This window comes from Embleya sp. NPDC050493 (assembly GCF_044458105.1).
GTDB lineage: Bacteria > Actinomycetota > Actinomycetes > Streptomycetales > Streptomycetaceae > Embleya.
The window spans coordinates 1-57,430 of record NZ_JBITHP010000016.1; the positions used below are offsets into that span (position 1 = coordinate 1).

49 protein-coding genes and 1 pseudogene (1 of these 50 cut by a window edge) are annotated in these 57,430 nt (G+C 70.6%); 37 read left to right on the forward strand and 13 right to left on the reverse strand.

The genetic code is table 11. The annotated features are described in order from the left end of the window. Positions 1-204 precede the first annotated feature (204 nt). Complete coding sequence (locus ACIBM5_RS27520; protein ID WP_391585479.1) at positions 205-975, reverse strand: SDR family NAD(P)-dependent oxidoreductase; 771 nt, start codon at positions 973-975, stop codon at positions 205-207. Between the two features lie 233 nt (positions 976-1,208). On the opposite strand from ACIBM5_RS27520, the gene ACIBM5_RS27525 reads away from it, so the two are divergent. Further along, positions 1,209-1,700 carry an Asp23/Gls24 family envelope stress response protein gene (locus tag ACIBM5_RS27525; protein ID WP_396009277.1) on the forward strand — a complete coding sequence of 164 codons (492 nt, stop codon included), beginning with the start codon at positions 1,209-1,211 and terminating at the stop codon, positions 1,698-1,700. 235 nt (positions 1,701-1,935) lie between these two features. Here ACIBM5_RS27525 and ACIBM5_RS27530 read toward each other — a convergent pair whose 3' ends face one another. Further along, positions 1,936-2,988, reverse strand: a complete 1,053-nt coding sequence (locus tag ACIBM5_RS27530; protein ID WP_396009278.1) for a hypothetical protein — start codon at positions 2,986-2,988, stop codon at positions 1,936-1,938. Positions 2,989-3,199: 211 nt separating this feature from the next. On the opposite strand from ACIBM5_RS27530, the gene ACIBM5_RS27535 reads away from it, so the two are divergent. From ACIBM5_RS27535 to ACIBM5_RS27575, 9 genes are all read left to right on the forward strand, one after another. Continuing rightward, complete coding sequence (locus tag ACIBM5_RS27535; RefSeq protein ID WP_396009279.1) at positions 3,200-4,084, forward strand: menaquinone biosynthetic enzyme MqnA/MqnD family protein; 885 nt, start codon at positions 3,200-3,202, stop codon at positions 4,082-4,084. A 127-nt stretch (positions 4,085-4,211) separates the two neighbouring features. After that, complete coding sequence (gene mqnC, locus ACIBM5_RS27540; protein WP_396009281.1) at positions 4,212-5,402, forward strand: cyclic dehypoxanthinyl futalosine synthase; 1,191 nt, start codon at positions 4,212-4,214, stop codon at positions 5,400-5,402. A gap of 23 nt (positions 5,403-5,425) precedes the next feature. Further along, complete coding sequence (locus tag ACIBM5_RS27545) at positions 5,426-6,670, forward strand: amidohydrolase family protein (protein ID WP_396009282.1); 1,245 nt, start codon at positions 5,426-5,428, stop codon at positions 6,668-6,670. A 486-nt stretch (positions 6,671-7,156) separates the two neighbouring features. Next, positions 7,157-7,855: a demethylmenaquinone methyltransferase gene (locus ACIBM5_RS27550; protein ID WP_396009283.1), complete on the forward strand. Its 699-nt coding sequence runs from the start codon at positions 7,157-7,159 to the stop codon at positions 7,853-7,855. Between the two features lie 95 nt (positions 7,856-7,950). Then, on the forward strand, positions 7,951-9,291 hold the full coding sequence (locus tag ACIBM5_RS27555) for a geranylgeranyl reductase family protein (protein WP_391585539.1): 1,341 nt from the start codon (positions 7,951-7,953) through the stop codon (positions 9,289-9,291). Between the two features lie 177 nt (positions 9,292-9,468). Beyond that, the gene (add, locus tag ACIBM5_RS27560) at positions 9,469-10,509 is read left to right on the forward strand and encodes an adenosine deaminase (RefSeq protein ID WP_396009284.1); all 1,041 of its coding nucleotides are present in this window, start codon (positions 9,469-9,471) and stop codon (positions 10,507-10,509) included. Between the two features lie 530 nt (positions 10,510-11,039). After that, positions 11,040-11,363, forward strand: a complete 324-nt coding sequence (locus tag ACIBM5_RS27565; protein ID WP_020549346.1) for a PadR family transcriptional regulator — start codon at positions 11,040-11,042, stop codon at positions 11,361-11,363. Further along, positions 11,360-12,793 carry an HAAS signaling domain-containing protein gene (locus tag ACIBM5_RS27570; RefSeq protein ID WP_396009285.1) on the forward strand — a complete coding sequence of 478 codons (1,434 nt, stop codon included), beginning with the start codon at positions 11,360-11,362 and terminating at the stop codon, positions 12,791-12,793. Before ACIBM5_RS27565 ends, ACIBM5_RS27570 begins: the two co-directional genes overlap by 4 nt. A gap of 630 nt (positions 12,794-13,423) precedes the next feature. Then, positions 13,424-15,811, forward strand: a complete 2,388-nt coding sequence (locus ACIBM5_RS27575) for a BTAD domain-containing putative transcriptional regulator (protein ID WP_396009286.1) — start codon at positions 13,424-13,426, stop codon at positions 15,809-15,811. A gap of 637 nt (positions 15,812-16,448) precedes the next feature. On the opposite strand, the gene ACIBM5_RS27580 is transcribed toward ACIBM5_RS27575, so the two are convergent. Beyond that, entirely contained in the window at positions 16,449-17,390 is a 942-nt protein-coding gene (locus tag ACIBM5_RS27580; protein WP_396009287.1) for an SGNH/GDSL hydrolase family protein, read from the reverse strand. Positions 17,391-17,837: 447 nt separating this feature from the next. Between ACIBM5_RS27580 and ACIBM5_RS27585 the strand changes: the two genes are divergently transcribed. Together ACIBM5_RS27585 and ACIBM5_RS27590 are read left to right on the forward strand one after the other, a co-directional pair. Continuing rightward, positions 17,838-19,031 carry a helix-turn-helix domain-containing protein gene (locus ACIBM5_RS27585; RefSeq protein ID WP_396009288.1) on the forward strand — a complete coding sequence of 398 codons (1,194 nt, stop codon included), beginning with the start codon at positions 17,838-17,840 and terminating at the stop codon, positions 19,029-19,031. Between the two features lie 286 nt (positions 19,032-19,317). Next, positions 19,318-20,148 carry a MerR family transcriptional regulator gene (locus ACIBM5_RS27590; RefSeq protein ID WP_396009289.1) on the forward strand — a complete coding sequence of 277 codons (831 nt, stop codon included), beginning with the start codon at positions 19,318-19,320 and terminating at the stop codon, positions 20,146-20,148. A 120-nt stretch (positions 20,149-20,268) separates the two neighbouring features. On the opposite strand, the gene ACIBM5_RS27595 is transcribed toward ACIBM5_RS27590, so the two are convergent. After that, positions 20,269-20,715 (reverse strand): MarR family winged helix-turn-helix transcriptional regulator, encoded by a 447-nt coding sequence (locus ACIBM5_RS27595; protein WP_396009290.1) that lies wholly within the window; start codon positions 20,713-20,715, stop codon positions 20,269-20,271. Between the two features lie 101 nt (positions 20,716-20,816). Here ACIBM5_RS27595 and ACIBM5_RS27600 point away from each other — a divergent pair, with 101 nt between their 5' ends. Continuing rightward, entirely contained in the window at positions 20,817-21,188 is a 372-nt protein-coding gene (locus tag ACIBM5_RS27600; RefSeq protein WP_396009291.1) for a cupin domain-containing protein, read from the forward strand. Between the two features lie 62 nt (positions 21,189-21,250). Next, positions 21,251-21,691, forward strand: coding sequence for a cupin domain-containing protein (locus ACIBM5_RS27605; RefSeq protein WP_396009292.1), 441 nt, complete (start codon positions 21,251-21,253; stop codon positions 21,689-21,691). Between the two features lie 344 nt (positions 21,692-22,035). Here ACIBM5_RS27605 and erm read toward each other — a convergent pair whose 3' ends face one another. From erm to ACIBM5_RS27620, 3 genes are all read right to left on the reverse strand, one after another. Next, a complete protein-coding gene (erm, locus tag ACIBM5_RS27610) occupies positions 22,036-22,830 on the reverse strand; it encodes a 23S ribosomal RNA methyltransferase Erm (RefSeq protein WP_396009384.1) in 795 nt (264 codons plus the stop codon). A 459-nt stretch (positions 22,831-23,289) separates the two neighbouring features. After that, positions 23,290-23,484: a DUF397 domain-containing protein gene (locus ACIBM5_RS27615; RefSeq protein ID WP_396009293.1), complete on the reverse strand. Its 195-nt coding sequence runs from the start codon at positions 23,482-23,484 to the stop codon at positions 23,290-23,292. Continuing rightward, on the reverse strand, positions 23,481-24,323 hold the full coding sequence (locus ACIBM5_RS27620; RefSeq protein WP_396009294.1) for a helix-turn-helix domain-containing protein: 843 nt from the start codon (positions 24,321-24,323) through the stop codon (positions 23,481-23,483). Before ACIBM5_RS27620 ends, ACIBM5_RS27615 begins: the two co-directional genes overlap by 4 nt. A gap of 277 nt (positions 24,324-24,600) precedes the next feature. On the opposite strand from ACIBM5_RS27620, the gene ACIBM5_RS27625 reads away from it, so the two are divergent. Beyond that, positions 24,601-25,158, forward strand: a complete 558-nt coding sequence (locus ACIBM5_RS27625; protein ID WP_396009295.1) for an ATP-binding protein — start codon at positions 24,601-24,603, stop codon at positions 25,156-25,158. Between the two features lie 617 nt (positions 25,159-25,775). Then, positions 25,776-26,552, forward strand: a complete 777-nt coding sequence (locus ACIBM5_RS27630; RefSeq protein ID WP_396009296.1) for a phosphotransferase — start codon at positions 25,776-25,778, stop codon at positions 26,550-26,552. Positions 26,553-26,714: 162 nt separating this feature from the next. Here ACIBM5_RS27630 and ACIBM5_RS27635 read toward each other — a convergent pair whose 3' ends face one another. Then, a complete protein-coding gene (locus tag ACIBM5_RS27635) occupies positions 26,715-27,053 on the reverse strand; it encodes a hypothetical protein (RefSeq protein WP_396009297.1) in 339 nt (112 codons plus the stop codon). Between the two features lie 824 nt (positions 27,054-27,877). Between ACIBM5_RS27635 and ACIBM5_RS27640 the strand changes: the two genes are divergently transcribed. The 18 genes from ACIBM5_RS27640 to ACIBM5_RS27725 all read left to right on the forward strand — a co-directional run bounded on the left by ACIBM5_RS27640 (position 27,878) and on the right by ACIBM5_RS27725 (position 48,690). Beyond that, positions 27,878-28,237: an NADH-quinone oxidoreductase subunit A gene (locus ACIBM5_RS27640; protein ID WP_391585460.1), complete on the forward strand. Its 360-nt coding sequence runs from the start codon at positions 27,878-27,880 to the stop codon at positions 28,235-28,237. A 94-nt stretch (positions 28,238-28,331) separates the two neighbouring features. Then, positions 28,332-28,952 carry a NuoB/complex I 20 kDa subunit family protein gene (locus ACIBM5_RS27645; protein ID WP_391585459.1) on the forward strand — a complete coding sequence of 207 codons (621 nt, stop codon included), beginning with the start codon at positions 28,332-28,334 and terminating at the stop codon, positions 28,950-28,952. A gap of 104 nt (positions 28,953-29,056) precedes the next feature. After that, positions 29,057-29,779 carry an NADH-quinone oxidoreductase subunit C gene (locus ACIBM5_RS27650; protein ID WP_391585538.1) on the forward strand — a complete coding sequence of 241 codons (723 nt, stop codon included), beginning with the start codon at positions 29,057-29,059 and terminating at the stop codon, positions 29,777-29,779. Then, the gene (locus tag ACIBM5_RS27655; protein WP_391585458.1) at positions 29,779-31,116 is read left to right on the forward strand and encodes an NADH-quinone oxidoreductase subunit D; all 1,338 of its coding nucleotides are present in this window, start codon (positions 29,779-29,781) and stop codon (positions 31,114-31,116) included. Before ACIBM5_RS27650 ends, ACIBM5_RS27655 begins: the two co-directional genes overlap by 1 nt. After that, the gene (gene nuoE, locus ACIBM5_RS27660) at positions 31,113-31,991 is read left to right on the forward strand and encodes an NADH-quinone oxidoreductase subunit NuoE (RefSeq protein ID WP_396009298.1); all 879 of its coding nucleotides are present in this window, start codon (positions 31,113-31,115) and stop codon (positions 31,989-31,991) included. Before ACIBM5_RS27655 ends, nuoE begins: the two co-directional genes overlap by 4 nt. Beyond that, positions 31,988-33,325 carry an NADH-quinone oxidoreductase subunit NuoF gene (gene nuoF / locus ACIBM5_RS27665; RefSeq protein ID WP_396009299.1) on the forward strand — a complete coding sequence of 446 codons (1,338 nt, stop codon included), beginning with the start codon at positions 31,988-31,990 and terminating at the stop codon, positions 33,323-33,325. Before nuoE ends, nuoF begins: the two co-directional genes overlap by 4 nt. 1 nt (position 33,326) lies before the next feature. Next, positions 33,327-35,933 (forward strand): NADH-quinone oxidoreductase subunit G, encoded by a 2,607-nt coding sequence (locus ACIBM5_RS27670; protein ID WP_396009300.1) that lies wholly within the window; start codon positions 33,327-33,329, stop codon positions 35,931-35,933. A gap of 11 nt (positions 35,934-35,944) precedes the next feature. Continuing rightward, a complete protein-coding gene (nuoH, locus tag ACIBM5_RS27675) occupies positions 35,945-37,273 on the forward strand; it encodes an NADH-quinone oxidoreductase subunit NuoH (protein WP_396009385.1) in 1,329 nt (442 codons plus the stop codon). A gap of 4 nt (positions 37,274-37,277) precedes the next feature. Further along, a complete protein-coding gene (gene nuoI, locus ACIBM5_RS27680; protein ID WP_391585454.1) occupies positions 37,278-37,862 on the forward strand; it encodes an NADH-quinone oxidoreductase subunit NuoI in 585 nt (194 codons plus the stop codon). Next, entirely contained in the window at positions 37,859-38,863 is a 1,005-nt protein-coding gene (locus tag ACIBM5_RS27685; RefSeq protein WP_396009301.1) for an NADH-quinone oxidoreductase subunit J, read from the forward strand. Before nuoI ends, ACIBM5_RS27685 begins: the two co-directional genes overlap by 4 nt. After that, positions 38,860-39,159: an NADH-quinone oxidoreductase subunit NuoK gene (nuoK, locus tag ACIBM5_RS27690; protein WP_020549317.1), complete on the forward strand. Its 300-nt coding sequence runs from the start codon at positions 38,860-38,862 to the stop codon at positions 39,157-39,159. The genes ACIBM5_RS27685 and nuoK overlap by 4 nt, the downstream gene beginning before the upstream one ends. Before the next feature lie 70 nt (positions 39,160-39,229). Next, positions 39,230-41,164 carry an NADH-quinone oxidoreductase subunit L gene (nuoL, locus tag ACIBM5_RS27695; RefSeq protein WP_396009386.1) on the forward strand — a complete coding sequence of 645 codons (1,935 nt, stop codon included), beginning with the start codon at positions 39,230-39,232 and terminating at the stop codon, positions 41,162-41,164. Between the two features lie 64 nt (positions 41,165-41,228). Next, positions 41,229-42,866 carry an NADH-quinone oxidoreductase subunit M gene (locus ACIBM5_RS27700; protein ID WP_396009302.1) on the forward strand — a complete coding sequence of 546 codons (1,638 nt, stop codon included), beginning with the start codon at positions 41,229-41,231 and terminating at the stop codon, positions 42,864-42,866. A 2-nt stretch (positions 42,867-42,868) separates the two neighbouring features. Next, positions 42,869-44,455 (forward strand): NADH-quinone oxidoreductase subunit NuoN, encoded by a 1,587-nt coding sequence (gene nuoN, locus ACIBM5_RS27705; protein ID WP_391585451.1) that lies wholly within the window; start codon positions 42,869-42,871, stop codon positions 44,453-44,455. Positions 44,456-44,498: 43 nt separating this feature from the next. Further along, positions 44,499-45,509: a polyprenyl synthetase family protein gene (locus ACIBM5_RS27710; RefSeq protein WP_396009303.1), complete on the forward strand. Its 1,011-nt coding sequence runs from the start codon at positions 44,499-44,501 to the stop codon at positions 45,507-45,509. 247 nt (positions 45,510-45,756) lie between these two features. Continuing rightward, positions 45,757-46,827: an outer membrane lipoprotein carrier protein LolA gene (locus ACIBM5_RS27715; protein ID WP_396009304.1), complete on the forward strand. Its 1,071-nt coding sequence runs from the start codon at positions 45,757-45,759 to the stop codon at positions 46,825-46,827. After that, positions 46,824-47,777: an ATP-binding cassette domain-containing protein gene (locus tag ACIBM5_RS27720; RefSeq protein WP_391585448.1), complete on the forward strand. Its 954-nt coding sequence runs from the start codon at positions 46,824-46,826 to the stop codon at positions 47,775-47,777. Before ACIBM5_RS27715 ends, ACIBM5_RS27720 begins: the two co-directional genes overlap by 4 nt. After that, positions 47,764-48,690, forward strand: a complete 927-nt coding sequence (locus ACIBM5_RS27725; protein WP_396009305.1) for an ABC transporter permease — start codon at positions 47,764-47,766, stop codon at positions 48,688-48,690. The genes ACIBM5_RS27720 and ACIBM5_RS27725 overlap by 14 nt, the downstream gene beginning before the upstream one ends. 95 nt (positions 48,691-48,785) lie before the next feature. Here the strand turns inward: ACIBM5_RS27725 and ACIBM5_RS27730 are convergent, their stop codons facing one another. After that, on the reverse strand, positions 48,786-49,406 hold the full coding sequence (locus ACIBM5_RS27730; RefSeq protein WP_396009306.1) for a DUF6058 family natural product biosynthesis protein: 621 nt from the start codon (positions 49,404-49,406) through the stop codon (positions 48,786-48,788). A 130-nt stretch (positions 49,407-49,536) separates the two neighbouring features. Here ACIBM5_RS27730 and ACIBM5_RS27735 point away from each other — a divergent pair, with 130 nt between their 5' ends. Together ACIBM5_RS27735 and ACIBM5_RS27740 are read left to right on the forward strand one after the other, a co-directional pair. After that, the gene (locus ACIBM5_RS27735) at positions 49,537-50,043 is read left to right on the forward strand and encodes a hypothetical protein (RefSeq protein ID WP_396009307.1); all 507 of its coding nucleotides are present in this window, start codon (positions 49,537-49,539) and stop codon (positions 50,041-50,043) included. A gap of 124 nt (positions 50,044-50,167) precedes the next feature. Next, positions 50,168-50,641 carry a hypothetical protein gene (locus ACIBM5_RS27740; protein ID WP_396009308.1) on the forward strand — a complete coding sequence of 158 codons (474 nt, stop codon included), beginning with the start codon at positions 50,168-50,170 and terminating at the stop codon, positions 50,639-50,641. A gap of 96 nt (positions 50,642-50,737) precedes the next feature. On the opposite strand, the gene ACIBM5_RS27745 is transcribed toward ACIBM5_RS27740, so the two are convergent. Then, on the reverse strand, positions 50,738-51,079 hold the full coding sequence (locus ACIBM5_RS27745; RefSeq protein WP_396009309.1) for a VOC family protein: 342 nt from the start codon (positions 51,077-51,079) through the stop codon (positions 50,738-50,740). A gap of 381 nt (positions 51,080-51,460) precedes the next feature. Here ACIBM5_RS27745 and zapE point away from each other — a divergent pair, with 381 nt between their 5' ends. Next, positions 51,461-52,585, forward strand: coding sequence for a cell division protein ZapE (gene zapE, locus ACIBM5_RS27750; RefSeq protein ID WP_396009310.1), 1,125 nt, complete (start codon positions 51,461-51,463; stop codon positions 52,583-52,585). A 482-nt stretch (positions 52,586-53,067) separates the two neighbouring features. Here the strand turns inward: zapE and ACIBM5_RS27755 are convergent. From ACIBM5_RS27755 to ACIBM5_RS27765, 3 genes and pseudogenes are all read right to left on the reverse strand, one after another. Further along, positions 53,068-55,023, reverse strand: a pseudogene (locus ACIBM5_RS27755) (APC family permease); the annotation flags it as partial. Between the two features lie 122 nt (positions 55,024-55,145). Beyond that, on the reverse strand, positions 55,146-56,141 hold the full coding sequence (locus tag ACIBM5_RS27760; RefSeq protein ID WP_396009387.1) for a 2-oxoacid:ferredoxin oxidoreductase subunit beta: 996 nt from the start codon (positions 56,139-56,141) through the stop codon (positions 55,146-55,148). A gap of 67 nt (positions 56,142-56,208) precedes the next feature. Next, positions 56,209-57,430: the 3' portion of a 2-oxoacid:acceptor oxidoreductase subunit alpha gene (locus ACIBM5_RS27765; RefSeq protein WP_391585440.1), read on the reverse strand. 641 nt of this gene lie beyond the right edge of the window; only the last 1,222 of its 1,863 coding nucleotides appear in the window; the start codon falls outside the window, past its right edge — the gene reads right to left on this strand; its stop codon occupies positions 56,209-56,211.

The following is a 57,430-nucleotide window of genomic DNA, read 5'->3' on the forward strand; positions in this document are numbered from 1 at the left end:
AGCGCCGGCCCGGCTACTTGGCCTCAAGCGCCGGCCGGGCTGGGTGGCCTCAAGCGCCGGCCGGGCTGGTTCGCCTCAAGCGCCGGCGGGGCTGGGTGGCCTCATGCGCCGGCCCGGCTGCTTGGCCTCAAGTGCCGGTCGGGCTGGTTGATTGGGTGGGGTTGGGCCGCCGGCCGGGCTGGGGTGGCTCGGCCGGCGGGTGGGTCAGGCGTGGGTGCCGCCGTCTATGCGGAGGGATGTGCCGGTGACGAATTTGCCGTCGTCGGAGGCGAGGGCGGCGATCATGCCGGCGATGACGTCGGGGTGGGCCATGCCCTCGCCGATGATCGGCATCAGTTTGCCGAAGAGTTCCCAGTCGGCGTCGTCGGGGACCTGGTTGGGGGTGTCGTCGACGATGCCGCTGGAGATGCTGCCGGGGGCGACGTTGACCGCGCGCAGGCCCTGACGGCTGTATTCGAGGGCGATCGCGTGGGTGAACGCGTCGATCGCGCCCTTGCTGGCCGCGTAGGCCGCCATGTACGGGTGGGCGAAGCTCGCCGACGTGGAACTGAAGTTGATGACGACGCCGTTGCCGGTCTCCAGGAGCGGGGGCAGCGCGGCGCGGGTCATCAGGAACGTGCCCGTCAGGTTGACGGTGATGATCTGGTTCCACTTGTCGAGCGGGAACGTGTGGGTGTGTCCGGCGCGCAGGATCCCCGCCGCGTTCACCAGCACGTCCAGGCCGCCCAGGCGCTCGACCACCTCGGCCACGCCGGCGCCGACCGCGTCCTCGTCGGAGACGTCCAGGACGCCTGTGCTCAGCCGGGCGTCCACGCCCTTCTCCGCCGCCATCGCGCGGGTCTTCTCCAGCCCGTCGGCGTTGACGTCCGCCGCGTGTACCGTGCCCGCCTCGCTCAGCAGCCGCAGCACCGTGGCCTGGCCTATGCCCGAACCGCCACCGGTGACGATGATGCGCCGATCCTGGAACCGCTCCACAGTGTTTCCTCCTTGGACGGGGTGTACGGGTCCCATCACAAGCGGTTCCGACGCGCGGGAGCAAGCCTCCTGAACGGTTGGCCGGGAGTGAAATGAAACATGTTCCAGTTCACTTTCGCGGCCGATCGGATTAATTCGCCCGGATTGCGTGACGAATCGATCGGGAAGGGGTCACACCTCATGTGAGGGGAGCCCCCACCTCTCACGAAGCGGCGAAAGACGAGGTTCCAGCCATGGCAGACTCACCCGTCCGCACACCCGACACGACCACCGTCCGTTCGGAGCGGACCGAGCGATCGACGTCCGGCTCCGGACATCTCACCGAGGTGACCGCGCTGGCCACGGACCGAGGGCGGACCTCGATCGCCGACGGAGTGGTGGCCAAGGTCGCCGGGCTGGCGGCGCGCGAGATCCCGGGCGTGTACGCGCTGGGCACCGGGGTCTCCCGGGCCTTCGCCGCGATGCGCAAGGCGGTGCCGGGCGGTCGTCCGGACGTGGCCCGCGGAGTCAGCGTCGAGGTCGGCGAGAAGCAGTGCGCGGTCGACCTGAGCCTGGTGGTGGAGTACGGCGCACCGATCGCCGAGGTCGCCGCGGCCGTGCGCGACCACGTGATCGAGTCGATCGAGCGGATGACCGGCCTGGAGGTGGTCGAGGTGGACATCTCCGTGGACGACATCCACATCGAGCAGGACGACGAGGACACGTCCACGCGCAACCTGGAGTGAAACCCGGCCGGGCGTTGGAATGAGCCCCGGCCCCGGTGGGCCCGGGTGGGCTTCCGGGCCGGCGGCGCCGAGGATGCGCACGAAGGGCGGGACCGGATCACCCCGGGCCCGCCCTTTTGTGTACACGGTGCGCAACTGTGTGAGTGCGCGGCAGGGTCGCGCGGTCCGAGGCGATGCCGTCCGGGGCCGTGCCCCTCGCGGCTCGCCGCCCGCGGCCCGCTGCCCGGCGCAGCCGTCAGCGTCGGCGGCCGCGCAGGCTCAGGCCGACCGCGCCCAGCACGATCGCGACGATCGAGGCCGCGAACACCGACCAGGCCATCGTGGTCAGCGAATCGGTGAACACGTCGTAGACGGCCTCGATGCCGTCCCGGTTCAGGGTGTTGCGGGTGGCCAGGTCGTCGGCGACCGGCCCCTTCGCGGCGGAGACCAGGAGCAGCAGCAGGCCGCTGGTGAGGAACAGGCCGACGCCGGTCATGATCAGCGCGCGGAACCGGTTCACCGCGACCGCCAGGCCGACCAGCAGCAGCACCACGGTCAGAATCGGCAGCCACCTGCCCGCGTCGTCGACGGCCTGGAACGCGTCCCGGCCCTGCTTGGCCTCGGAGGCGTGCGGCAGTTGGGCCAGGTCGATCGGGATGCTGGTGGGCAGGGCCGCCTTCGACACCGGGATGCCCGCCTGGTTCAGCCGGGGCACGATCGCGTCGAGCGGGCTCTTGAGGTTGACCACCACCCGGTCGCCGTCCGTCGTGACGTTCTTGCTGTCCCGGCCGAGGATGGACGACATCACCACGTCGTGCGCGGTGGCGATGCCGTCCTTCCAGACCGCCTTGAACGACGGCTTGCCGATCTCCTCTGCCACCGCGCTCTGCACCACGCCGCGCGGCACCTGGCCGCGTACGCCCGGCGGGAGTTGCTTGATCACCTCGTCCGTCATCAGCCGGGCGACCTCGCTGCGGATCGCCGGCTCGTCGATCAGCGCGACCGCGTTGTCGGTGAACCCCTGCTCGGAGACCACCTCCCAGCGCAGCCACAGCGCGGACAGCGCCGGGATCGTCAGCAGCACCGCCAGCACCAGGCTGATCCCGGCGACGGTGCCGCGCAGCGCGCCGTAAGCGGGACGCGAGGGCGGCCGAGGCGGAGGGTTGTGGGAGCCGCCGCCCGGACCGCCCGGCTGGTACGGACCGCCCGGGTCGTAGGCGGGTGGTGGGGCGGGCGTGGACGCATAGGGCGGGGGCGGGGGCGGGTAGCCGCCACCCTGGCCCGGATACGAGCCCGGGGACGAGTGCATCGCGCTTCCTCCGTCGTTGTAGTCGAACCGCCGTGGTCGAACCGCCGTGGAATCGGCCCGGCACCCGAGAATCTCACCCGTACACCGCTGCCACTGCCCCGCGTGCGGTGTTGTACCTGTTCGGTGACACCCTCCCGGGTCGGTACCGGTGATCCGCACGTCGGCCCGGGCCGGTACGGGCGATCCACACACCCGGGCATAGCCTGCGGGGATGGACACTGTGGACAACGCGCCGCAAGCCGGCCGCCGGCGACCCCGGGTAGGCCATATCCAGTACCTCAATTGCCTGCCCATCTACTGGGGCCTGGCCCGCACGGGCTCGTTGGTGGATCTGGACCTGACCAAGGACACTCCGGACAACCTCAACGACGCCCTGGTGCGCGGCGACCTCGACATCGCGCCGATCAGCGTGGTCGAGTACCTGCGCCACGCGGACGACCTGGTGGTGCTCCCGGACATCGCGGTGGCCGCCGACGGACCGGTGATGTCGGTGATGCTGGTCAGCCAGGTGCCGATCGACCGACTCGACGGCGCGCGGGTCGCGCTCGGTTCGCAAAGTCGCACCGGGGTTCGACTGGCCCGGTTGCTGCTGGAGGAGAAGTACGGCGTGCGGCCCGAGTTCTTCACCTCGGCGCCGGACCTGGGCCTGATGATGCAGGAGGCGGACGCCGCGGTGGTGATCGGCGACGTCGCACTGCGCGCGACGCTGTACGACGCGCCGCGGCTGGGCCTGCTGGTCTACGACCTCGCCTACGAGTGGAAGCAGTGGACCGGGCTGCCGTTCGTGTTCGCGGTGTGGGCCGCGCGTCGCGACTTCCTGGAGGCGTATCCGGCCGAGGTGCACGCCGTGCACCAGGCCTTCCTGGAGTCGCGCGACCTGTGCATGCAGGAGGTGGACAAGGTCTGCGAGCACGTGGCCCGGTGGGAGGCGTTCGACGCGGCCACGCTGGAGCGCTACTACACCGAGGCGTTGGACTACTCGCTCGGCGAGCGACACCTCCGGGGGATGGCCGAGTTCGCCCGGCGCACCGCGCACGACACCGGGTATCCGGCCGACGTGCGGGTGCGGCTGCTCGACGCCCCGCGGGTTTCGTGAGCACGCCGGATAGGCTCGTTCACGAGCATTCGTGCCGCGCCCACCCGCTCGGCGCTCGTCCGCTCGACGCGCACTCGTCGTACGCGCACCCGTTCCACTCGTATTCGTTCCATGCGGAGGCTTCCCCGTGATCAGCGATCTCCAGCCGGTCCTGGACCGGGCCGCCGGCGGTGGGCGGATCACGCCCGACGAGGCACTCGCCCTGTACGTACACGCCCCGCTGCATGCGCTCGGCCGGGCCGCCGACGCCGCGCGGCGCATGCGCTACGCGGACACCGTCGACATCGCGACGTACATCATCGAGCGCAACATCAACTACACGAACGTGTGCGTCACCGCGTGCAAGTTCTGCGCGTTCTACGCTCCGCCCAAGAGTGAGAAGGGCTGGGTCCGGGAGATCGACGACATCCTGCGCCGGTGCGCGGAGACGGTCGAACTCGGCGGTACGCAGATCATGTTCCAGGGCGGGCACCACCCCGACTTCGGCGTCGAGTACTACGAGCGCTCGTTCGCCGCGATCAAGGCCGAGTTCCCGCAGCTGGTCATCCACTCGCTCGGGGCCTCCGAGGTCGCGCACATGGCCAAGGTCTCCGGAGTGGGCATCGAGGAGGCCATCACGCGCATCCACGCGGCCGGCCTGGACTCGTTCGCGGGCGCCGGCGCGGAGCTGCTCCCGGAGCGCCCGCGCAAGGCGATCGCGCCGCTCAAGGAGTCCGGCGAACGCTGGCTGGAGATCATGGAGACCGCGCACGGGCTGGGCGTGGAGTCCACCTCGACGATGCTGATGGGCACCGGCGAGACCAACGCCGAGCGGATCGAGCACCTGCGGATGATCCGCGACGTGCAGGATCGCACGGGTGGTTTCCGGGCCTTCATCCCGTACACCTACCAGCCGGAGAACAACCACCTGAAGGGGCAGACGCAGGCCACCCTGCTCGAATACCTGCGCCTGATCGCGGTGGCCCGCCTGTTCCTGCACAACGTCGCGCACATCCAGGGCTCGTGGCTGACCACGGGCAAGGAGGCCGGTCAGCTCACCCTGCACTACGGCGCGGACGACCTGGGCTCGGTCATGCTGGAGGAGAACGTGGTCTCCTCCGCGGGCGCCAAGCACCGCTCCAACCGGATGGAGCTGCTGCACCTGATCCGCGCCGCCGGCCGGATCCCGGCCCAGCGCGACACCACGTACAACCACCTGATCGTGCACGACGACCCGGCGAACGACCCGGTCGACGACAAGGTGATCTCGCACTTCTCCTCCACGGCCCTCGCCGGCGGCACCGCCCGCACCGAACTCAAGGTCGTCGACGCCCGCTGAAACCGGCTTGGGATGATGGGCGCATGTCTTCGACGCTGCATGTTGCGCCCGTTGTCCTGTCGATGGTCGATGCGGAGCCCATTCGCGACGGCGCCGTGCTCGTGGAGGACGGGCGGATCGTCGCGGTGGGCCCGCGGGACGAGTTGGGCTCGGCGGGCGCCCGTGAGCGGGTGTGGCGCGGGGTGCTGATGCCGGGGCTGGTGAATGCGCACGCGCATCTGCAGTACACCGACTTCGGGGATCTCGCGCTGTCCGGGCTGGCCTTCCCGGAGTGGATTCGCACGTTGATCGAGCGGCGGGCCGACTTCTCCGAGGTGATGTGGCAGGAGAGCGCGCGCCGCGGGGTGCACCACATGTTGCGGTCGGGGACCACGGCGGTGGCGGACGTGGTCACCGACCCGTGCGTGCTCGTGCCGGTGGGCCGGTCGGGGCTGCGCGGGATCAGCTACGTCGAGGTGATCGCGGACGACGCGATGTGGGCCGGCGGGCGGCGGGCGGCCTTCCTGGACACGCTGGACGGGGCGAGCGGCGGGCGGGTGTTGGGCGTGTCGCCGCACACCCCGTTCACGGTCGGCACGGCGGTGTTCAAGGAGTGCGTCGCGATCGCGCGCGAGCGCGGGCTGCGGCTGCACCCGCACCTGGCGGAGACCGCGCACGAGGCCGAGTTCATCCGGCACGGCACCGGTCGGTTCGCCGAACTGAACCGGGCCTCCGGGATGGCCCTGGAACTGCTCGACGGCGGCAGCGGCGGCGGCCCGGCGGCCTACCTGGCCGGGTTCGACGGGCTGGGCCCCGACGTGCACGTCGCGCACGGCGTGCACCTGGCCGCCGACGATCGCGCGCTGCTGCGCGAGCAGGGCACGGCGGTCGCGCTGTGCGTGCGCTCCAACTCGATCCTGGCGGCGGGGGAGCCGCCGGTCGCCGACTACCTGGCCGAGGGCGCGCCGCTCGCGCTGGGCACCGACTCGCTCGCCTCCTCGCCGTCCCTGGACATGTGGGAAGAGGCGGCGGCGGCCCGGGAACTGGCGATCCGTCAGGGCTACCGCTCGGACGACCTGGACCGGCGCCTGGTCGAGGCGGTCACGGTCGGCGGCGCGGCGGCGATGGGCGGCCTCGACGGCGCCGGCACGCTGCGCCCGGGCGGCCTGGCCGACCTCGCGGTGTTCGACGTGCCGACGCAGGGCGACCCGTACGCGGCGCTGCTCGCCCACGGCACCGGGTCGTGCGTGGCCACGGTGCTCGGCGGGCGGCTCGTGCATCGGCGCTGACGGCGGGTCGAGGGGCGGCGGGGCGAGGGGCGGCGGGTCCGCGGGGCGTGTGCCGACGGGGCGCACGATCGTTTTTGCACGACCACGCATAGCCGGGCGAACCCCGGGCAGGCGCCTGGTCGGAACGACACGGTCGCAGAACTCACCTTTCCGACCCGGGCCCTGCCTGCTCGGGATGATTGAGGAGGCACACCATGTCCGTCGGTACCCGAATTCGCTCCATCGTCCATGCCGTGACGCCGCGTCGTCGGCGAGGCCGTCGCACCGGCGGCGGCGGTGGTGGTGTGGGCATCGGTGCCCGCATCGGCCGCGTCGGCGGCGGTGTCGGAGCCAACAAGCGTGGCGTCGGCGGTGGCGTCGGCCGTCGATGATCGCACCGCGCCGACACGGCGCACACCGGGCGGGTCGCATGCGGTACGCGACCCGCCCGGTGCGTTGCGTGCCCCCAGGGCCCGGCGGCGGGTCCGGGCGCGAGATGATGGCCGGGTGACCCGAGCCTCCCTGGACAAGCAACCGCGTGAAGTCGCGTCGATGTTCGACGCGGTCGCGGCGCGCTACGACCTGACCAACACCGTGCTGTCGATGGGCCAGGACCGGTCCTGGCGCAAGGCCGTCGCGCGCGCCGTGGACGCCCGCCCGGGAGAGCGTGTGCTCGACCTCGCGGCCGGCACCGGCACCTCCTCGCTGCCCTTCCGGGACGCGGGCGCGGAGGTGGTGCCGTGCGACTTCTCCGTGGGCATGCTGCGCGAGGGCAAGCGCAAGCACCCGGAGTTGCCCTTCACCGCGGGCGACGCGACCAGGCTTCCGTTCAAGGACGCCACGTTCGACGCGGTGACCGTCTCGTTCGGCCTGCGCAACGTCAGCGACACCGAGGGCGCGCTGCGCGAGATGTTGCGGGTGACCCGGCCGGGCGGGCGACTGGTGGTCTGCGAGTTCAGCCGGCCCACCTGGCGCCCGTTCGAGACGGTGTACGTGGAGTATCTGATGCGCGCGCTGCCGGCGGTGGCCACCGCGGTCAGCAGCAACCCCGATGCGTACGTCTACCTGGCCGAGTCGATCCGCGCGTGGCCCGATCAGGCGGGTCTGGCGGCGCTGGTCGGCAAGGCGGGCTGGGCGCACCCGGCCTGGCGCAACCTCACCGGCGGGGTCGTCGCGCTGCATCGGGGTTTCCGACCGTGCGAGTGAGCCACGGGTCGTTCCGTGCCGGGCGAGTGGCCACGGGCCGTCCGCCCACCCGCTCCTCATAGACTTGTCCGGCCGGAACCGTCCCGGTTTCGGTACTGCCGCAGAGACTTCCAGGGGAGTCGTCCGTGACCGACCAAGCGCCCGTCACAACCACCAAGCGCGCCGACTCGACGCATGAGGCCGACGTCATCGTGGTCGGGGCCGGTCCGGCCGGATCGACCACGGCGTATCACCTGGCCAAGTCCGGCGTCAGCGTGATCCTGCTGGAGAAGACCGAGTTCCCCCGGGAGAAGGTCTGCGGCGACGGGCTCACCCCGCGCGCCACCAAGCAGCTGATCGCGATGGGCGTGGACACCTCGGTCGAGGCCGGTTGGCTGCCGAACAAGGGTCTGCGGATCCTCGGCGGCGGCATGCGCCTGGAACTGGACTGGCCCGACCTGGCCAGCTACCCCGCGCACGGCCTGGTCCGCAAGCGGGCCGACTTCGACGAGATCCTGGCCCGCCAGGCGGCCTCCGCCGGCGCCAAGCTGTACGAACGTGCCAACGTCACCGGTCCGATCCTGGACGACCGCACCGGCCGGATCGTCGGCGTCAACGTGCGGATGAACGGCGCCAAGGAGGAGACCGTCTTCCGCGCGCCGATCGTGGTCGCCGCCGACGGCAACTCGACCCGGCTCTCGCTCGCGATGGGCCTGCACCGCCGCGAGGACCGCCCGATGGGCGTCGCGGTGCGCACCTACTTCAAGTCCCCGCGCAGCGACGACGACTACCTGGAGTCGTGGCTGGAGCTGTGGGACCGGCGCGACGGCCAGGAGAAGCTGCTGCCCGGCTACGGCTGGGTGTTCGGCATGGGCGACGGCACCTCGAACGTGGGCCTGGGCCTGCTGAACACCTCCTCCGCGTTCAAGGACATCGACTACCGCGACCTGCTCAAGGGCTGGGTCGCGGGGATGCCCGAGGAGTGGGGCTACACCGACGAGAACCAGGAGGGCCCGATCCGGGGCGCCGCGCTCCCGATGGGCTTCAACCGCCAACCGCACTACACCAAGGGCCTGTTGCTGGTCGGCGACGCGGGCGGGATGGTCAACCCGTTCAACGGCGAGGGCATCGCCTACGCGATGGAGTCCGGCGAGATCGCAGCCCAGGTGATCACCCAGGCGGTGGCCCGACTCACGCCCGAGGGCCGCGAGCGCGCGTTGCACGACTACCCGCGCATCCTCAAGCAGACCTACGGCGGTTACTACACGCTCGGTCGGGTGTTCGTGAAGCTGATCGGCGACCCGCGGGTGATGAACTTCGCCACCAAGCACGGCCTGCCGCATCCGATGCTGATGAAGTTCGTGCTCAAGATGCTGGCCAACCTGACCGACCCGCGCGGCGGCGACGCGATGGACCGGATCATCAACGGCATGGTGCGGATCGCGCCCGCGGCGTGACGCGGGTGCGGGCGTGCGGGTGCGGGCGTGCCGCCCGGGCCCGCACGACGCGTGCGTAGTAGGGGCTGGCGGGACGCGCACCTGGTGTCGGTGTGGTGCGCACGCGGTGGTGGTGTGCTTGGCTCGACGGGCGCACCATCACACCACGACTCCCTACGACTTCGGAGGACCGCTCCCATGCAAGACGCCCGTGACATGCGCGACTTCATCGCCGGACTGCCCAAGTGCGAGCTGCATCTGCACATCGAGGGCACGCTGGAGCCCGAGCTGAAGTTCGTGCTGGCCGAGCGCAACGGGATCGAACTGCCGTACTCCTCGGTCGAGGAGATGCGTGCCTCGTATCGGTTCGACAGCCTCGCGTCCTTCCTGACGGTCTACTACGAGGGCATGCGGGTCCTGGTGCACGAGCCGGACTTCTACGACCTGGCCATGGCGTACCTGCGCAAGGCCGCCGCGCAGAACGTGCGGTACGTGGAGATGTTCTTCGACCCGCAGGCGCACACCGGACGCGGCGTGCCGTTCGACGTGGTCGTCCGCGGGCTCACCCGGGCGATCGGGGACGCGCGCCGCGAACTGGGCATCCGGGCCCAGTTGATCATGTGCTTCCTGCGCGACTTCCAGGCCGAGTACGCGATGGCCACGTTGGTGCAGTCGCTGGCGTACCGGGAGTGGATCGTGGGCATCGGGCTCGACTCCGACGAGCGCGGCAACCCGCCGGCCAAGTTCGCCGCGGTGTACGCGCGGGCCCGGGCCGAGGGCTTCCGGCTCACCATGCACTGCGACGTCGACCAGGAGAACAGCGTCGAGCACATCCGCCAGGCGATCGAGGACATCGGTGTGGACCGGATCGACCACGGCTCCAACGCCCTGGAGGACCCGAAGCTGGTCGCGGCGATCAAGGAACGCGGGCTCGGTCTGACGGTGTGTCCGGTCTCCAACTCCTTCGTGGTGGACGGGATCAAGGAGCAGGAGATCCGGCGGATGCTGGACGAGGGCATTCTGGTCACGATCAACTCGGACGACCCGGCGTACATGGACGCCTACGTGCAGGAGAACCTCGAACGCACCCAGGCCGTCCTGGGCCTGAGCCCGGCCGAGGTGGCCCGCTTCGAGTACAACGCGTTCGCGATCGCGTGGCTGCCGGAGGACCTGCGGGACGGGTATGTGGCGGAACTGGACGCGTACCTGGCCGGGTCCGCGAGCCGAGTCGCCACATGAGTCGAACCCCCGTTATTTTCACGGGAGTTCGATTATCCGGTGGCGCCTGGGAAAGCGGTGCGACCCAGGTGGTCGGATCCTCGACGTTCTTGAAGTCGAGGCTCTCCACCATGCCTTTGAGTGCCGGGTAGGGCACCAGGGTGGTGCTCTCGACCAGGATCCGCAGGTCGTGTCCACCCACGTCGACCATCATCAGCGCGCCCCCCGGGGGGCGGTGAATATCCGACGGCGGGCCCGGTGAAGTACCAGGTGTCGTGACCCCCGAGCACGGTCGGCGGACCGGTTCGGCGCGCCCGGGCCAGGCGACGGCAGTTGGGCGCGGTTCCGCGCGCCGGAGACGATCACCCAACGACCGGACGCGTCGGGCCATGCGATCACCAAAGCCGGCACGTCCCGCGCGGGCGGCGGGGTCACCAGGTCGCAGGACGCGGGATCGGCGGATGCGAGGGCCCCGGAAGGTCCCGGAACAACATCAGGCGCACTACTACGCATTGCGTGGTACCGTGCAACGCACAAGAGCAGGAGGGGTCATGGATCCGAGTCAGTTGCTCAAGGGAGTGCTGGACCTCGCGGTGCTTGCCGTGCTGCGCGAGGAGGACGGCTACGGCTACGACGTACTGCGCAGGTTGCGCAAGGCCGGCCTCGACGACGTCGGCGACGCGTCGGTCTACGGCACGTTGCGGCGGCTGTACAACGCCGGGCTCCTCACGTCCTACGTGGTGGCCAGCGACGAAGGCCCGAACCGCAAGTACTACGCCTTGAACGAGCCCGGCCGAGAGCGGTTCCGGGAGTCCACCGACACGTGGAACTCGTTCGCCCGGACGATGTCGGAACTGGTGGGGGAGACCCGATGAAGGACACCGCACTGCACCCCGTCGCGGAGGACTACCGCGTCGAGGTCGCCCGCATTCTGGCCGACCTGCCGGCCGCCGAGGCGGAGGAGATCCTGGACGACGTCGAGGTGAACCTGAGTGAGGTGGTCGCCGAACTCGACGGCGCGGTCACCTCCGAGTCGCTGCGCGCACGTCTGGGCACCCCGCACGAGTACGCGGCCGAACTGCGCGCGGCGGCCGGCTATCCGCCGCTGACGCCGACCGGGCCGGGCCGCCTCTCCGGCTTCGGCAAGGTCGAACTCCTCTGCCTGGGACTGCTCGTCGTGCTCGGCGCGGCGTTCGTGACCGGGATCGCCATCGGTTCCGAGAAGGAGGAGGCGAACCGGTGGTGGATCTTTCCGTGTCTGCTGGGCCTGGCTGTGGAAGCGCTGAACGCACTGTGGTTGCGCGGCCGTGATCCGGGGCTGCCCGAGGTCGCCGCGCTGTCGGTCACCCGACGCGCGAGGGCTCTCGGGGAGTCCTTGCGCACCGGCCGATGGGCGGAGCCGGTGCGCTTCCTGATGGGTCTGCAAAGTGCCTGGTGGGTGGCGCGGGCGCTGATCGTGGCCGTGCTCGCATGGGTCGTGGCCGGCGGCGTGTGGTGGCCGGTGGTCGCCGGCTTCCTGGCGCTGGTCGGGTCGTTGTGGCTGGGCCCGCGCGCGGCGCGCGATCGGCGACTGGTGTGGGTGGTGGTGCCGATCAACGCGTTCCTGATCGGGGCCGGGATCGGGATGCTCGCCGCGGGGCAACTGAAGCCGGACGACAGCTCGATGGAGTCCGTGAGCTACGGCCCGCCGCCGTACACGCCGAATTACCACACCATGGAGGGCCGCCAACTGGATGCCGGCACCCTGCTGGGCACGCTGGACGGGGAACGACTGCAGAACATCTATCCCTTCGACGCGCAGGGTCGTCCGCTCAAGGACGTACTGCTCTTCGACCAGAACGGCAAGCAACTCGGGCTCGCCCCCAACGACTACGACTATCGGTGTGGGCCCGCGGGACCGAACCTGGTGCGCAACCGCGACAGCCTGCCGTTCCCGCAGCCGCGAGTGGTCGTGGAACCGGGCGCGGCCGGATGCCGCGTCGAGGAGGGCACGGCGCCCTTCACGATCGCGATCCCGGTGCGACCGGGGGCACAGCCCTCGGCGAACCCGGTGCCGGGCGGGGCGCCGCAGCCTGGTGGGGCGCCGCAGCAGGGTGGGGCGCCGCAGCCTGGTGGGCAACTGCCGCAGGGGGCGCCGTCGCCTGGTGCGCCGGGGGCGTCGGGTGCGCCGAACCCGGTGAGTCCTCCGGCGGGTCCGGTGAATCCGAACACCCCGCCGGTGCCGCCGAACTCGGGTCCGCCTGCATCGCCGGCGAACCCGAAGTCCGGGGAGTCGGGCAACGCACCTGCACAGGGCGGGAGTTGAGGGTCGAGACGGGCGGCCGGCCCGCCTCGCTCCCGGCGCGGGGCCGCCTGGCGCGGGGGCCTGGCTCGGGTGCCGGCGCGCGGGTCCCGGGTCGGGACCCGAGTCGGGCTCCCAGTCGGGCCCGGCTCAGGTTGTGACGTGGCTTCGGGTGCCGGGGCCGACTTGGTCCCGACGCGGGCTCCGGCCCGGGGCCTGACGTGGACCCGAGGCGGGTCTGACGCGGGTTCGAGGCGGGCCGTGACGCGGGCGTTGGCCCGGGCTCCGAGTCGGGTCCGGGATCGGCAGGCGTCGGGCGCTCGGGCTCGGGCGGTTGGGTGCGGTGCCGGTCGGTGATGTGCGGGCCGGGCGTCCGGGTCGGCCGGCTGTTTGTCCGGGTGGATCGTACGTCCGGGCGGACCGTACGTCCGGGCCGGGCGGTGTGCTTGGTCTCGGTTTGCGTGCGGTGGATCGGTACCGGGCGGGCGGGGGGCGGGTGGATGGCGAGTGGGTGGCAGGACGACGGCAGGACGACGGCAAGGGCGTTCATCGAGCGTCGAGTGGGCGTTGAACGCACCGTGGGACAAAGGCCGGACGACTTCAGCCCCGGCCGCCGCTCGGTAGCTCGTGACGCATCAGTAAGGTCTCTTATCCATGCTGACGTTTCGTGTTCTGGGAGCGCTCGAGGCGTGGGACGGTGACCGACCGGCCGACCTGCGCGGCCCGCGCCATCGGGCCGTTCTCGCACGGCTCGTCCTGGCGCGGGGGCACGTCGTACCGGTCGACCGGTTGATCGAGGACCTGTGGCACGGCGAGTCGCCGCACCGCGCGCTCGGCTCGGTACAGACCTTCGTGTCGCACCTGCGCCGGGCGCTCGAACCCGACCGTGCGCCGCGCACGCCATCGACGGTGCTGGTGACCGCGCCGCCGGGCTATGCCTTCCGGGTCGGCACGGACGAGGTCGACGCGTGGCGCTTCGAGGCGTTGGTACACCGGGCCGGTGGCCTGCTGGCGGCCGGCGCCGCCGCGGAGGCGCTGCGCGAGTTGACCGCGGCGCTGGACCTGTGGCGCGGGCCGGCATACGCGCAGTTCGCCGACGAACCGTGGGCGCGGCCGGAGGCGGCCCGACTGGAGGAGTTGCGCCTGGTCGCGGTCGAACGCCGGGCCGAGGCCGGCCTCGCGATCGGGCAGGCGTCCGGGATCGTGCCGGGTCTGGAGGCGCACGCGGCCGCACACCCGCTGCGCGAGGAGAGTTGGCGGCTGCTCGCGCTGGCGATGTACCGATGTGCGCGCCAGGGCGACGCGTTGGCGGTGCTGCGCCGGGTACGCACCGCGCTGCGGGAGGAGTTGGGGGTCGAGCCGGGGGCGCGATTGCAGCGCCTGGAGGCGGACATCCTGGCGCACGCCGTGGAGTTGGACGCGCCGGTGGCGGTGCCGAGCGCGGCCGGGGTCACGGCGGGGGCCACGGCGGAGGCCGCGGTGGGGGTCGCGGTACCGCCGCTTCGGGAGGCGCCGGGGGCGGCGCGGATCCACCCCTCGACTTCGTCCGACCCCGTTGGCGGGCAGGTTTCCGCGGATGGGTCCGACCGGGCCTACGACCGGGTTGCCGTGGATGGGTCCGACCCGGCCTTCGGCCGGGTCCACGGCCAGGTTTCCGAGCATGTTTCCGGTACTGCGACGGGAGGCGGATTCGTGGCGCGCACGACCACCTTGATCGGCCGGGCCGAGGAGACCGCGACGCTGTTGGCCGCGGCGAAGCGCGCCGACGGGCGGCTCGCGGTCGCCTTGGTCAGCGGCGATCCGGGCGAGGGTAAGACCGCGTTGACGGAGCACGTACGGGAGTTGCTGGCCGCCGAGGGTTGGCGGGCCGCGTGGGGACGCTGCCCCGAGTCCGGCGGCGCGCCGGCCGGGTGGCCGTGGACCCAGATGTTGCGCACGCTCGCGGCGGTGAGCCCGCCGGACGAGGAGACCGCCCGGGTGCTGGCCCCGCTGCTCGCCGACTCGTTCGTCCCGGTGGGCGATCAGGCGGCGGCGAAGCTGAGGCTGCATCAGGCGGTGGTGGGCTACCTGGCCCGAGCCGGCGCCGAGACACCGTGGCTGCTGGTCCTGGACGACGTGCACCGCGCGGACGAGGAGACGTTGGCGCTGCTGTGCCACCTGGCCACCGACCGGGACGCGGCCGGGCGGGTGCTGCTCGTGGTCACGTACCGGCACAACGAGGTCGGCGACCTGCTCGCCGACGCACTCGCCCGGCTGGCGCGCTGCGGCCCGGAACGCATCGAACTCACCGGCCTGGCCCCGGAGGCGGTCGCCGACCTGGTGCGCGGCGCGGTCTCGGCGCCGATCGACGCGGACACCGTGCGGGCGATCGTGGACCGCACGGCGGGCAACCCGTTCTACGTCCTGGAGACGGCGCGGGTGCTCGCGGCGGAGGGGGCACACGCGGCGGTGTCCGAGGTCCCGGTCGGGGTGCGGGACGTGATCCGGCGGCATGTCGCGGGATTGCCGAAGGCCGCCCAGGAGGTGCTCAAGCAGGCGTGCGTACTGGGTCGGGACATCGACGTCGACGTACTGCTGGCGCAGGGCGGCACGGACGAGGACACGGTGCTCGACGCGGTCGAGTCGGCGCTGCTGACCGGCCTGCTCGTCGAGCCGGAGGCGGGCCAACTGCGGTTCACCCACGCGCTGGTCCGGGACACGCTGTACGAGGACCTGTCCCAGCTGCGCCGAGCCCGGATGCACGCCCGCACGGCCGAGGCGATCGAGGCCGTGCGGCCGCGGGACGTGGCGGCGCTGGCCCACCACTACCTGGCATCGGCATCGCGCGCCACGGCGGCGAAGGCCACCCACTTCGCGCGTCTTGCCGCACTCGACGCGGAAATGCACTTCGCGTACCGCGAGGCGGCCGAGCTGTGGCGCGGCGCCCTCGTGGCCTTCGACCGCTCGGGCGTCGCGGACGAGGCGGCCCGCAAGGAGATGGAGGCGGGAGTGGAACGCTCCCTCGCCCAGTCGGGCGACCACGGGTACGAGGCGGGCGCGTAGCGCTGGTGGGTGGCTGCGCGCTGGGTGGCGTGCGCGGGCGGGTGTGCTGCCGGCCCGGGTGAGGGTGGCGCGTCGGTGGGTGCGGTGCGGTTGGGCGGTCGCCTGGGTGGGTGTGGCGCGCCGGTGGTGTGGTGCTCGGGCGGGTGTGGTGCGTCGGTCGGCGTGTGGCGACGCTTGCCCGGCGGGTGTGTGGCGCCGGTGGTGCGTGGTTCGGATGGGCGTGTGGCGCGGTTGGACGATTCCCGGGTGGGTGTGGCGCGCGAGTGGTGTGCAGCTCGGGTGGGCGGTTGCCCGGGCGGGCGTGGCGCGCCGTGTGGTGCTCGGGTGGGGCGTTGGCGCGGGATGTGTGGTTCGTCGGTAGGTGTGTGGCGCGGGTAGGCGGTTGCGCGGTCGCCCGGGTGGGTGCGCCGGTGGTGTGTGTCTCGGCTGGATGTGGTGCGGGTGGGTGGTCGGCCGGGCGGGTGTGGCGCGTGGGTGGTGGGTAGCTCGCGTGGGTGTGGCGTGTCGGTGGGGCCTGGCTCGGGTGGGTGCGGCAGCGGGATTCGTGGGGCTTTCGGGTTGTCCGCCGGGTCCCAGGGGTCGGCCGCGCGCCTCCGGAGGTCGGTGGCGCGCGGCGTGGGTGAGCCGGGGCGGGCGGTTACGCGGGGATGTGGGTGGCGATGATCGTGGCGTAGTTGGCTTCACCGCGGCGGTTGGGGTGCAGGGGGGCGGCCAGGTCGGTGGGCACGTAGCCCTCCACCCACTTGGCGGCGGGAGCCTGGCACGCATCGTGGCCTGCGCTGGGGCCCGCCACGTCCACGTAGTCGGCGCCATGTGCCCCGGCCTGGGCGGCGATCGTCGCGTTGAGGCGGTTCACGCTGCCCTGGAGGTAGTCCGCGTCGACTCCGAGGACCGGCTGGTACGGCCAGCAGCCGCCGGGCTTGATGTACAGGCCGTAGCCGGTGACCACGACCCGGGCGTGTGGTGCGCGCTGGTGGATGCCGGTCAGGACCGCGCCGAGTTTGGGCGCGAACGCGTCGATGCGCTGGGCGATTCGGTCGACCCCGCCGGCCGTCCACTCGTCCCGGCACGGGGTCGCGAACGGGTTGAGCGTCGCACAGCCCTGGGCCACGCCCACCAGGCCCACGTCGTTGCCGCCGATGGTCAGGGTGACGAGCGTGGTGTCCGTACCGAGCGCGTCGAACTGCGGCGGTGCCTCACCCATGTCGACGCCGGCCAGGGACAGGTGCTGCGGCGACGTCATGTCGTTGCTGTCCGCGCCGCTGCACGTGACATCGCGCAACTCGGCGACGTTCAGGCGCGCCGCGAGCAGGTGCGCGTAGTTGTTGGTGGACCGGCCGCACGCAAGCGGCCCGGTGACGTCCGGGATCAGCGGACCCGAGGCCATCGAGTCCCCGAGCGCGACGTAGACCTGACGATCCGCCGCGCCCGCCGGCGCAGTCCCGGCGACCACGCCGGCCAGGACCAGTGCGCCGGCCGCGATCGCCGCCGCGGTGCCGCGGGCGAATCCGCGCAGACGACGGCTTGGCTTCCGGGGACTGCTGTGCAGCCGACTCCTCGTGCGTGCAGCAGAGTTCATGACGACTCCCGCCGGTCGTGGAATGTCCCACGCGTCATCATGCAGACTCGGACAGAGCGGCTTAACTGGTGAGTAACACAGACTTTCCGGAGGGTCCCTGTGACACGTGACAACTCGCCGCGTGACCGGACGCCCACCACACACCGCGCTCGGGCCGCGGCCGGCGCAAGGGCCTTGGCCGGCACGGCGGATGGGGCCGGTACGGCCGGTGGGCCGGGAACGGTCGGTAGGCCGGATACGGCTGGTGAGCCGGGTACGGTCGGTGGGCAGGGTACGGCCGTTGGGCCCGGCGCGGCCCAAGCTCCTGGCGCAGCGCGCGCTTCGGCCGCCGCGCCCGCGTCCGCCGCGTCCGCCGCGTCCGCCGCGTCCGCCGCTTCCGGTGCGCCCGCCGTGCGATCGTGTTCGGATCGAACGCGCCCCGCTCCGCTGCGGATCGGCGGTCGGCCGGTGGCGGCCCGCTTGCGGGCCGGCGCGCCCCGGTTGACCAGGGAGGTGCTGGATCGGCTGCCCGCCGAGTTGCCCGCGTACGCGGCGCTGCCCGCCGAGGAACTGGCCGGGGATATCGCCGAGATCGTGCAGCACACGGTGCGGCTGTTCGCCGACGTGGTCGAGGGCCGGCCGGCGGCGGGCGAGGCGAACCTCGCGCCGCAGCGCGCCTCGGCGGCCCAGCGGGCGGAGGAGGGCGTACCGCTCGACGCGATCCTGACCGCGTATCAGATCGGCGTCGAGATGTGCTGGCGGGAGATCACCGGCCAGGCACGTCCCGAGGAACTCGCCGATGTACTGGCCCTGTTCGCGGATCTGCTCGGACTCCAGCGGGCCATCGTCGCAGCGGTCAGTTCGGCCTACCTGGAGGCCCGCCGACTGCTGGAGGGGCCGGAACAGAGCGGCCGACACGCACTGTTGGCGGCCCTGCTCGCCGGCGAATCCGCGGACACGGTCGCCGGCCGGACGGGGGTACGGCCGGCCGCCCGCTACCTGGTCCTGACCCTCGTCCTGGCCGCGCATCCGGACGAGGCCCGCCCGGGCCCGTGCGCCGCCATCGCCGCGCGGCGCAAGCTACGCCGGATCCGGCAGGCCCTGGACGGCTTCACCGGCCGCCCCGCGCTGACCGCGCTCGACCCCGGCGGCGGGACCGCGCTGCTGCCGGCGGACGCCGCGCCCGACTGGCCCGACGTACGCGCCCTGATCGCGCACGCCGCCGACGCGGCCGACACCCCGATCACCGCCGCCGCCGCGCTCACCGAGCCGACCGGCATCCCGGACGCGGTGGACCGCAACACCGAGGTGCTCCGACTGATCCGCAGCAGTGGCCGCGGCCCGGGCCTGTACCTGCTCGCCGACGTCCTGCTCGACTACCAACTCAGCCGCCCCAGCGCCGCGTTGGCCGGCCTGGCCGGTCTCCTCGCGCCGCTCGACCGCAGACCCGAGCTGCTGCTGACGCTGGAGACGTACCTCACCCACGGCCGCGACCGCCGGGCCACCGCCGCCACCCTGCACCTGCACCCGAACTCCGTCGACTACCGCATCCGCCGGGTGACGGGCCTCACCGGCCTGTCCCCGAACCGCGCCGAGGACCTGCATCGACTGAACGCGGCCTTGGTGGCCCGACGCACGTTGGCACCGGGGCCGGTGGCCTGAGGGGGAGTTGGGCGGGGGCGGGACGGGGCGAGTCGCCTCGCCTCGCCTCGGGTCTGGGCGGGTCGGGTCGAGCGGCGTCGGGCCGGGGCAGGGCGGCTCGGACCGGGGCGGAGGGGCGCGAATCGGTCCTCCGTCCGAGGGCTCGGCCGGGGGAGCGCGGTTTCATGCCCGGTCCTCGGACCCGCCTTGCCACCCCGCCCGGTCGTCGACTTTGCCGACCCCACCCCGCCCGGCGTCGCCCCCGCTTGACCCTGACACCGTGTAAGGCTCTGCGCTGGGAGGTGTCATGTTCGGCATCGGAGACTTCGCCAGGCACGGCCGCGTATCGGTTCGCATGTTGCGGCACTACGACGCGATCGGGCTGTTGCGGCCCGCCCGGGTCGACCCGGACAGCGGCTATCGCTTCTACGAGGCCGGCCAACTCGCCCGGCTCAACCGGGTGATCGCGCTGAAGGACCTTGGCTTCACCCTTCACCAGGTCCGGAGCATCCTGGACGAGCGGGTGAGCGTTGAGGAATTGCGCGGGATGTTGCGTCTGCGGCAGGCCGAGCTCGCCGCCACGGTGGCGGCGGACGCGCTGCGGCTGGCCCGGGTCGAGGCGAGGCTCCGGACGATCGAGGCCGAGGGGCGAATGTCTGCCGACGACATCATGGTCAAGCGCATCCCCGCAGTCCGGGTGGCCGAGTTGACCGCCACCACCACTGCCGATGCCGACGGGCCGGAGGGGATCGGGCCGATCATCGACCCGCTGTACGACGAACTGTGTCGCCGATTGGAGGCCGCCGGAGTGGCTCCGACCGGGCCGGGCATCGCCTACTACGAGGCCGCGCCGGACCAGGACGACACCGTCGTCATCCACGCCGGCGTATCGGTGGCGACGGGGCCCCGAGCCGAATTCGGCTTTGCGATCGTGGACCTGCCCGAGATCGAGTGTGCCGCGACGTACGTCCATCGCGGCTCCATGGATAACGTGATGGCCGGCGTCCAGGCGATGGCCAGGTGGATCGATGCCAACGGGTATCGCTCCCTGGGGTACGCCCGGGAGCTCTACCTCGAATGGCCGGACGATCCGGAAGAGTGGGTCACGGAACTCCAGGAGCCGATCGCCGCCTGCTGAACTCCGCACATCCGTACATCCGTACATCCGTAGGTCCGTACATCGGACCGCCCGCACGCCTGCCCGCCCGCACGCCCGCCCGTGGGGCCGGTCGTTGCCGGCACGCCCAGCAGGGTCGTCTCACAGGGGGCGGAACAGGCGGGCCAGGTCGGGGCCGGTGGACGTGGCGACCATCGCGGTCAATACCCGGCGTACGGCGGCTACTTCGTCTGCGCCGACTTCCTGCGTCAACCTGGCCTCGTACTCGGCGTGGAACTCGCGTACCACCGCCAACATCGCAGTCCCGCCCGGCGCGAGGTGCAATTGCTTCGCGCGCTTGTCCGCAGGGTCCGGGCGGCGTTCGACGTAGCCGTGGGCGACCATCTCGTCGACTACCTTCGCCGCGCCCTGTGCCGTGATCCCGAGTCTTTCGCCGAGCTGTGTCGCGGTCACCGCCTCCCGGTCCAGAGTGCGGAGCACGAAGCCGTACGACGATCCCACCGCCGGGAATCCGCGTTCCGCCAAGTGTGCGTGCAGCTCGTGGACGAAGGCCTGGTAGGCGTGCCCCAACAGCAGTCCGAAATCCATGCTTGACGCTCTCCCGTCGGATATGCTCAACTCTGGTTGTACACTTCAGTTGTACACCTTGGTTTTCCACCTTGGTTGAGTACTCTAACGGAGGAACCTCGATGCCTCTCGTCAAAGCGGCCGACGCGCCGGTCTTCGAAGCCCCGCTGATGACCGCCGTCGGACTCGCCGCCCCAAGCCGCGGCTCGAAGGAGAACAGCGTCTGGCGCTTCACCATGCAGCCGGGCAACCCCGGCCGCGAACACGCCGTCACCCGCGAGGAGATCTTCATCGCGATCAGTGGCAAGGCCGTCGTCACTCTCGACGGCGAAACCCGCGACTTCCACACGGGTGACGCCCTCGTCGTCCCGGCACACGTGCTCTTCGGCATCGCCGTCTCGGGCGACGAGCCGTTCGAGGCGGTCGCGATCCTGCCCGTCGGCGGTCAGGCGGAGGTGGGCGGGGACCTGATCGATCCGCCGTGGGCCCAGTAGAGCCGTTGCGTCGGGATCCGCCCTGCCGTGGGCCCGGTAGGGCCGTCAGGTCTGGATGTGCCGTGGGTCCGGTAGACCGCAACACCTGCTTCTTTCCGCCTTTGCTCTGCCTCCGGGAGACGATCGCCATGCCGTTCATCGCCGCCGCCGAAGCGCCTGTCTTCGACAACCCGCACGCGACCTTCGTCGGCCTCGCCGCCCCGAGCCGCGGTTCCACCGAGAACGCCGCATGGCGGCTGACCCTCAAACCGGGTACGTCGTCCCCACCGCATGCGCTCACGCGCGAAGAGATCTTCGTCGCGTTGTCGGGCCGGCTCACCGTCACCATGGGCGGCGACACGTTCGAGGTCGAACCGGGCGATACGCTGATCGTTCCGGCCGACACTTCGTTCGCCCTGGCCAACCACGGCACCGACCCGTTCGAGGCCGTCGTGGTCCTTCCGGTCGGCGGCCAGGGACTCATCCCGGGCCAGGAGCCTTTCGTCGCCCCGTGGGCCCGGTAAGCGCCGTGCGGTCCCAGGTATCGCGCTGACCTCGGCTTCATTCGTCTCCGGGTGCGGAACATCGTGGACGATCGGGTGAGCGTCGAGGGTTGCGCGGGATGCTGTGGGGCCTGGCGCCGACCGGGACGAGGATCGCCGATTGCGAGGCCGCACCGGACGAGGACGACCGCGCCTTCGGCTGCCGAACGCCGGCAGCGCGCCGGCCGACGGGTCGGCGGGTCGGCGAAACGCCGATCCGCCGACCTCGACACTCAGCCCGGCCGGCTCCCACCGCACCGACACTCACCCGCGACCCGTATGCAAGTGCACACCCGCGCGCTTGAGAGCCGTCGGGACCATCGTGCTCACCCGAGTCGGCGGCCTCGTTCTCGTCCCCGCGTGCCGGTCGAACGCCACAGTGCGGCCCATTGGGTCGCCGTCAGATCCTTGGGCAGTGCGTGTGCCGGGACGCGCTGCTCCCGGAACCACGCGCGCAGCGCCGGGCCTGCGAACCGACCCGTCCGGGGCAGGATTTCGCGCAAACCCCGACCCGGGCCGGTGAACACCTTGCGTACCAACTCCTGGTACGGGTCCCGGCGTTCCTCGATCAATGGCGCGTCTCGGCGGGTCATCGACAGCAGCCCGCCGTCCACCGACGGCATCGGTCGGAACGCCCGAGCCGGCACCCGTGCGTGCAGGGTGAACTCGTACCAGGGCCACCAGGCCGCCGTCAGCATCGTGGCCCCGCCCACCCCCGCCCGCCGCCGAGCAACCTCCCACTGCACCAGCAACACCGCATGCTGCCAATGGTCGGTTCCCAACAACCGCCGCAGCAGCGGCGTGGTCAGGTGAAACGGCAGATTGCCCACCACGGTGTGCCGCTCGCGCGGAAACCGAAACCGCAGCACATCGGCGGCCACGACGTCGACATGGGCGGGTACTCGTCGCGCCAACCGTCGAGCCCGCTGCGGATCGAGTTCCACCGCGATGATGGGCCGCCCGGCTCGGCTCAGCGGCAACGTGATGGCGCCGTCCCCGGGGCCGATCTCGACGATCGGCCCGGTGGTACGGGCGACAAGGTCCTCGAAGAGTGCGATCACCGCACGATCGACAAGGAAGTTCTGACCGAGCTCATGACGTCCACCATGAGTGGGATGCAGATAAGGCACGAGGGGGCTCCGCAAAGGCAGTTCGGAGCCGGGCAGCACGAAGGGGCCGCACCGGCGAAGGGATCCGAAGTGCGGCGGAACCAGGAGGGAAAGGTTCTCGGCCCGCCGCTAGAAGCGGCGAGTCCTCGTGAAAGCGGAAGCGAACATCCCACAACCCTAGCCGGCCCACCCGACTCCCTTCACCTCATTTCCCCTCCGCCGACGCCACGCGCCACGGCGCCAGGCACCGACCTCACCCAGCAGATGCCGCACGCCGAACTGCGCACAATCCGCTCGGACTGGGCCACCTCGCGGGCTTCGGCGCAAACCCCGCGGACAACGCCACCATCGACGCGGTACTGAACGAGGCCCTGGGACGATGACGGGATGGCCGCGGGCACACTCGCGCGACATGGGGTCCGTGGGAGCGCCGGTCGGTTGTTCGGATCGGCCGGCGCTCGTGCACGTGGTTCAGCGGTTCCGGAGGTTGCGGACCAGGTGGTTCCACGATCCGGCGGGGATCGCGATGTGACCTATTGTGCGGTCCTTGGTGTCTCGGACCCCGACCTGGTCGAGCAGCCCGGCCGCTTCGACACATTCGCTGTTGCCGCCGCTGTGAGTCGACTTCCGCCAGTGTGCCGTAGTGACGTCGAGAGAGTTGGTCACTTGTAGCCTTCCTTGAGCTTGGCGATACGTTGCAGGGACTCTTCGAAGGGTAGGGCCGCTGCCTGGAGGCGGGAGAATGCGCCTCGGTACGGATCCACGTCGTCCTCGATGTACAGGCTCGTCGTCAGGTTCTCCACCAACACGATGTCCATGTCCTGCTGTTCCGGGAAGGTGAGCATCGCGAATCCTCCGCTGACGCCAGGGTGGGGTGCTGCGTCCAGTGGCATCAACTGCACGTTCACGTTCGGGAGATCACTCAGATCCAGAAGACGTTGACACTGGTCGCGCATGATCGGCTCCGGGAGGTGCATCCGGAGCGCAGCCTCGGGCAGCACGGCCCACACTTCGAGCGGCGAGTCTCGGGTCAGGACGGACTGGCGGCCCATGCGCACTTCCACAAGGCGATTCACGGTGGCCGGTGGTGAGGTCATGTTGATTGCGCCGATCATTGCCCGCGCGTACGCGGACGTCTGAAGCAACCCGGGAACGAGGAGCGGGTAGTACGCGCGCCATTCGGAAGCATCCGCTTCGAGGCTGATCAGATCCGCGTAGACGGCCGAGAGGACGTCGCGGTACGGCTCCCACCAACCTCGCTTCTTGCCTTCCCGAGCGAGTGCGGTCAACGCCTGCACCATGACGTCGTCCTCCACGGCGTAACAGTGCAGGAGCTTCTCGACGTCGGCCGTCTTGGTCGCCACGCGAGCGGTTTCGATGCGGCTGAGCTTCGCGGTGGTGAACCCCGCCGTTCGTTCGACGTCCTCCAGCGTCATTCCGGCAGCTTCGCGCAGACCGCGCAGCAACTTGCCGAGGCGGCGTCTGCGGACGGTAGGTGCGCTCATGGGTGTTCCTCTCGGCTGGCGGCAGGAGTCCGGCGTCGATGATGCCGGGCCGTGGTTCGGCGCTCGACGATCGGGACGCTAGCGCTCCTTGAGGAGTCGTGAGGGACTTTCTCGCACGAACATGCAAATTTACCTCTTTCGTGAATCAGCTTGCGCCCGAGAGTGCCTGTATGGAATCAATGGGTCACGGAACGAATCCGGCCACGCAAGCTGACGCCGAGGGTTCGCTTCGATTACGGCTGCCCTGCCATTGCGACGACCCCGATGTGGAGTTCGCATGCCTTGCCTGCCCTTCTCGCCTGCCGGTTCCGCCGCCTTCGACACCCGTTCGCCGATACGGCTCCGCTTCGGTGCGCATGTTCGGCATGCCGCGCCGTTGGTGGTGTTGACCGTTGGTCCGTCTCCGAAGGGGGTTGGCGTTGCGCGTCGGGCGGTCGGGGACTTGCTTTCGGGCTGGGGCGCGTCCGCCGACGTGTGCGATTGGGCGGCTCTCGTGGTCAGCGAATTGGTGACCAACGTGGTTATCCATACCTCTTCCCGCCGGATCGTGGTGGCGGTGATCGAGTCGGCGTCGGGGGAGTTGTTGGTTGCCGTGGCGAACCGCTCTCCTGCCCGCACATGGTGGCGACGGCATGGACACGTCGATACGGATGTGGCCGAATCCGGCCGAGGGCTTGCCATCGTCCGGGCCATGAGCGCGCGGATGGGGTCGGTGCATCGATGCGGACACACGATCGTCTGGGCTCGGCAGTCGGCGGACCGGACGCCTGAGAACCAGGGATGCGTCGGACCCCGAGGGCCCAATAGCCCTGCCTCTGCGGCGGGTTCGAACTGAGGCACGCCCGGCACCGATGTCCGGCCTCGGGTGCGCCCCGCAGCTTTCCGAGGCGCTGCTTCGGCTTGGGCCTGTCAACGCGCACGGCACGTGGCGTGCGGAGATCGATGGCGTTCCGGACCGAACGCTTGAACCGAAAGAACAAACCGGAGCGGCGCCATCGGCGGCCGCCTTCTCAACCGGCAGCGGCCGGGCGTCTCGATTCCAGGCGTGAGCCCGGCCGCTGCCTCCATCTATCCACCGTGAGGCGTGATGGAGATTCAAAAATATCGAGCCGATGTACAGCCGCCGATTCGTCTCGGTTGTCGCGTTCGGCACGTCGACGCACATGCCGACCTTCCGGAGGGGACCGTCGTAGCCCTTCCGCCCGCATCGGAGCGCGTTGCCGTGGTGCAACCGCATCGGGCGGGGCGGTCGCCCTACCTGTGCCCAATCGGTCACCTGGTGGTGCTCGACCTCGATGTGGAACTGCGCCGGGCGGTAAGGCGGTTGATGCGGGTGGACCACCTCGGTCGGGAACTCGGCGCAGTGCTGTTGTCGGTGACATCGACCGGGAAGCCCTGCCTTCGCTTGCCCGTGGAGCCGCCCGTGAAGACCGAGTCGATTCGGGAGGCGGGATGAGCAGGCGTTACGCGTGGCTCGAACTCCCCTTGGCGGTACGGGGGTTCATCGAGAGGGCGGTCGGGCCCGTGCTCTCGGTCGAGTCCGTTTCCGGTCCCCACACCAGTTCCTTCGCCGCGACCGTTACCACTCCGACCGGTTCGGCGTTCGTCAAGGTCGCCGAGGAGGCCACCGCGCCGCTGTCCGCGCGGGCGCAGACGAGTGAGGTCGCGGCGAGTGCCGTCACGGGGGTGTTGTCGCCGCGACTGTTGTCGCATGGCACGGTCGACGGGTGGCGGGTACTTGTCTTCGAGCACGTGGAAGGCCGCCCCCTCCGGCTGTGCCTCGATTCGCCCGACATGGTGTTGGTGGTCGGTGCCCTCGACCGCATCGCGCGCATCCGACCCGGCCGCAGCGCGGGTCTGCCCTCCTTGGTCGGGCGGCTGCGGGGACACCTGCCGCCGGGGCGCACCGGGCCGTTGTACGGCAACCGCCTGCTGCACACCGACCTGACCTCGGCGAACATGATCGTCCGGCCGGACGGGCGGTTGTCCGTGGTCGACTGGGGACAGGTGGCGCTGGGGCCGCCGTGGGCGGAGGTCGGCTGTCTCGGTGCGAACCTGGTGGACGTCGGCCACGACCTCGGCGAGGTACGCCGCTGGATGTGGCGCTTCCCCGACTGGCGACGGGCGTCTCCGACCGCACGGCGGATGCTGGCGGAGGCGATGGTCGGACACACCGGCGACCGCGCGACATGGTGGCCCCTCCTGACCGACCCGCCCATTGCCGGCTGATCCTTCGGATCCCGCGCCGAGCGGAGGTCACCTCGATGGTGGGCCTTGCTCGATGACGGCTCCGTCGGTGCAGGTGCGCCCGTCGAAGCACGAGCCCGGGCGTTCGGTCCCGTTTCGAGGGTGAGCGGAACTCGGGTGAGTCGAGGTTCCGGGCGCCCCCGGTCAGGATGCGCCGACCAACGCCACGGACTGGAGGACGACGCCGATGGCCAGGACCGGGAGACCGACTCGCCAACGGATGTGGCGCGGGAGGGTCGCGGTGAGGAAGAGGCTCAGGAGGGCTGCGGCGCCGCTGAGTTTGGCCATGAGGACCAAGTGGTCGCTGCGGGCGGTGGTGTCGGTCGGGCACGAGTGGTCGCAGGTGTCGGCGTCGACGGCGAGGGTCAACAGTACGAACGCGTCGACCACGGCCATGGTGAGGATCGCGGCGACGACCAGGACGACGAACGCGACGATCGGGCCGCGGCCGGCCTTGTGGTCTTCGGATGTGGCTTGGGACATGGCTCGACGCTAGGGAGGGACGGGCTGCGCCGGCATGAGCGTTGGTACTCATTTCGGCTGGACGAGTAACGCAGGTGGCAGGGGCCGAGGTGGCCACCGGTTGACCGTGTGGGTGGCCGGACTCGGGTATCGGTGCCCCCTTGTGGGTCATGGCGCCGCCTGCACGACACGCGTGCGAGTGGTGTGGTGGATGGGGGAGTTGGTGCGGATGGGTGGGGCAGGCCGCGCTACCCACCTCTCAACTCGGGCCGGCACGAACCGGAACCCACGATCGCCCCCGGTTCCCCGCCGCCCCGACCCCACCCCACCGGGCCCCATCCCACCCGGCCCCACCCCAGCCCTGCACGGCCGCTGCGCGCTCGGCAACACCCGGCGCGTCAGCGCCCACGACTTGATCGTCGACCAGTGATCGACGAGCGCGCGAGGAGAGCGGCCGGAGGCCGCCGGCGGCGCAGCCGCCCACCGCCCGAAGGGCGGTTTTCCAGTGACGCTCCGTGTGCAACCAGGCGGATCGATTATCACAACCGATCATGCTCGGCCAAATTTGGTACCCCTCCGGAACGGGTGGTATAGGCGGATCCCATGATCCACATCGTCCGTGAGCGGCGGATCGTTTAGTCGGCCGAAATTCTCACCCTGTGTGATTTTTGTCGGCACGCAACCGTTTCTGATCGATCATCAGGTGGGGAAGATCACACCATGATCGTTCCCTACCCGTGTCGCAGATCACATCGGAAGGGGCCTAGGATGGGCGCCGTTCCGGCAGCTTGTGAACCCGGTCACATGCGTGACTTCGGGGGACTGAGAAGGGAGATGGGAGCGCGGTGAACCTGTACGCGCCGATCCTCGTGCTCGGGGGCATTGCCCTGGCCTTCGGAGTGGTCTCCCTCGTAATGGGGGCGCTCACCGGGCCCAAGCGCTACAACCGGGCCAAGCTCGAAGCCTACGAATGCGGCATCGAGCCGACCCCGCAGCCGATCGGCGGCGGGCGATTCCCGGTCAAGTACTACCTGACGGCGATGCTCTTCATCGTCTTCGACATCGAGATCGTCTTCCTCTACCCGTGGGCCGTGTACTTCGACTCCCTCGGGATGTTCGGTCTCGTCGAGATGGTCATGTTCGTTGCCGCGGTCTTTGTCGCCTACGCCTACCTGTGGCGGCGCGGCGGCCTGGAGTGGGACTGACATGGGACCGATCAACACCGTGGGACCGATGAGCCGAGACGCCCAGGCTTCCCCACAGGCTTCCCCCAACGACTGACGGAGAGAGGGCATCCGCGTGGGTATCGAGGAGAAGCTGCCCAGCGGCTTCCTGTTGAGCACCGTGGAAGGGCTGGCCGGCTACTTCCGCAAGGGATCCTTCTGGCCGGCCACGTTCGGACTCGCGTGCTGCGCGATCGAGATGATGGCGACCGGCGCCGGCCGCTACGACCTGGCCCGGTTCGGCATGGAGGTGTTCCGGGCCTCGCCCCGCCAGGCGGACCTGATGATCGTCGCCGGCCGGGTCAGCCAGAAGATGGCGCCGGTCCTGCGGCAGATCTACGACCAGATGCCCAACCCCAAGTGGGTGCTGTCGATGGGCGTGTGCGCGTCCTCGGGCGGCATGTTCAACAACTACGCGATCGTCCAGGGCGTCGACCACGTGGTGCCGGTGGACATCTACCTCCCCGGCTGCCCGCCCCGGCCCGAGATGCTGATGGACGCGATCATCAAGCTCCGCGAGGAGATCCAGGCGATGCCGCTGGGCGTCAACCGCGAGAAGGCGGCCCGCGCCGCCGAACAGGCCGCCCTGAAGGCGCTGCCCACCATCGAGATGCTGCCCGCGAGCGCGCGCCGAGGCGCGCACGAGCTCAACCCCGGCATCCCGGTCGGCCACGGACCCGAGGGAGGCGCCCGGTGACCACCCCCGGCAACGGCACCCCGAGCCCCAAGCCCGACTCGAGCCCCAAGCCCGACTCGAGCCCCACGCCCACCCCGAGCCCCACGCCCGAGGAGAAGGCGCAACTGCCCGCCCCGCGCGACACGCACGGCGAACCGAGCGGCGAACCCATCGAGGTCCGGCACGGCATGTTCGGTGCGAGCGGATCGGGCGACACCTCCGGCTACGGCAAGCTGGTCCGCACCATCGCCTTCCCCGGCGCCGCCACCCGCCCGTACGGCGGCCCGCGCGGAACCGCGGAGGGCGAGGGCGAATTCGACCTGGTCGCCGACGAACTCTCCGGCGCCCTCGCGGAAGCCGGCATCGAGTTCGACGAGGCGATCGAGAAGGTCGTGGTCGACCGCGGCGAAATCACCTTCCACGTGCGGCGCGAGTCGTTGCCGCGGATCGCGCTGACCCTGCGCAACGACCCGGCACTGCGCTTCGAGCTGTGTACCGGCGTCTCCGGCACGCACTACCCCCAGGAGACCGGCCGCGAGCTGCACGCGGTCTACCACCTGCGCTCGATCACCCACAATCGGGCGGTCCGGCTCGAAGTCTCGGTCCCGGACGCGGATCCGCACCTGCCGTCCCTGGTGAGCGTGTATCCCGCGCTGGACTGGCACGAGCGGGAGACCTACGACTTCTTCGGCCTCGTCTTCGACGGCCACCCCGCGCTCACGCGCATCCTCATGCCGGACGACTGGCCCGGCCACCCGCAGCGGAAGGACTACCCGCTCGGCGGCGTGCCCGTCGAGTACAAGGGCGCCCAGATCCCGCCGCCCGACCAGCGGAGGTCGTACAACTGATGAGCGATCAGACAACGACACCCCCATCCGCCGCGCACGCGCGGGAGACCACCGAGGGCCGGGTCTACACGGTCACCGGCTCCGACTGGGACGAGGTGGTCCAGGCCGCGGCGGACGCCGAAGAGCGCATCGTCGTCAACATGGGTCCGCAACACCCGTCCACACACGGCGTGTTGCGGTTGATCCTGGAGATCGACGGCGAAAGCGTCACCGAGGCCCGGTGCGGAATCGGTTACCTGCACACCGGCATCGAGAAGAACCTGGAGTTCCGCAACTGGACCCAGGGCGTCACCTTCGTGACGCGCATGGACTACCTGATGCCGCTGCACAACGAGACCGCGTACTGCCTCGCGGTGGAGAAGCTGCTCGGCATCACCGACGACATCCCCGAGCGCGCGCAGGTGATCCGGGTCCTGCTGATGGAGCTCAACCGGATCTCCTCGCACATGGTCTGCCTGGCCACCGGTGGCATGGAGATCGGCGCGCTCACCGTGATGACCTTCGGGTTCCGCGACCGCGAACTGATCCTCGACGTGTTCGAGATGATCACCGGCCTCCGGATGAACCACGCCTACATCCGTCCGGGCGGTCTGGCCCAGGACCTCCCGCCGGGCGCCGTGGACAAGATCCGCGACCTGGTGAACATCCTGCCCGGCCGGATCCGCGAGTACGAGCTGCTGCTCAACGACAACGCGATCTTCAAGGGCCGCACCCAGGGCATCGGCTACCTCGACCTGGCCGGCTGCATGGCACTGGGCCTGACCGGCCCGGTGCTGCGCTCCACCGGGCTGCCGCACGACCTGCGCAAGACCCAGCCCTACTGCGGCTACGAGAACTACGAGTTCGACGTCGCCGTCGCCGACTCGTGCGACTCCTGGGGTCGGTACCTGATCCGCATCGAGGAGATGAAGCAGTCGCTGCGGATCGTCGAACAGTGCCTGGACCGACTGGCCCCCGGGCCGGTCATGGTCGGCGACAAGAAGATCGCCTGGCCCGCACAGCTCGCGCTCGGCTCGGACGGCCTGGGCAACTCGCCCGTCCACATCGCGAACATCATGGGCACCTCGATGGAGTCCCTCATCCACCACTTCAAGCTGGTCACCGAGGGCTTTCGGGTACCGCCGGGCCAGGTCTACAGCGCGATCGAATCGCCCCGCGGCGAACTGGGCGTACACGCGGTCAGCGACGGTGGCACCCGCCCCTACCGCGTGCACTTCCGCGACCCCTCGTTCAACAACCTGCAGGCCATGGCCGCGATGTGCGAAGGCGGTCAGGTGGCCGACGTGATCGTGGCAGTGGCGGGCATCGACCCCGTCATGGGAGGTGTCGACCGATGAGTACGGACCTGGGCATGCCGATGCCCCCGCCCAAGCCGGCTCCGCCGTTCCCGCCCGAGGTGCGCGCCCGGCTGGAGGTGGACGCGAAGGAAGTGATCGGGCGCTACCCACAGGCCCGCTCGGCGCTGCTGCCGCTGCTGCACCTGGTGCAGGCCGAAGAGGGCTACGTGACCGGCACCGGCATCGAGTTCTGTGCCGACATGCTGGGCCTGACCACGGCGGAGGTCTCCGCGGTCTCCACCTTCTACACGATGTACCGGCGCCGTCAGGGCGGCGACTTCCACGTCGGCGTCTGTACCAACACGCTGTGCGCGGTGATGGGCGGCGACGAGATCTTCGCGAGCCTGAAGGACCACCTCGGAATCGGCAACAAGGAGACCACCGCCGACGGCGTGATCACCCTGGAGCACATCGAGTGCAACGCCGCGTGCGACTACGCGCCCGTGGTGATGGTCAACTGGGAGTTCTTCGACGACGCGACCCCGCAGTCGGCCAGGGAACTCGTGGACGACCTGCGCGCGGGCAAGGACGCGGTGCCCACGCGCGGTGCACGCCTGTGCACCTTCCGGGACACCTCGCGGATCCTGGCCGGCTTCCCGGACGAGCGGCCCGGCGCGGTCGACGAGGGCGGCGCCGGCGGCACCGCCAGCCTGGTCGGCCTGCGGATCGCCAACGGCACGCACACCGACGAGGCGCCGCGCACCGACCAGGCGCCGCGCACCGCGCCCGCCCCTCGCAGCGCGGCCGGACGCGACGAGCAGCCGCCCGCGCCCAGTTCGCACGACGCCCCGGCGCGCACCGCCGAGTCCGACCCGGCCCACCCCGCGCCGCCCACCGGGGCCGCGACCGACCAGGACGGGGACCAAGCGCCGTGACCGAGCCCTCCCTCCTCACCCCCGTGCTCTCCGCGAACTGGGACGAGCACCAGCCGTGGACGCTGGACACCTACCGGCGCGGCGGCGGCTACGACGGCCTGCGCAAGGCGCTGGCGATGCACCCCGACGAGGTGATCCAGACCGTCAAGGACTCCGGTCTGCGCGGTCGCGGCGGCGCGGGCTTCCCCACCGGCATGAAGTGGGGATTCATTCCGCAAAACGACGGCAAGCCGCACTACCTCGTGGTCAACGCGGACGAATCCGAGCCGGGAACCTGCAAGGACATCCCGCTCATGTACGCCAACCCGCACGTGCTGATCGAGGGCGTGATCATCGCGTCCTACGCGATCCGCTCCGAGCACGCGTTCATCTACGTGCGCGGCGAGGTGGTCCCGGTACTGCGCCGACTGCACAACGCGGTCCGCGAGGCATACGCCGCCGGCTACCTCGGCAAGAACGTGCTCGGCTCGGGCTTCGACCTCGAACTCACCGTGCACGCGGGCGCCGGCGCGTACATCTGCGGCGAGGAGACCGCGCTGCTGGACTCGCTGGAGGGCCGCCGGGGGCAGCCCCGACTGCGCCCGCCGTTCCCCGCGGTGGCCGGCCTGTACGCCTCGCCGACCTGCGTGAACAACGTCGAGTCGATCGCGTCGGTGCCGCCGATCCTGAACAAGGGCGTCGAGTGGTTCCGCTCGATGGGCTCGGAGAAGTCGCCCGGCTTCACGTTGTACTCGCTGTCCGGACACGTCAAGCGGCCCGGGCAGTACGAGGCACCGCTCGGGGTGACCCTGCGCCAACTGCTGGACCTGGCGGGCGGGGTGCGCGAAGGACACCGGATCAAGTTCTGGACGCCCGGCGGCTCGTCCACGCCGATGTTCACCGACGAACACCTGGACGTACCGCTCGACTACGAGGGCGTCGGCGCGGCCGGATCCATGCTCGGCACCAAGGCGCTGCAGATCTTCGACGAGACCGTGTGCGTGGTGCGTGCGGTGCTGCGATGGACCGAGTTCTACGAGCACGAGTCCTGCGGCAAGTGCACCCCGTGCCGCGAGGGCACCTACTGGCTCACCCAGCTGCTCACCCGGCTGGAGCGCGGCGAGGGCACCGAGGAGGACCTGGAGACGTTGCTTGACGTCGCCGACAACATCCTCGGCAAGTCGTTCTGCGCGCTGGGCGACGGTGCCGCGAGCCCGATCCAGTCCTCGCTCAAGTACTTCCGCGACGAATACCTGGCGCACTTCGAGCACGGCGGCTGTCCGTTCGACACCGCGGCATCCACCGCGTGGGCGAGCACAGCCCCCGCTTCAACCGGGGCAGGAGCGCACAGCTGACATGACAGTCACGACCAACACCCCCGCGGGTGGGCCGCCGGCCCCCGAGCCGGAGGACCTCGTCACCATCTCGGTGGACGGGATCGACGTCTCCGTGCCCAAGGGCACCCTGGTGATCCGGGCCGCCGAGCTGATCGGCATCCAGATCCCCAGGTTCTGCGACCACCCGCTGCTCGACCCGGTCGGCGCGTGCCGGCAGTGCCTGGTCGACGTCGAGGGCCAGCGCAAACCGCTCGCATCGTGCACCACCACCGTCACCGACGGCATGGTCGTACGCACCCAACTCACCTCCCCGGTCGCGAAGAAGTCGCAGGACGGGGTGATGGAACTGCTGCTGATCAACCATCCCCTGGACTGCCCCGTCTGCGACAAGGGCGGCGAGTGCCCGCTGCAGAACCAGGCGATGAGCGCGGGACGTTCCACCTCGCGCTTCGCCGAGGTCAAGCGGACCTTCCCCAAGCCGCTGCGGATCTCCTCCGAGGTGCTGCTGGACCGCGAGCGCTGCGTGTTGTGCGCGCGCTGCACCCGCTTCTCCGAGCAGGTCGCGGGCGATCCGTTCATCGCGCTGATCGAACGCGGCGCACTCCAGCAGGTCGGGATCTACGAGAAGCAGCCCTTCGAGTCCTACTTCTCCGGCAACACGATCCAGATCTGCCCGGTCGGCGCCCTCACCTCGACCGCGTACCGCTTCCGGGCCAGGCCCTTCGACCTGGTGTCCTCCCCGACCACGTGCGAACACTGCGCGTCCGGGTGCTCGCTGCGCGCGGACCACCGGCGGGGCAAGGTGCTGCGCCGGCTCGCCGGCGACGAGCCCGAGGTCAACGAGGAATGGAACTGCGACAAGGGTCGCTTCGCGTTCCGTTACGCCACGCAGCAGGACCGGCTCACCTCCCCACTGATTCGGGACGAGGAGAGCGGCGAACTGGTTCCGGCGTCCTGGTCCGAGGCGCTGAGTGTGGCCGCGCGCGGGCTCGCCGCCGCACGCGGCAACGCCGGTGTCCTGGTCGGCGGCCGGGCCACGCTGGAGGACGCCTACGCCTACGGCAAGTTCGCCCGGGTCGCGCTCGACAGCAACGACATCGACTTCCGGGCCCGGGAGCACTCCGCCGAGGAGGCCGAGTTCCTCTCCGCCAAGGTGGCCGGCACCGGACTCGGCGTGACCTACGCCGACCTGGAGAAGGCCCCCGGCGTGCTCCTGGTCGGATTCGAGCCCGAGGACGAATCGCCGATCGTGTTCCTGCGGCTGCGCAAGGCCGCCCGCAAGGGCCTGAAGGTCTACGGCATCGCGCCGTTCGCCTCGCCCGGCCTGGTCCGGATGAAGGGCACCCTGCTGCGCGCGGCCCCCGGCACCGAGACCGAGTGGCTCTCCGCGCTCGGCGACCCGGCGGTCGAGGGCGAACTCGCCCGCGGCGCCGCCGACCTGCTGCGCACACCGGGCACCATCGTGCTCGTCGGCGAACGCCTGGCGGGCGTGCCCGGCGCACTGGCCGAGGTCACCGCACTGGCCGCACGCACCGGCGCCCGACTCGCCTGGATCCCGCGCCGGGCCGGCGAGCGCGGCGCACTCGACGCGGGTGCGCTGTACAACCTGCTTCCGGGCGGGCGACCGGTCGGCGACCCGGCGGCCCGCGCCGAGGTGGCCGCGGCCTGGGCGGTCGCCGACCTGCCCGGCGGCTACGGCCTGGACACCACCTCGATGCTCACCGCGGTCCGCGAACAGCGCCTGGCCGCCCTCGTGGTCGGCGGCGTCGACGTGGACGACCTGCCCGACCCGGCCGGCGCGATCGCCGCGCTGGACGCGGCCCGCTTCGTGGTCAGCCTGGAACTGCGGCACAGCGCGGTCACCGAACGCGCCGACGTGGTCTTCCCGGTCGCCGCGCCCGCCGAGAAGCCGGGCACCTTCGTCGACTGGGAGGGCCGGGAACGCCCGTTCGCCACCGTGCTGAAGAAGGACCAGCTCACCGGGGACCTGGCCGCGGTGATGTCCGACCTGCGGGTGCTCGACGCGATCGCCGAGGCGATGGCCGAGGAGCGCGAGGGCACCCCGATCGACCTGCCCTCGCTCACCGCCGCCCGCCGCGAACTGCGCCGGCTGGGCCGGTGGAGCGGGGACCGGGGGCCCGCCCCCGAGGGCCTGGCCCGCGAACTCCCGCGCCCCGGTGCGGGCGAAGCCGTACTCGCCACCTGGCGGCTGCTCCTGGACGAGGGCCGCGGGCAGGACGGCGAACCGCATCTGGCGGGCACCCGGCGTGCGCCGGTGGTCCGGCTGAGTGCGTCCACGGCCGCCGAGATCGGCGCCGAGGAGGGCGGCGGCGTCACCGTGACCTCGTTGCACGGGGAGGTCACGTTGCCGCTGCGCATCACCGACATGACCGAGCGCGTGGTCTTCCTGCCCGCGAACTCGCCCGGCTCCTCGGTGCGGCGCGCACTGCGGGTGGGCGCGGGCGAGGTGGTCAAGATCCGGCCGGCCGTGGTCGATCTCGCCCAGGCGGAGGGCCCCAACGGAAAGGGGCACGAAGTGCTTCCGAACAAGGGTGACGACGGGCGACGGGCGGGCGTCCCCGGCCTCAACGGTCGGACCGCACACGTTCATGAGGAGGAGCGGTGACGGACAGCGGCATGCAGCTCGCCGCCGTCGGGTTCGGCACCGACGTCTGGTGGCTGGTCCTGCTCAAGGCGGTGCTCATCTTCGCGTTCTGCGTCGTCATGACGCTGTTCGCGATCTGGTGGGAACGCAAGGTCGTGGCCTGGATGCAGATGCGCATCGGGCCCAAGTACACCGGCCCGCAGGGCCTGCTCCAGTCCCTCGCGGACGGCGTGAAGCTCGCGCTCAAGGAGGACATCACCGTCAAGGGCGCCGACAAGGCCGTCTACATCATCGCCCCGATCGTGGCGATGGTCCCGGCGTTCATGGCGTTCGCGGTGATCCCCTTCGGGCCCGAGGTCTCCATCTTCGGGCACCGCACGCACCTGCAACTGACCGACCTGCCGGTCGCGGTCCTCTACATCCTCGCGGTCGCGTCCGTGGGCATCTACGGCATCGTGCTCGCGGGCTGGTCCTCCGGCTCGACCTACCCGCTGCTCGGCGGGCTGCGCAGCTCGGCGCAGATGATCTCGTACGAGATCGCGATGGGCCTGTCGTTCGCGGCGGTGTTCCTCTACGCCGGCTCGATGTCCACCTCGGAGATCGTCGCCGCCCAGCAGGACACCTGGTACGCGGTGCTGCTGCCGGTCTCGTTCATCATCTACGTCGTCGCGATGATCGGTGAGACCAACCGCGCGCCGTTCGACCTCCCCGAGGCCGAGGGCGAGCTGGTCGGCGGATTCCACACCGAGTACTCCTCGCTGAAGTTCGCGCTGTTCTTCCTCGCCGAGTACGTGAACATGGTGGTGGTCAGCTCGCTGGCCACCACGCTCTTCCTCGGCGGCTATCTCGCGCCGTGGCCGATCACCGCGGTCTGGGAGGGCGCCAACTCCGGCTGGTGGCCGTTCCTTTGGTACTTCCTCAAGGTCCAGGCCTTCATCTTCGTGTTCATCTGGCTGCGCGGCACGCTGCCGCGGTTCCGCTACGACCAGTTCATGAAGATCGGCTGGAAGGTGCTGATCCCGCTCTCGCTGGTGTGGCTGATGCTGGTGGCCACCGTGCGCGCGCTCAAGAACGAGGGCTACGAGCAGTCCCGGATCGTGCTGTGGGTCGCCGGCGGCGTGGTCGCCCTGCTCCTGCTGTCGATCCTGTGGGACGCGGTCACGCCCAACCGGGACGAGGAGGCGGACGCGAAGGCGGCCGGACCCGAACCGTTCGACCCGATGGCGGGCGGGTTCCCCGTACCGCCGATGCCGGGGCAACAACTCCCGCCGGTGCCGCGCCGCAACGTGCGCAAACCCGAGCCGGTCGGGGTGCCGGCCGCGGCGGAGCCTCCGGCCGACCGCACTGAAGGAGAGGCATAGACCCGTGCCCAAGTTCCTCGGACCGGTCGCGGGGTTCGGTGTCACCTTCGCGACGATGTTCAAGAAGGCGAACACCGAGTACTACCCGTACGAGAAGAAGGTCACCGCACCGCGATTCCACGGCCGGCACCAGCTCAACCGGTACGCCGACGGCCTGGAGAAGTGCATCGGCTGCGAGTTGTGCGCGTGGGCGTGTCCCGCCGACGCGATCTTCGTGGAGGGTGCCGACAACACCGACGAGGAGCGTTTCTCGCCCGGTGAGCGGTACGGCCGCAACTACCAGATCAACTACCTGCGCTGCATCTTCTGCGGCCTGTGCATCGAGGCGTGCCCGACCCGGGCGCTGACCATGACCAACGAGTTCGAGCTCGCGGACACCAGTCGGGCGAGCCTGATCTTCACCAAGGAACAGCTGCTCGCGCCGCTGCACGAGGGCATGGTCCCGGCGCCGCACGAGATGTACCCGGGCACCACCGACACCGACTACTACCTGGGCAAGGTCACCGCGGCCGCGCCCGGCACGGTGACCCAGGGGCAGCCCCGCGAGGCGGCCGAGGTGCACGAGCAGGGGACGGAGGCGGGCCGATGAGTCCCGGAATCGACTTCGCGGCCGAGGTCACCAAGACCTCCACCGGCGAGGCGCTGCAGTTCTGGGTGCTCGCCGCCGTCGCGCTGATCGGCGCCCTGGCCACCGTCTTCATGAAGAAGGCGGTGCACAGCGCGCTCGCGCTGGTCACCACGATGATGTGCCTGGCGATCTTCTACCTGGCCCAGGGCGCGGTGTTCCTGGGCATCGTGCAGATCGTGGTCTACACCGGCGCGATCATGATGTTGTTCCTGTTCGTGCTGATGCTGGTCGGCGTCTCCTCGGTGGACTCGCTCAAGGAGACGCTGAAGGGTCAGCGGATCGCCGCCGCCGGGCTGGGCCTGGGCTTCGGCATCCTGCTGGTGTCGGCCATCGCCAACGCGTCCATCACGCACTTCACCGCGCTGGCCGGCAAGACGCCGGGCAGCCGGCCGGTGTACCCGGCCGAGACGAACGACGAGGCGGTGCGCGCGGCGTCCGAGGGGAACGTGCAGGGCCTGGCGCACCAGATCTTCACCAAGTACATCTGGGCCTTCGAGATGACCAGCGCGCTGCTGATCACCGCGGCGGTCGGCGCGATGGTGCTCGCGCACCGCGAACGCCTGGTGCCGCGCAAGACCCAGCGCGAGTTGTCCGAGGAGCGCGTGCGCGAGAACAAGCAGGTCGCGCCGCTGCCCACGCCCGGGGTGTACGCCCGGCACAACGCCGTGGACGTGGCCGCGCTGCTGCCGGACGGCAGCGTCTCGCAGTTGTCGATCAACGGCACGCTGCGCGCACGCGGCCAGATCCGTGACGTCAGCGCCGAGGCGGTGCACAGCGTCGCCGAGTTGGAGACCGCCGGCGCGGACACCGACGACGAGGCGTGGCCGGACGAGTCGGACGGTCCCGCGTCCGCACCGGTGCCCACCGCCCGGCAGGAACACGACGACGCCGACTCTTCGTCGGGCGACGGCTCGGGCAACGAGGTTGCCGCCGGCGCAGGCTCCAAGGAGGGGCGCCCGTGAACCCGGTGAACTACCTGTACCTGTCCGCGCTGTTGTTCACGATCGGCGCGGCCGGGGTTCTGCTCCGGCGCAACGCGATCGTCGTGTTCATGTGCGTCGAACTGATGCTGAACGCGTGCAACCTCGCGTTCGTCACGTTCGGCCGCATGCACGACAACCTCGACGGCCAGATCATCGCGTTCTTCACGATGGTCGTGGCCGCATGCGAGGTCGTGGTCGGACTGTCCATCATCATCGCCATCTTCCGCAGCCGCCGTTCGGCCTCGGTCGACGACGCCAGCCTCATGAAGTGGTAGGTCGGAACCGGTGATCGAAACCTCCTCCCTGGCCTCCGGCGTCGTGCTCGCCAACGAGGGTGGCGGCGGGCTGCACTCCGTCGCGGCAAGTGGCGCGTTTTCGGCGCTGTGGCTGGTCGTCGGCCTGCCGCTGCTCGGTGCGCTGCTGTTGCTCGTCGGTGGCAAGCGCACCAACGCCTTCGGCCACATCCTCGGCACCGCGATGGCCCTCGGGGCGTTCGTGGTCGGCGTGCTGATGTTCGTGACCATGCTCGGCAAGGACGACGCGGACCGCTCGGTCGACCAGCACCTGTGGACCTGGGCACCGGTCAACGAGTTCCAGGCCGACATCGGCCTGCACCTCGACCAGTTGTCCATCGTGTTCGTGCTGCTGATCACCGGTGTGGGCTCGCTGATCCACATCTACTCGATCGGCTACATGGCGCACGACGAGAACCGTCGGCGCTTCTTCGGCTACCTGAATCTGTTCGTCGCGGCGATGCTGCTGCTGGTGCTGGCGAACAACTACCTTCTGCTGTACGCCGGTTGGGAGGGCGTGGGGCTTGCCTCCTACCTGCTGATCGGCTTCTGGCAGCACAAGCCCAGCGCTGCGACGGCCGCCAAGAAGGCGTTCATCATGAACCGCGTCGGCGACTTCGGTCTGGCCGTGGCGATCTTCCTGATGTTCACCACGTTCGGCACCTTCGACTTCGCCGACGTGCTCGGCGGCAGCGCGAGCGCGAGCGACGGCACGATGACCGCGATCGGCCTGATGTTGCTGCTCGCCGCGTGCGGCAAGTCGGCCCAGTTCCCGCTCCAGGCCTGGCTCGGCGACGCGATGGAGGGTCCGACCCCGGTCTCCGCGCTGATCCACGCGGCGACCATGGTCACCGCCGGCGTGTACCTGATCACCCGGTCCGCGGAGATCTTCAACGCCTCGCCGGACGCACAACTGGCGGTCACCGTCGTCGGCGCGATCACCGTGCTGTTCGGGGCGATCGTGGGTTGCGCCAAGGACGACATCAAGAAGGCGCTGGCCGCCTCCACGATGAGCCAGATCGGTTACATGATCCTGGCCGCGGGACTGGGCCCGATCGGCTACGCGTTCGCGATCATGCACCTGGTCACCCACGGCTTCTTCAAGGCCGGGCTGTTCCTGGGCGCGGGTTCGGTCATGCACGGCATGAACGACGAGGTCGACATGCGCCGCTACGGCGGCCTGCGCAAGTACATGCCGATCACCTTCGTCACCTTCGGCCTGGGCTACCTGGCGATCATCGGCTTCCCGCTGCTGTCCGGGTTCTTCTCCAAGGACAAGATCATCGAGGCGGCGTTCGCCAAGGGCGGCACCTCGGGGTGGATCCTGGGCGCGGTCACCCTGGTGGCGGCCGGACTCACCGCGTACTACATGACGCGCGTGATGCTGATGACCTTCTTCGGCAAGGAACGCTGGAAGGAGGCGCCGGCCGGCGCCCCGGCCGACTGGCACGAGCCGCACCCGCACGAGTCGCCGGTCTCGATGACCGGCCCGATGATCCTGCTCGCGTTCGGATCGGTGTTCGCGGGTGGCCTGTTCGTGCTCAACGAGTCCTTTGTGAAGTGGCTGACGCCCGTCACCGGCTTCTCGCACGGCGACCTGCCGATGAGCGAGTGGGCGGTCACCGGTCTGGCGCTCTCGATGGTCGCCCTCGGCTCGGTGGTGGCCTACGTGCAGTACGCCCGCCGGGACGTGCCCGCGGTGGCACCGGCCGCGAGCCTGGTCACCGTCGCGGCGCGGCGGGACCTGTACCAGGACGCGGTCAACGAGGGCCTGGTGATGCGGCCCGGCCAGTACCTGACCCGCCTGCTCGTGTGGTTCGACAACCGCGGCGTGGACGGATTCGTGGGCGGACTCGCGGCGTTCTTCGGCGGCACCTCGGCGCGTGTGCGCAAGGTGCAGACCGGATTCGTGCGTTCGTACGCGCTGTCCATGTTCGGCGGCACGCTGCTGGTCGTGGCCTGCACGCTGATGGCTCGGATGGCCTGAACATGACCATCCGGACACGACCCCAGATCGCCCACCCCGTAGGCGCCTTGGCGGAGGGACTTCGATGAACGGCCACTTTCCCTGGCTGACGACGCTCGCGGCGCTGCCGTTCGTCGGCGGGCTGTGCGTCGCCGCCGTGCCGGCCGGCAAGCGCAAGCTCGCCAAGAACGTGGCGCTGCTGTTCAGCCTGCTCACACTCGCCGTCGCGATCGTGGTCGCGACCAAGTTCGACAATGACGGCGACCGCTTCCAGATCACCGAGAGCTACAGCTGGATCTCCTCGTTCGGGGTGCGCTGGTCGCTGGGCGTGGACGGGATCGGCCTGGTGCTGATCCTGCTCACCGCGGTGCTGATGCCGCTGCTGATCCTGGCCTCGTGGCACGACGCGGACGACGCCCCGGTGGGCGCCGACGGCGTGGTCGGCACCGGCAAGGCCGCGCCGCGCAGCACGCACGCGTTCTTCGCGCTGATGCTGCTGGTCGAGGCCATGGTGGTGGTGTCCTTCGCGGCCACCGACGTGTTCATGTTCTATGTCTTCTTCGAAGCCATGCTGATCCCGATGTACTTCCTGATCGGCGGCTACGGCGGCGCGCAACGCTCGTACGCGGCAGTGAAGTTCCTGCTCTACAACCTGCTCGGCGGACTGGTCATGCTGGCCGCCGTGGTCGGTCTGTACGTGGCAACCGCCAACCAGGGCATCGGGATCGACGGAAACGGCACCTTCGACTTCGTGAAGATCTCGCAGGCCGTGGCCACCGGTCAGCTGGACATCGACCCGACCGCGGAGAAGGCGCTGTTCCTGGGCTTCATGTTCGCGTTCGCGGTCAAGGCCCCGCTGTGGCCGTTCCACACCTGGCTGCCGGACACCATGACCGAGGCCACGCCCGGCATCGCGGTGTTGGTCACCGCGATGGTGGACAAGGTCGGCACGTTCGCGATGTTGCGGTTCTGCCTGGAGATCTTCCCGAACGCCTCGAAGTTCTTCGCCCCCGTGGTGATCACACTCGCGGTGATCGGGATCATCTACGGCGCGCTGCTCGCGGTCGGCCAGACCGACATCAAGCGGCTGATCGCGTACACGTCCATCTCGCACTTCGGCTTCATCATCCTGGGCATCTTCGTGATGACCAGTCAGGGCCAGTCGGGCGCGACGCTGTACATGGTCAACCACGGCTTCTCCACCGCGGCCCTGCTGCTGATCGCGGGCTTCCTGATCACCCGCCGCGGCAGCAGGACGATCGCCGACTTCGGCGGCGTGCAAAAGGTCGCCCCCGTTCTCGCGGGTACGTTCCTGGTGGCCGGACTCGCGACCCTCTCGATGCCGGGGCTCGCCCCGTTCGTGAGCGAATTCCTGGTGCTGGTGGGCGCGTTCGCGAAGTACAAGGTGGCCGCGATCTTCGCCACCACCGGCATCGTGCTCGCCGCCCTGTACGTGCTGGTGCTGTACCAACGCACGATGACCGGCCCGCTGCGGCCGGGCAATGAAAAGCTCCGCGACCTGGTGCCGCGCGAACTGGCGGTCGTGGTACCGCTGATCGCGTTCCTGCTCGTGCTCGGCGTCTATCCCAAGCCGGTGCTCGACGCGGTGAACCCGGCCGTGGACCACACGCTCAGCCGGGTGGAGCAGAAGGACCCGGCGCCCACCAAGCCCATCGAACAGGCCGCGGGCACCGAGGCGCACACCACTGGAGGCTCCAAGTGAGCATGAGCACCGCCGCAACGGCAACGCTCGCCGTGACGAAGGTGGACGCGCCCACCATCGAGTACGGCAAGCTCTCGCCGATCCTGATCATCGCGGGCGTCGCCGTGGTGGGCGTGCTGATCGAGGCGTTCCTGCCCCGACCGGCCCGCTACCGCGCGCAGCTCACGGTGGCCCTGGTCGGCATGATCGCCGCGTTCGGCGCGGTCGTCTGGCTCGCCCGGGACCTGCCGGACGACCACCGCGGCAGCATCACCGCGATGGGTGCGGTCGCCGTGGACGGCCCGTCGCTGTTCCTCCAGGGCACGCTGCTGCTGATCGGCATCGCCTCGGTGCTGCTGATCGGCGAGCGCAGGCTGGAACCGGCCGGCGGCGACGCGTTCGCCCCGCAGGCCGCGGCGGCGCCCGGCAGCCAACAGGAGAAGGACGCGGCGGCGGCGGGCTGGACGCAGACCGAGGTCTACCCGCTGACCATGTTCTCGCTGGTGGGCATGCTGCTCTTCCCGGCGGCGAACGACCTGCTGATGATGTTCGTCGCGCTGGAGATCCTGTCCCTGCCGCTGTACCTGCTGTGCGGGCTGGCCCGGCGCAACCGGCTGCTCTCCCAGGAGGCCGCGCTCAAGTACTTCCTGCTCGGCGCGTTCTCCTCGGCGTTCTTCCTGTTCGGCGTGGCCATGCTGTACGGCTACTCCGGCAGCGTCTCGCTGGACAAGATCGGGGTCGCCTCGGCCGGTGCGATGGACAACGACGCGCTGCTGCTGATCGGGCTCGCGATGGTCGCCGTCGGCCTGCTCTTCAAGGTCGGCGCGGTGCCGTTCCACTCCTGGACGCCGGACGTGTACCAGGGCGCGCCGACCCCGATCACCGGGTTCATGGCGGCGGCCACCAAGGTCGCCGCGTTCGGTGCGATGATGCGCTTCTTCTACGTCGCGCTGCCGGGCATGCGCTGGGACTGGCGGCCGGTGATGATCGGCGTCGCGATCCTGACCATGGTCGCCGGTGCGATCATCGCGATCACCCAGACCGACGTGAAGCGGCTCCTCGCCTACTCCTCGATCGCCCACGCGGGTTTCATCCTGACCGGAATGATCGCGATGAACGACGCGGGCGTGTCGTCCACGATGTTCTACCTTGTGGCCTATGGGTTCGTCACCCTGGGTGCGTTCGCGGTCGTCACATTGGTCCGCGACGCCCGCGGCGAGGCGACCCACCTGTCCCACTGGGCGGGTCTGGGCAGGCGTTCCCCGCTGGTCGCAGGAGTGTTCGCGTTGTTCCTGCTCGCCTTCGCCGGCATCCCGCTGACCAGCGGTTTCGCCGGAAAGTTCGCGGTCTTCCAGGCGGCGGCGCGAGGCGGTGCGGGCAGCCTCGTGGTGGTCGGTGTGCTGTGCAGTGCGATCGCCGCGTTCTTCTACGTGCGGGTGATCGTGTTGATGTTCTTCTCGGAGCCCAAGGCCGACGGTCCGACGGTTGTCGTACCGAGCGTGATGACCACCGCTGCCATCGCGCTCGGGGTAGCCGTTACCGTGGTCCTTGGCATCCTCCCGCAGCCGGTACTGGACCTCGCGGACAAGGCAGCCTTGTTCGTCCATTAAGCAAGACGCAGAGACTCTGCGTGATCGACAGGAGAGAACCGTCATGGCGATCGTGGGGCCCTTCGGGCTGAGCGTCACGGACGAGACTCTCGACGCCGAGATCAGGGCGGGGATGGCCGCCGTGGAGCAGGAGCTCCTGGCGGCCACCAAGAGCGAGTTCCCCTACCTGACGCAGACCTCGCGGCATCTGGTCGAGGCGGGCGGCAAGCGGTTCCGGCCTCTGCTGGTGCTGCTCGCCGCCCAATTCGGCGACTGGCAGGCGCCGGGCGTGGTGCCGGCGGCGGTGGTGTGCGAACTGACCCACCTGGCGACGCTGTACCACGACGACGTGATGGACGAGGCCCCGCTGCGGCGCGGCGCACCCAGCGCCAACTCCCGGTGGGACAACTCGGTGGCGATCCTGACCGGCGACTTCCTGTTCGCCCGGGCCTCGGAGATCGTCGCCGATCTGGGCAACGAGGCGGTGCGGATCCAGGCTCGGGCCTTCGCCCGGCTGGTGACCGGTCAGATCCGCGAGACGGTCGGCCCGGGGCCGGGCGACGACCCGGTCGAGCACTACCTGTCGGTGATGGCGGACAAGACCGGCTCGCTGATCGCGGCATCCGGCCAGTTCGGCGCGATGTTCGCGGGTGCGGACGAGCACGTGGTGGACATCCTGACCCGGTACGGCGAGCGGTTCGGCGTCGCGTTCCAACTGGCCGACGACGTGCTCGACATCGCCAGCGAGTCGACCGAGTCCGGCAAGACGCCGGGTACCGACCTGCGCGAGGGCGTGCCCACGCTGCCGGTGCTGCACCTGCGGGCGGGGGTGACCGGTTCGTCGCCGGCGGCCGACCGACACCTGCTCGAACTGCTGGACGGGCCGATCACGGACGACGACGAGCACGCGGAGGCGCTTTCGCTGCTGCGCGGGCATCCGGCGCTGGCGAAGGCCCGCGAGGACACTCGGCGCTATGCCGAAGCCGCTCGGGAGGTCCTGGCGCCGCTGCCGGAGTGCAGTGCGAAGCAGGCGTTGGCCTCGCTGTGCGAGCTGGTCGTGGAGCGTAGCGCGTAGTTTTCGGTGCCGGCCCGCCCACCCGTGACCCCGGGTGGGCGGGCCGCGGCCTTCTGCGGGAGTGCTCGGCGGCTGCTCCCTCGGGAGTAGCGAATGGGGTGGCGAGTCACCATCAAGTCCTGTGCTCGGGCGTACCGCACGTCTTGAGGTGGACGTTTTCCGGTGACGTTCGGCGGACGCCGAGTGGCCGGTCCCGATGATCCCCTTGTGGTGTCGCATTCGACACTCGAATCAGGGGGCAAGCTCCATGACTCGCACCACCCGCCGTTTTGTTCCGTGGCGCTTCGCGGTGCCGGCCGCGATCGCGGCGGCAACCGTCGGTGCCGTGACATTCGGCCCGACCGCATTCGCCGACGACTCGCATCCGGGGCTACCGGAGCAGACCGCCGACCAACTCGTCGCCAAGGTGGCCGCCGCCCGGGCCGACGCGCTCACCGGCACCGTCCGCATCGACACCGACCTGGGTCTGCCCGCCCTGCCCGGCAAGGCAGGCGGCAACGGCCCGCAGGCACTGCTGTCCGGTACCAACAGGCTCCAGGTGGCCCTGGACGGCCCGGACCGGCAGCGCATCGGCCTCATGTCCGACCTGGCCGAGTACAACGTCATCCACAACGGCCGCGACGTGTGGACCTACGACAGCCGCGCGCACGCGGTGACGCACGGCACGGTCGACCGGGGCCGGCCCGACGTCGCCTCGCTGGTGCCGACCACGCCGCAGGACGTGGCCCGGCAACTGCTCGACCTGGTCGGCCCGACCACCGACGTGCGGGCCGACGGGACCGGCCGGGTCGCCGGGCACGATGTCTACAAGCTGCGCTTCGCACCCAGGGCCCAGGGCAGCCTGATCGCCGCCGCGACGGTGTTCGTGGACGCGAAGACCGGGGTGCCACTGCGGGTGACGGTGGACACCGTCAAGGGCGGCAAGCCCGCGATCGACATCGGCTTCGAGCAGATCTCGTACGACAAGCCCGCGGCCGGCACCTTCGACTTCAAGCCGCCGGCCGGGGCGCAGGTCAAGGAGGTGGCACCGAACGAGGCACGGCCCCAGGCACCCGGCACGCCGAGCACGCCGGCGGCGCCGACCGGGGGGCATGCCGACCCGGGCCTGCTCGGTGAGGGCTGGGCGACCGTGGTCGAACTGCCCGCCGGCGGCGACGCCAAGGACGCCACCCGGCTGTTGGGCAAGCTGGGCAAGCCGGTTCCGGGCGGGACGCTGATCAACACGCGTCTGGTGAACGTGCTGAGCACCGACTCGGGCCGGGTCTTCGCCGGCGCGGTCGACGCCGACACGCTCCAGCGGATCGCGGCACAGCGATGACCGCGTCCACGGCGGTCGGCACCGCCGCGATCCGTACCGAGGGGCTGTCCAAGCGCTACGGCCGGGACCGGCTCGCCGTGGACGGACTCGACCTGACCGTGCCGGCCGGCTCCGTCTTCGGGTTCCTCGGGCCCAACGGTTCCGGCAAGACCACGACCATCCGGATGCTGCTCGGCCTGATCCGGCCGACCGGCGGTTCGGTCACCCTGCTCGACGGCCCCATGCCCGGGGCCGTCGGGCAGGTGTTGCCCAGGGTCGGCGCGCTGATCGAAGGCCCGGCCCACTACGGCTTCCTGACGGGTCGGCAGAACCTGGACCGACTGGACGCCGCCGACCCCACCTCGGACTCGCGCACCCGCGCCGCCCGGGTGGACGAGGCGCTGGCCAAGGTCGGCCTGACGGCGGTGGCCGGCCGCAAGGCGCGGGCCTACTCGCTGGGCATGAAGCAGCGGCTGGGCATCGCGTCCGCGCTGCTGCGACCGCGCGACCTGCTGGTGCTCGACGAGCCGACCAACGGCCTGGACCCGCAGGGGATGCGTGAGATCCGGGCGCTGATCCGCGGGTTGGCCGCGGACGGCACGACGGTGTTCCTGTCCTCGCACCTGTTGGACGAGATCGAGCAGGTGTGCACGGACGTGGCGGTGATGAGCCACGGCAGGCTGATCACCCAGGGCACGGTGGAATCCCTGCGCGCCGGTACCCGGGCCCGGCTGGTCGTCACGACTCCCGACGCGGAGGCGGCGGTCGTGGTGCTGGACAGGCTCGGCGCGACCGACATCGTCACCACCCGCGACGGCGTCGAGGCCGACCCGGCGCCGCTGGAGCCCGACGAGGTCTGCGCGGCGCTGGTCCGCGCCGACGTGCGCGTGCGTTCGTTCACCCTGGCACGACCGTCCCTGGAGGACGCGTTCGTCGCCCTGACCGGAGAAGGCTTCGATGTCACCGACTGACGCACTGCCCAAGACGGGTGTCCTGTCGCCCGCGTTCCGGTACTCGGCGGCGAACGAGACGTTCGGGTCCGAGCGGGCGCCGCGGCTGCGCGGGCTGATGCGCAGCGAGTTGCGCCTGGTCTTCCTGCGCCCGCGCACGGCCGCCATGTTGGGCTTCCTGGCCGTCGTACCGGTCGTCCTCGGGGTGGCGCTGCGCTACTTCCACGACGGCCACTCCTCGGGCGGGGGCGGTGGCGGCGGGTCGATGGACTTCGTGAACCAGGTGACCGGCAACGGGTTGTTCCTGGTGTTCGCGTCCCTGGCCGCCGCGCTGCCGTTCTTCCTGCCGATGACGGTCGGCGTGGTGGCGGGCGACTCGATCGCGGGCGAGGCGCACGCGGGGACGCTGCGCTATCTGCTGGTCGCGCCGGCCGGCCGCACCCGGTTGCTGGTGGTGAAGTTCGCCGGTGTGCTGGCGTTCTGCCTGGCCGCGACGCTCACGGTCGCGCTGTCCGCGCTGGTGGTGGGCGCCGCGCTGTTCCCGATGGGCGACGTGCCACTGCTGACCGGCGACACCATCTCGATGGGCGAGGCGTCCTGGCGGGCGTTGTTGATCGCGCTGTGCGTGGCGGCCTCGCTGGTGGGCCTCGCGGCGATCGGCTTGTTCGTCTCGACGCTGACCACGGTGCCGGTGGCGGCGATGGCCACCACGGTCGGCGTGGTCATCGTGACCGCGATCCTGACCGGCATCCCGCAGTTGTCGGCGCTGCACCCGTGGTTGTTCACCGACGGCTGGATGAGCTTCGGCGACCTGCTGCGGAACCCGATCCCGACCGACGAGATCATCCGCAACCTCGGTATCCAGACGGCGTACACGGCCATCTTCGGTGCGGCGGCCTGGGCCCGGATGACGGAGCGCGACATCACCACGTGAGCCGAACCGGCCAGGGCACGGGCGGCGACGTCGCGGCGGGGGCACGTACGGCTTCTCGGGTGCGTCGAGCGACCGTCGTCGACGCACCCCGGTCGTCACTGCGCGCCGATCGGCGGTCGATGGGTGCGCAGGGCGGTGATGTGGGTGTCCCGGGAGACGGGGCCGCCGAAGCGCAGGCGGTCGTAGTCGGTGAAGTCCGGCATCAGGGCGTCGAGTTCGTCGACCAGGGCGGACAGGGTGGCGGCCGGTGCGGGGGAGTCCGAGTCGGCCGCGGCCAGGGCGGCCTCGATCGCGGCGACCAGTTCGCCCTTGCGGCGGATGGTGGCCGGGGACACCGTGTGCAGGCAGACGTATCGGCCGCTGAGGTAGGCGTCCCACTCCTGTTCGCCCTCGTCCGGATCGGACCAGTGCCCAACGAACCAGGCCCGCAGCCGATCCGGGCCGCCGGCCGCGTCGGCGAGGGCGAACAGGTCGGCGGGCACCATCTCGGCGCCGTCCGAGCGCAGATAGGAGGGCAGCGGCAACAACCGGGCCGACATCAGTTCGCGTACCTCGTGCGGATCGCGCCCGACCTGCCGGCACAGTGCGCCCAGCTCGACGAACTGCCGATTCACGTACGCGTCGTCCGCCGGCGTCATCGCATGGTCCCCGTTGACCTCCCGAAACCGCGCCGCCACGGCCCGCACCGCCGCCCCCTCGGCACGCTGCCCCGCCATCGCCCACCTCCCACTCCGCCCCCGTCGCCGAAGGCCCTCCGTCGTACGCCCCGGACGCTAGACCCCCGACCCTTCGCCGTGCACCGAAGCGTCCGAGTGCTACCCGGGGCCGACCTGCCACAGTGGTGAGGTGAGTGCCTCCATGCGCGAGTACGGGTATGTCGGACCGGCGGACATCCGGGCCGAGGTCGTGCGGGCCGATACCGCGGGCCGGCCGATCCGATCGGCGGCCGACTTCGCGACCTGGGTCGAGACGCGGAAGCACGACGAGCCTTTCACGTATGTGGTGGGGCTGGACGGGGTGTTGCGGCTCGCGCCGCGGCGCAGTGAGCATGTGGCCTGCGCGGGTGGCGAGCGGGTGCTCGGCGCGGGGGAGATCGCGTTCGGGATCGAGGCCGGGGCGTGGGCGGTGGTCGAGGTCGGCAACCAGTCGACCGGCTACTGCCCGGAGCCGGGCTCGTGGCCGGCGGTGGCTGCGGCACTCGCGCGGATCGGGGTGGCGCACCCCGAGGGCTTCACCCACGAGTTCGTCTTCCGTCGGTGCCCGGAGTGCGGTGAGCGCAACGTGGTCAAGGAGGGCGACTTCGTCTGTGCGTGTTGCGAAGCGGAGCTGCCGGCAGACTGGAACTTCGGGTGAATGCCCAGGTCACAGGCGTACGCTGACAGGCCGGCGGGAGTCGGGGCCGGCGCTGACAGCGGGTTGTGGGGTTGGTCAGCGGTCTGTGCGGGGGCTGCCGGCGGTGCGGCGGATGCTCTTGGACATGGACACCACGAGCACCACCACCGCCAAGGCACCCGGAGTGATCGGCTCCTTCGTCCGCTTCGTCGTCTGCGGCGGCGGTGTCGGCCTCGCGAGCAGCGCGACGCTGGTCCTGCTGTCCGGCCACGTGCCGTTCGCCGCCGCCAACGCGCTGGTGACGGTGGGCTCGACGCTGATCGCGACCGAGCTGCACAGCCGGTTCACCTTCGGCCGGGACAAGCCCGGCAAGAGCGACCACGTCAAGGCGGCGCTGACGGTGTTGGTCTGCTACCTGTTCACCACGGCCGCGATGCTGATCCTGCGCGCGATCGAGCCGAACGCCGGCGTCCTGGTCGAGCAGGCGGTCTACCTCTCGGCCTCCGGCCTCGCCGGCATCGGCCGGTTCGCCTTCATGCGGCTGGTGATCTTCGCGAAGAAGAGCCCGAAGGCCACGCCGCGCGTGCTCGCCCGCGAAGCGGTCGTGACGGCCGCCTGACCGGCCCGGCGACAACCGCGACGACCGACGGGTCGGCTCGCGGGGAACGGCGACCGTGTCCCGCCGACTCCCCGTGCGAGCCGACCCGTCGTCACGTCAACCGACGAAGCAGAACTCGTTGCCCTCCGGATCGAGCATCACCCGGAACGACCCCTGATCGTCGGTGACCACGGGTCCGCGCGCACTCGCCCCGAGGGAGATCGCCAGCGCCACCGCCGCGTCCAGGTCGGCCACCCGCAGGTCCAGATGCAGCCGGTTCTTCCCGGCCTTGTCCTGCGACACCGGCTGGAACGCCATCCGCGCCGAGCCGGGCGGTTCGACGTGCGACCAACCCCGCTCCCGATCCACCGGCTCCCCACCCAACAACCCGGCCCAGAACCGGACCAACACCCCCGGCTCCCGGGCATCCACGACGATCTGATGCAGGTCTATGCGCATACGCGAGAGCCTAGGACCCGTCTTCGATTCCCCACCGCTGCCCGATCGGGTGAACCGGATCGGGAGGGGTGCTGCGGGGTCGGACCCGTAACTACGCTGAAGACGTTGCCTCGGGGAGAGGGAGGGCCGGGTGTAATGACCGCCGGATCGGGGGCCAACGGCCGGTTCCATGTCGAGGTCGAGTACCACGCGATACCCGTCCGGGCCGATGACACGTCGCTGGATTGAAGTGATTGCGTAACTGCGTAACAAGGCGCCGTGCCGAATCGACCGGCCACGCCCGACGCGAGCACGGCCCCGACGCGGCCCGAGGTCACCCGGCCCCGGCCCCGGTCTCGACCACCGGCGAGGCCCGCGAACACGCGCCCTAGGATCCCGATCATGGGGCGAACGACGGTCGAGACGATGCGAGGCCACTTCCACGAAGCTGCGAACGCGCGCGGTTTCGTGCTCGATTCGGCCCAGGAAGAGGCCGTCGATCGGCTCGCCGAGCTCGGCGTGGCACTGAGCCGAGGGCGCGGGCACGGCCCGTTCCGCCGCCGGCCGGCCGCGGGGCTCTACCTGTGGGGCCCGGTCGGCCGGGGCAAGACCTGGCTGCTCGACGCGTTCTTCGCGGCCGTACCGCTGCCCGCCGAGCGTCGCACCAGGGTGCACTTCCATGCCTTCTTCCGCCGTCTGCACGAGGCGGTCGACCGGCACCGCGACGACCACGGCCCCGAGCACAGCGCCGTCGACGCGGCGGTCTCCGAGTTGGTCGGCGACGTGGACCTGTTGTGCTTCGACGAGTTCCACGTGCACGACCCGGGCGACGCGATGCTGGTGACCCGGCTGCTGCGGGAGGTGCACGCACGCGGCGTCGTCCTGGTCTGCACGTCCAACTATCCGCCCGCCGGACTGCTGCCCGATCCGCTCCACCACCACCTGTTCGAGCCGACGATCCGCGAGATCGAGGAGCGGATGGCCGTGGTCACCGTGGCCGGTCCGCAGGACTATCGGGCCCTGCCCCGGGCCGGGACCGTGGTCACCGGGTTCGGTCGGGGCGCGGTGTTGTGGCCCGGCGACCCCGAGCAGTTGCGCGGCCAGGGTCTGCTGCCGCCCATCCCCGACGAGGCGGTCACGCTGCGGGTGAACCGCCGCGACCTGGCGGTCGAGGCGGCCCGGTCGGGGGAACTGTGGGGCGGGTTCGCCGCGCTGTGCGAGGGCCGTACCTCGCCGCTCGACTATCTCGTGCTCGCCGAGACGTATCCGACGTGGGTGATCGGCGGGCTGCCGCCGCTGAAGACCGCGACCGCCGAGGCCCGGCAGCGCTTCGTGAACCTGGTCGACGTCTGCTGCGACGCCGACGTACGACTCTTCCTGTGCAGCGACCACCCCCTGGCCGAACTCCTCGCCGGCGACGACCTGCCGACCGACATCGCCCGCACCGCCAGCCGACTCGGCCTGCTCCGTCGCGTGGGCCGGTCCGACGCTCCCGAGAGCACGTCGCAGTCGTCGAGCACATCCTGATTCGGCGGTCGAGTCGTCCGCGGGCGGCCTCACCCGAGCTCGCCGGTCTCACAGACCTCGCCCGTTCTCACCCGACCTCACCCGAGCCGGCCCGTTCCCACCCGACCTCAGTCGTCCTCCGGAAGCAGTTCGTAGTTCGGATCCGACATCGCCAAGTGGCCCTCGGCCTCGCCGACCACGCCCTTGACCCGCATTCGGCGGCCCGGTTCCACGCCGGCGAGGTGCCGGCGGCCGTGGAAGAGCAGCCGAAGGCCGCCGGTGCGGTCGTACAGCTCGACCTCCAGGGCCGGTCGGGCGGTCTCCGGCGACGGGGAGACCGATCGGACCCGGCCGACCACCTCGGCCCGCTGCCGCCACTTGAGCTCGGCCACCGAGGCGGGCCCGGTCGTGGGGATGATCGGCTCGGGTTCCGCGTCCCTCGCCGGCAACAGCCGGGGCACACACCTGGCCGCCGAGTCGGCGGAGGCGGGCGGTCGATGCGCCATCGCCGCGGCCATGTCGAACGGCACGATGGTGGCGATCGCGTGCGGCACCCGGGTCAGTGCGGACGCGATCGAGTCGGTGGTCCGGCCGTGCAGGAGGCGGCCGATCACCGGCGGATAGGTGTGCCGAGGCAGCAGCACGGTGATCCCGGACGCGCCGTCCGCCACCTCCCGCGCGGCCAATTCCAGCACCGCGCGGGCGAGCCGCCGATCCGGGCACTCGATCAGCTCCAGCGGGATGTCGGCGGCGCGACTCGCCTCCCAGCGTTTGCGCAGCACCCTGGCATGCCGGCTGTCCAGCACGAAGTGCGCCGCGCGCAGGTCGTCGGCCCGCAGGGCGCGGGCATAGCGCACCGCCTCGAGCACCGCGACGTCGAGCGAGTCGACCAGCACCACCACCACCGAGCGGTCCCGAAGGCCGAAGTCCGCCGTGGCCGGTGCCGCCGCGAGCGCCGCCGCCTCCTCCCGGTAGCGCCGGTTGACCCCGATCAACGCCCACACGCCCAGCGGGAAGAGCGCCACCACCAGCCACGCGCCCTCGGTGAACTTGGTGATCGCGAAGATCAGCACCACCACGCCGGAGACCACCGCCGCGAGCGCGTTCACCGCGACCCCGGCCTGCCATCGGCCGCTGCGGTGCGTCCAGTGATGCTTCGTCAGCCCCGAACCGGCCATCAGGAATCCGGTGAACACGCCGATCGCGTACAGCGCGACCAGCGAGTCCACACTCGCCCCGGTCACCAGCAGCAGCGCGACGGCGGCCACCGCGAGCAGGATGATCCCGTTCGAGAAGGCCAGCCGGTGTCCGCGCCTGCGCAACATCTTGGGCAGGAACGCGTCCTCGGCGACGAAGTCGGCCAGGAACGGGAAGCCGCTGAACGGCGTGTTCGCGCCGGTGTACAGGATCAGCGCGGTGGCCAGTTGTACGAAGATCAGCCCGGCCCGACCGAATACGCCCCCACCCAGCACCAGGTGCGCCTCCTGCGCGATCACCGTGGGATCGCCGTCCGTGTAGGGGAGCGCGTGGGTGGCCCGCGCGAGCAGCGAGATGCCCAGCACCAGCACCGCGAGCACCAGCGACATCGCCACGAGGGTCTTGCGCGCGTTGCGGCCCTGCGGTTCGCGGAAGGTGGACACGCTGTTCGAGAGCGCCTCCAGGCCGGTCAACGAGGACCCGCCGTTGGCGAACGCCCGCAGCACCACGAACAGCGAGGCGCCGTACAGCAATCCGCCGCCCGAATCGCCCAGCGGCACCGCCCCGGCCGCGTGCACGTCCGCCTGCGGCAACGAGCCCTCGCTCGCCCAGCGCACCAGCGCGACCGCGAACACGACCGCCATCGCGCCGATGAACAGGTACGCCGGCAGCGCGAACGCCCGCCCGGCCTCCTTGACCCCGCGCAGGTTGCCGTAGAACAGCACCACGACCACACCGACGCAGATCTCCGGCTTCCAGCCGCTGATGTCGCTCCCCCACACCAGGTGCAGCAGCGAGGCGATCGCGTCGGTGCCGGCCGCCGTCTGCACCGCGACGGTGACCACGTAGTCGATCAGCAGCGCGACCGAGGCGACCTGCGCGACGCGCGGCCCGAAGTTGTCCCGGGCGACGATGTACGAGCCGCCGGCCTTGGTGTACAGGCCGACCACGTCCCAGTAGGACAGCGTCAGCAACAGCAGCACCGCGAGGATCGCGTAGGTGACCGGCAGCAGCAGGGTGAAGGCGGCAATGCCGATGTAGGGCACCAGCGCACGCAACATCTGCTCGGTGCCGTACGCCGAGGAGGAGATGCAGTCCGAGGCCAGCACGCCCAGCGCGGTCGGATTGGACAACTTCTCGCCACGCAGTCGCGAACCGACCAGCGGCGGGCCGAGCAGTCGCTTCTTGACGCGGTATCCGACCGTCTCGGGAATTCGAACGTCCACACTCAGCGGAGCGGGCGGGCCGGTGGGTGACTGCATACCCCTCGGCTGCCCGTCCGCCTCGCCGCACATACCCGCGCTCGGCCGAACAGGGGCCGCAACGCGCGTGGGGCCCGACGCGATCTCCGCCGGGCCCCACGTTGTCTCGCCGGACTCTCTACCTAATCGATCGTCCAGGTGTCGTTGCCCCGGATCAGCGAGGACAGGTCACCGGCGCCGCCGCTGCTCGCCGCCTCGGCCATCTGCGCCGACATCAACCGGTCGTAGACCGGGCGCTCGATGTCGCGGAAGACGCCGATGGGGGTGTGCGTGTTGCTGGTCAGGTCACCCAGCCGGGTCAGCGCGAACGCCAACTCCGGGTTGTCCGCGTGCGCGTCGTGCACCAGCAGCGCGTCCTCGCCGACCTGGGCCACCTCGGCCACGTCCAGGGAGCCGCGCGCGCCGCGGATGACGCCGAACTGGCCCTGCGAGCCGAACCGGATCGGCTGCCCGTGCTCCAGCCGGATGGTCACGTCGTCGCGCTTGTCGGGGTCCTTGAGCAGCTCGAACGCGCCGTCGTTGAAGATGTTGCAGTTCTGGTAGATCTCCACCAGCGCGGTGCCCTCGTGGGCCGCCGCGGCGCGCAGCACCGAGGTCAGGTGCTTGCGGTCGGAGTCGATCGACCGGGCCACGAACGACGCCTCGGCGCCGATGGCCACCGACAGCGGGTTGAACGGGTGGTCGAGCGAGCCCATCGGGGTGGACTTGGTGATCTTGCCGGTCTCGGAGGTCGGCGAGTACTGACCCTTGGTCAGACCGTAGATCCGGTTGTTGAACAGCAGGATCTTCAGGTTGACGTTGCGCCGCAGCGCGTGGATCAGGTGGTTGCCGCCGATCGAGAGCGCGTCGCCGTCACCGGTGACCACCCATACCGACAGGTCCTCGCGCGAGGTGGCCAGACCCGTCGCGATGGCCGGGGCACGTCCGTGGATCGAGTGCATGCCGTACGTGTTCATGTAGTACGGGAAGCGGCTGGAGCAGCCGATGCCCGACACCCACACGATGTTCTCCTTGCGGAGACCGAGCTCGGGCATGAAGCCCTGCACCGCCGCCAGGATCGCGTAGTCCCCGCAACCCGGGCACCAGCGCACCTCCTGGTCCGACTTGAAGTCCTTCATGGACTGCTTGCCGTCGGCCTTCGGGATCAGCGACAGCGAAGGGAAGCCGCCAGCGCCGTTCGCAGACTCAAACACTCTCGATCACTTCCTGGATCACGTGAGCCAGCTCCTCGGACTTGAACGGCAGGCCGCGAACCTGGTTGTACGACATGGCATCCACGAGGAACTTCCCGCGCAGGAGCAGGGCGAGCTGACCCAGGTTCATCTCCGGGACGATCACCTTGTCGTACGACTTGAGGACCTCGGCCGTGTTGGCCGGGAACGGGTTGAGGTGGCGCAGGTGGGCCTGTGCGACCTTGCCGCCCGCCGCCCGGACCCGACGCACGCCGGCGGCGATCGGACCGTAGGTGGAACCCCACCCGATCACGAGCACCTTGGCGTCACCGGTCGCGTCGTCGACCCACAGCGGCTCGATGTCGTTCGCGATGCCGTCCACCTTGGCCTGCCGGGTGCGCACCATCAGGTCGTGGTTGGCCGGGTCGTAGGAGATCGAACCGATCCCGTCGGCCTTCTCGATCCCGCCGATGCGGTGTTCCAGACCCGGCGTGCCGGGCACCGCCCACGGGCGGGCCAGCGTCTCGGGGTCGCGCTTGTACGGCCAGAACTCCTTGGTGCCGTCCGGCATCTCCTGGTTCGGCTCGGTCGCGAACTCGACCCGCAGGTCCGGCAGTTCGGACGTCTCGGGGAGCCGCCAGGGCTCCGAGCCGTTGGCCAGGTAGCCGTCGGACAGCAGGAAGACCGGGGTGCGGTACTTCAGCGCGATCCGGGCCGCCTCGATGGTGGCCGCGAAGCAGTCGGACGGGGTCTGCGGGGCCACGATCGGCACCGGCGCCTCGCCGTTGCGGCCGAACATGGCCTGGAGCAGGTCGGACTGCTCGGTCTTGGTCGGCAGACCGGTCGAGGGTCCGCCGCGCTGCACGTCGATGATCAGCAGCGGCAGCTCCAGGGAGACCGCGAGGCCGATCGTCTCGGACTTGAGCGCGACACCCGGACCGGAGGTGGTGGTCACGCCGAGCGCGCCGCCGAAGGACGCGCCGAGCGCGGCGCCGATGCCCGCGATCTCGTCCTCGGCCTGGAACGTGCGCACGCCGAAGTTCTTGTGCTTGGCCAGCTCGTGCAGGATGTCCGAGGCCGGGGTGATCGGGTACGAACCGAGGTAGACCGGCAGCTCGGACAGCTGCCCGGCGGCCACCAGGCCGTAGGACAGCGCGAGGTTGCCGGTGATGTTGCGGTACGTCCCGGCGGGCAGCTTGGCCGGGGCCACCTCGTAGGAGACCGCGAAGTCGTCG

What these genes read in the sequence shown, in the direction of transcription:
- ACIBM5_RS27525 (WP_396009277.1), top strand. Translation starts at nt 1,209, where the DNA reads ATGGCAGACTCACCCGTCCGCACACCCGACACGACCACCGTCCGTTCG.
- ACIBM5_RS27530 (WP_396009278.1), bottom strand. Translation starts at nt 2,988, where the DNA reads ATGCACTCGTCCCCGGGCTCGTATCCGGGCCAGGGTGGCGGCTACCCG.
- ACIBM5_RS27535 (WP_396009279.1), top strand. Translation starts at nt 3,200, where the DNA reads ATGGACACTGTGGACAACGCGCCGCAAGCCGGCCGCCGGCGACCCCGG.
- ACIBM5_RS27545 (WP_396009282.1), top strand. Translation starts at nt 5,426, where the DNA reads ATGTCTTCGACGCTGCATGTTGCGCCCGTTGTCCTGTCGATGGTCGAT.
- add (WP_396009284.1), top strand. Translation starts at nt 9,469, where the DNA reads ATGCAAGACGCCCGTGACATGCGCGACTTCATCGCCGGACTGCCCAAG.
- ACIBM5_RS27565 (WP_020549346.1), top strand. Translation starts at nt 11,040, where the DNA reads ATGGATCCGAGTCAGTTGCTCAAGGGAGTGCTGGACCTCGCGGTGCTT.
- ACIBM5_RS27570 (WP_396009285.1), top strand. Translation starts at nt 11,360, where the DNA reads ATGAAGGACACCGCACTGCACCCCGTCGCGGAGGACTACCGCGTCGAG.
- ACIBM5_RS27575 (WP_396009286.1), top strand. Translation starts at nt 13,424, where the DNA reads ATGCTGACGTTTCGTGTTCTGGGAGCGCTCGAGGCGTGGGACGGTGAC.
- ACIBM5_RS27580 (WP_396009287.1), bottom strand. Translation starts at nt 17,390, where the DNA reads ATGAACTCTGCTGCACGCACGAGGAGTCGGCTGCACAGCAGTCCCCGG.
- ACIBM5_RS27590 (WP_396009289.1), top strand. Translation starts at nt 19,318, where the DNA reads ATGTTCGGCATCGGAGACTTCGCCAGGCACGGCCGCGTATCGGTTCGC.
- ACIBM5_RS27595 (WP_396009290.1), bottom strand. Translation starts at nt 20,715, where the DNA reads ATGGATTTCGGACTGCTGTTGGGGCACGCCTACCAGGCCTTCGTCCAC.
- ACIBM5_RS27600 (WP_396009291.1), top strand. Translation starts at nt 20,817, where the DNA reads ATGCCTCTCGTCAAAGCGGCCGACGCGCCGGTCTTCGAAGCCCCGCTG.
- ACIBM5_RS27620 (WP_396009294.1), bottom strand. Translation starts at nt 24,323, where the DNA reads ATGAGCGCACCTACCGTCCGCAGACGCCGCCTCGGCAAGTTGCTGCGC.
- ACIBM5_RS27625 (WP_396009295.1), top strand. Translation starts at nt 24,601, where the DNA reads ATGCCTTGCCTGCCCTTCTCGCCTGCCGGTTCCGCCGCCTTCGACACC.
- ACIBM5_RS27630 (WP_396009296.1), top strand. Translation starts at nt 25,776, where the DNA reads ATGAGCAGGCGTTACGCGTGGCTCGAACTCCCCTTGGCGGTACGGGGG.
- ACIBM5_RS27635 (WP_396009297.1), bottom strand. Translation starts at nt 27,053, where the DNA reads ATGTCCCAAGCCACATCCGAAGACCACAAGGCCGGCCGCGGCCCGATC.
- ACIBM5_RS27655 (WP_391585458.1), top strand. Translation starts at nt 29,779, where the DNA reads ATGAGCGATCAGACAACGACACCCCCATCCGCCGCGCACGCGCGGGAG.
- nuoE (WP_396009298.1), top strand. Translation starts at nt 31,113, where the DNA reads ATGAGTACGGACCTGGGCATGCCGATGCCCCCGCCCAAGCCGGCTCCG.
- ACIBM5_RS27670 (WP_396009300.1), top strand. Translation starts at nt 33,327, where the DNA reads ATGACAGTCACGACCAACACCCCCGCGGGTGGGCCGCCGGCCCCCGAG.
- nuoH (WP_396009385.1), top strand. Translation starts at nt 35,945, where the DNA reads ATGCAGCTCGCCGCCGTCGGGTTCGGCACCGACGTCTGGTGGCTGGTC.
- ACIBM5_RS27685 (WP_396009301.1), top strand. Translation starts at nt 37,859, where the DNA reads ATGAGTCCCGGAATCGACTTCGCGGCCGAGGTCACCAAGACCTCCACC.
- ACIBM5_RS27700 (WP_396009302.1), top strand. Translation starts at nt 41,229, where the DNA reads ATGAACGGCCACTTTCCCTGGCTGACGACGCTCGCGGCGCTGCCGTTC.
- nuoN (WP_391585451.1), top strand. Translation starts at nt 42,869, where the DNA reads ATGAGCACCGCCGCAACGGCAACGCTCGCCGTGACGAAGGTGGACGCG.
- ACIBM5_RS27710 (WP_396009303.1), top strand. Translation starts at nt 44,499, where the DNA reads ATGGCGATCGTGGGGCCCTTCGGGCTGAGCGTCACGGACGAGACTCTC.
- ACIBM5_RS27715 (WP_396009304.1), top strand. Translation starts at nt 45,757, where the DNA reads ATGACTCGCACCACCCGCCGTTTTGTTCCGTGGCGCTTCGCGGTGCCG.
- ACIBM5_RS27720 (WP_391585448.1), top strand. Translation starts at nt 46,824, where the DNA reads ATGACCGCGTCCACGGCGGTCGGCACCGCCGCGATCCGTACCGAGGGG.
- ACIBM5_RS27725 (WP_396009305.1), top strand. Translation starts at nt 47,764, where the DNA reads ATGTCACCGACTGACGCACTGCCCAAGACGGGTGTCCTGTCGCCCGCG.
- ACIBM5_RS27730 (WP_396009306.1), bottom strand. Translation starts at nt 49,406, where the DNA reads ATGGCGGGGCAGCGTGCCGAGGGGGCGGCGGTGCGGGCCGTGGCGGCG.
- ACIBM5_RS27740 (WP_396009308.1), top strand. Translation starts at nt 50,168, where the DNA reads ATGGACACCACGAGCACCACCACCGCCAAGGCACCCGGAGTGATCGGC.
- ACIBM5_RS27745 (WP_396009309.1), bottom strand. Translation starts at nt 51,079, where the DNA reads ATGCGCATAGACCTGCATCAGATCGTCGTGGATGCCCGGGAGCCGGGG.
- zapE (WP_396009310.1), top strand. Translation starts at nt 51,461, where the DNA reads ATGGGGCGAACGACGGTCGAGACGATGCGAGGCCACTTCCACGAAGCT.
- ACIBM5_RS27760 (WP_396009387.1), bottom strand. Translation starts at nt 56,141, where the DNA reads ATGAAGGACTTCAAGTCGGACCAGGAGGTGCGCTGGTGCCCGGGTTGC.